Annotated in this window: 50 protein-coding genes (2 of these 50 only partly in view); 41 read left to right on the top strand and 9 right to left on the bottom strand. The window is 55.8% G+C overall.

The genetic code is table 11. The features are described from left to right. The 10 genes from NYE74_RS15130 to rsmB form a co-directional block, all read left to right on the top strand. Nucleotides 1-1,509: the 3' portion of a bifunctional homocysteine S-methyltransferase/methylenetetrahydrofolate reductase gene (locus tag NYE74_RS15130; RefSeq protein ID WP_213510306.1), read on the top strand. Its footprint begins 402 nt before the window's first position; the window shows 1,509 of its 1,911 coding nt (coding positions 403-1,911); its start codon lies off the left edge, out of view; the stop codon is at nucleotides 1,507-1,509. Nucleotides 1,510-1,541: 32 nt separating this feature from the next. Beyond that, complete coding sequence (locus NYE74_RS15135; protein WP_036621598.1) at nucleotides 1,542-2,426, top strand: YicC/YloC family endoribonuclease; 885 nt, start codon at nucleotides 1,542-1,544, stop codon at nucleotides 2,424-2,426. Between the two features lie 51 nt (nucleotides 2,427-2,477). After that, nucleotides 2,478-2,738: an extracellular matrix/biofilm regulator RemA gene (remA, locus tag NYE74_RS15140; RefSeq protein ID WP_036621599.1), complete on the top strand. Its 261-nt coding sequence runs from the start codon at nucleotides 2,478-2,480 to the stop codon at nucleotides 2,736-2,738. A gap of 13 nt (nucleotides 2,739-2,751) precedes the next feature. Then, nucleotides 2,752-3,336, top strand: coding sequence for a guanylate kinase (gene gmk, locus NYE74_RS15145; protein ID WP_036621600.1), 585 nt, complete (start codon nucleotides 2,752-2,754; stop codon nucleotides 3,334-3,336). A gap of 36 nt (nucleotides 3,337-3,372) precedes the next feature. After that, entirely contained in the window at nucleotides 3,373-3,591 is a 219-nt protein-coding gene (gene rpoZ, locus NYE74_RS15150; protein WP_036621601.1) for a DNA-directed RNA polymerase subunit omega, read from the top strand. 77 nt (nucleotides 3,592-3,668) lie between these two features. After that, nucleotides 3,669-4,889 carry a bifunctional phosphopantothenoylcysteine decarboxylase/phosphopantothenate--cysteine ligase CoaBC gene (gene coaBC, locus NYE74_RS15155; RefSeq protein ID WP_036621602.1) on the top strand — a complete coding sequence of 407 codons (1,221 nt, stop codon included), beginning with the start codon at nucleotides 3,669-3,671 and terminating at the stop codon, nucleotides 4,887-4,889. Next, nucleotides 4,886-7,504 (top strand): primosomal protein N', encoded by a 2,619-nt coding sequence (gene priA / locus NYE74_RS15160; RefSeq protein ID WP_341004887.1) that lies wholly within the window; start codon nucleotides 4,886-4,888, stop codon nucleotides 7,502-7,504. Before coaBC ends, priA begins: the two co-directional genes overlap by 4 nt. Before the next feature lie 331 nt (nucleotides 7,505-7,835). Next, complete coding sequence (gene def, locus NYE74_RS15165; protein WP_036621603.1) at nucleotides 7,836-8,318, top strand: peptide deformylase; 483 nt, start codon at nucleotides 7,836-7,838, stop codon at nucleotides 8,316-8,318. An 8-nt stretch (nucleotides 8,319-8,326) separates the two neighbouring features. Next, nucleotides 8,327-9,298: a methionyl-tRNA formyltransferase gene (fmt, locus tag NYE74_RS15170; RefSeq protein ID WP_341004888.1), complete on the top strand. Its 972-nt coding sequence runs from the start codon at nucleotides 8,327-8,329 to the stop codon at nucleotides 9,296-9,298. After that, nucleotides 9,295-10,980 carry a 16S rRNA (cytosine(967)-C(5))-methyltransferase RsmB gene (gene rsmB / locus NYE74_RS15175; RefSeq protein WP_341004889.1) on the top strand — a complete coding sequence of 562 codons (1,686 nt, stop codon included), beginning with the start codon at nucleotides 9,295-9,297 and terminating at the stop codon, nucleotides 10,978-10,980. Before fmt ends, rsmB begins: the two co-directional genes overlap by 4 nt. A gap of 197 nt (nucleotides 10,981-11,177) precedes the next feature. Here the strand turns inward: rsmB and NYE74_RS15180 are convergent, their stop codons facing one another. Beyond that, nucleotides 11,178-11,378 (bottom strand): hypothetical protein, encoded by a 201-nt coding sequence (locus NYE74_RS15180; protein WP_270618698.1) that lies wholly within the window; start codon nucleotides 11,376-11,378, stop codon nucleotides 11,178-11,180. Nucleotides 11,379-11,681: 303 nt separating this feature from the next. Here NYE74_RS15180 and rlmN point away from each other — a divergent pair, with 303 nt between their 5' ends. The 6 genes from rlmN (at nucleotide 11,682) to spoVM (ending at nucleotide 17,515) form a co-directional block, all read left to right on the top strand. After that, complete coding sequence (gene rlmN, locus NYE74_RS15185; protein WP_036621604.1) at nucleotides 11,682-12,728, top strand: 23S rRNA (adenine(2503)-C(2))-methyltransferase RlmN; 1,047 nt, start codon at nucleotides 11,682-11,684, stop codon at nucleotides 12,726-12,728. A gap of 6 nt (nucleotides 12,729-12,734) precedes the next feature. Next, entirely contained in the window at nucleotides 12,735-13,508 is a 774-nt protein-coding gene (locus NYE74_RS15190; protein WP_328272257.1) for a Stp1/IreP family PP2C-type Ser/Thr phosphatase, read from the top strand. Further along, nucleotides 13,505-15,685, top strand: a complete 2,181-nt coding sequence (gene pknB / locus NYE74_RS15195) for a Stk1 family PASTA domain-containing Ser/Thr kinase (protein ID WP_328272256.1) — start codon at nucleotides 13,505-13,507, stop codon at nucleotides 15,683-15,685. The genes NYE74_RS15190 and pknB overlap by 4 nt, the downstream gene beginning before the upstream one ends. Before the next feature lie 33 nt (nucleotides 15,686-15,718). Beyond that, nucleotides 15,719-16,621 (top strand): ribosome small subunit-dependent GTPase A, encoded by a 903-nt coding sequence (gene rsgA, locus NYE74_RS15200; RefSeq protein WP_328272255.1) that lies wholly within the window; start codon nucleotides 15,719-15,721, stop codon nucleotides 16,619-16,621. Nucleotides 16,622-16,625: 4 nt separating this feature from the next. Further along, a complete protein-coding gene (rpe, locus tag NYE74_RS15205) occupies nucleotides 16,626-17,297 on the top strand; it encodes a ribulose-phosphate 3-epimerase (RefSeq protein ID WP_124332960.1) in 672 nt (223 codons plus the stop codon). 137 nt (nucleotides 17,298-17,434) lie between these two features. Beyond that, on the top strand, nucleotides 17,435-17,515 hold the full coding sequence (gene spoVM / locus NYE74_RS15210) for a stage V sporulation protein SpoVM (protein ID WP_036621610.1): 81 nt from the start codon (nucleotides 17,435-17,437) through the stop codon (nucleotides 17,513-17,515). A gap of 190 nt (nucleotides 17,516-17,705) precedes the next feature. On the opposite strand, the gene rpmB is transcribed toward spoVM, so the two are convergent. Beyond that, nucleotides 17,706-17,894, bottom strand: a complete 189-nt coding sequence (rpmB, locus tag NYE74_RS15215) for a 50S ribosomal protein L28 (RefSeq protein WP_009225259.1) — start codon at nucleotides 17,892-17,894, stop codon at nucleotides 17,706-17,708. 302 nt (nucleotides 17,895-18,196) lie between these two features. On the opposite strand from rpmB, the gene NYE74_RS15220 reads away from it, so the two are divergent. The 3 genes from NYE74_RS15220 to recG are packed head-to-tail and all read left to right on the top strand — an operon-like array spanning nucleotide 18,197 to nucleotide 22,989. Beyond that, nucleotides 18,197-19,966 carry a DAK2 domain-containing protein gene (locus NYE74_RS15220; RefSeq protein ID WP_340928137.1) on the top strand — a complete coding sequence of 590 codons (1,770 nt, stop codon included), beginning with the start codon at nucleotides 18,197-18,199 and terminating at the stop codon, nucleotides 19,964-19,966. Nucleotides 19,967-20,013: 47 nt separating this feature from the next. Further along, nucleotides 20,014-20,898, top strand: a complete 885-nt coding sequence (locus NYE74_RS15225; RefSeq protein WP_328274020.1) for a DegV family protein — start codon at nucleotides 20,014-20,016, stop codon at nucleotides 20,896-20,898. A gap of 45 nt (nucleotides 20,899-20,943) precedes the next feature. Next, the gene (gene recG / locus NYE74_RS15230; protein WP_340928136.1) at nucleotides 20,944-22,989 is read left to right on the top strand and encodes an ATP-dependent DNA helicase RecG; all 2,046 of its coding nucleotides are present in this window, start codon (nucleotides 20,944-20,946) and stop codon (nucleotides 22,987-22,989) included. A 357-nt stretch (nucleotides 22,990-23,346) separates the two neighbouring features. Here recG and NYE74_RS15235 read toward each other — a convergent pair whose 3' ends face one another. From NYE74_RS15235 to licT, 3 genes are all read right to left on the bottom strand, one after another. Then, nucleotides 23,347-24,756: a glycoside hydrolase family 1 protein gene (locus tag NYE74_RS15235; protein ID WP_036621615.1), complete on the bottom strand. Its 1,410-nt coding sequence runs from the start codon at nucleotides 24,754-24,756 to the stop codon at nucleotides 23,347-23,349. 459 nt (nucleotides 24,757-25,215) lie between these two features. Then, entirely contained in the window at nucleotides 25,216-27,105 is a 1,890-nt protein-coding gene (locus NYE74_RS15240) for a beta-glucoside-specific PTS transporter subunit IIABC (protein ID WP_036621617.1), read from the bottom strand. Nucleotides 27,106-27,297: 192 nt separating this feature from the next. Then, nucleotides 27,298-28,146, bottom strand: a complete 849-nt coding sequence (gene licT / locus NYE74_RS15245; RefSeq protein ID WP_036621620.1) for a BglG family transcription antiterminator LicT — start codon at nucleotides 28,144-28,146, stop codon at nucleotides 27,298-27,300. A 293-nt stretch (nucleotides 28,147-28,439) separates the two neighbouring features. Here licT and murQ point away from each other — a divergent pair, with 293 nt between their 5' ends. The 16 genes from murQ (at nucleotide 28,440) to NYE74_RS15325 (ending at nucleotide 47,893) form a co-directional block, all read left to right on the top strand. Next, nucleotides 28,440-29,345 carry an N-acetylmuramic acid 6-phosphate etherase gene (gene murQ / locus NYE74_RS15250; RefSeq protein ID WP_124332957.1) on the top strand — a complete coding sequence of 302 codons (906 nt, stop codon included), beginning with the start codon at nucleotides 28,440-28,442 and terminating at the stop codon, nucleotides 29,343-29,345. A 29-nt stretch (nucleotides 29,346-29,374) separates the two neighbouring features. Next, complete coding sequence (locus NYE74_RS15255; protein WP_036621624.1) at nucleotides 29,375-30,826, top strand: PTS transporter subunit EIIC; 1,452 nt, start codon at nucleotides 29,375-29,377, stop codon at nucleotides 30,824-30,826. A gap of 98 nt (nucleotides 30,827-30,924) precedes the next feature. Next, entirely contained in the window at nucleotides 30,925-31,779 is an 855-nt protein-coding gene (locus tag NYE74_RS15260) for a MurR/RpiR family transcriptional regulator (RefSeq protein ID WP_082207731.1), read from the top strand. Nucleotides 31,780-31,945: 166 nt separating this feature from the next. Next, nucleotides 31,946-32,176: a stage VI sporulation protein F gene (locus tag NYE74_RS15265; protein ID WP_051985844.1), complete on the top strand. Its 231-nt coding sequence runs from the start codon at nucleotides 31,946-31,948 to the stop codon at nucleotides 32,174-32,176. A gap of 224 nt (nucleotides 32,177-32,400) precedes the next feature. Beyond that, nucleotides 32,401-33,078, top strand: a complete 678-nt coding sequence (locus NYE74_RS15270) for a helix-turn-helix domain-containing protein (RefSeq protein WP_213510313.1) — start codon at nucleotides 32,401-32,403, stop codon at nucleotides 33,076-33,078. Next, nucleotides 33,047-33,793, top strand: a complete 747-nt coding sequence (map, locus tag NYE74_RS15275) for a type I methionyl aminopeptidase (RefSeq protein WP_213510314.1) — start codon at nucleotides 33,047-33,049, stop codon at nucleotides 33,791-33,793. The genes NYE74_RS15270 and map overlap by 32 nt, the downstream gene beginning before the upstream one ends. A gap of 390 nt (nucleotides 33,794-34,183) precedes the next feature. After that, nucleotides 34,184-35,440, top strand: a complete 1,257-nt coding sequence (locus tag NYE74_RS15280) for a DNA polymerase IV (RefSeq protein ID WP_213510315.1) — start codon at nucleotides 34,184-34,186, stop codon at nucleotides 35,438-35,440. After that, nucleotides 35,437-35,907, top strand: coding sequence for a hypothetical protein (locus NYE74_RS15285; RefSeq protein ID WP_213510316.1), 471 nt, complete (start codon nucleotides 35,437-35,439; stop codon nucleotides 35,905-35,907). The genes NYE74_RS15280 and NYE74_RS15285 overlap by 4 nt, the downstream gene beginning before the upstream one ends. Nucleotides 35,908-36,711: 804 nt before the next feature. Further along, nucleotides 36,712-38,958 carry a hypothetical protein gene (locus NYE74_RS15290; protein ID WP_213510317.1) on the top strand — a complete coding sequence of 749 codons (2,247 nt, stop codon included), beginning with the start codon at nucleotides 36,712-36,714 and terminating at the stop codon, nucleotides 38,956-38,958. A 46-nt stretch (nucleotides 38,959-39,004) separates the two neighbouring features. Continuing rightward, entirely contained in the window at nucleotides 39,005-40,198 is a 1,194-nt protein-coding gene (locus tag NYE74_RS15295; protein ID WP_340928131.1) for a HEAT repeat domain-containing protein, read from the top strand. Between the two features lie 73 nt (nucleotides 40,199-40,271). After that, nucleotides 40,272-41,645 (top strand): glycosyltransferase family 2 protein, encoded by a 1,374-nt coding sequence (locus tag NYE74_RS15300; protein ID WP_051985845.1) that lies wholly within the window; start codon nucleotides 40,272-40,274, stop codon nucleotides 41,643-41,645. A 132-nt stretch (nucleotides 41,646-41,777) separates the two neighbouring features. After that, entirely contained in the window at nucleotides 41,778-42,590 is an 813-nt protein-coding gene (locus NYE74_RS15305; protein ID WP_328271994.1) for a response regulator transcription factor, read from the top strand. 42 nt (nucleotides 42,591-42,632) lie between these two features. Continuing rightward, nucleotides 42,633-43,997, top strand: coding sequence for a nucleotide sugar dehydrogenase (locus NYE74_RS15310; RefSeq protein WP_036621644.1), 1,365 nt, complete (start codon nucleotides 42,633-42,635; stop codon nucleotides 43,995-43,997). Continuing rightward, the gene (locus NYE74_RS15315; protein ID WP_328271995.1) at nucleotides 43,987-44,946 is read left to right on the top strand and encodes a hypothetical protein; all 960 of its coding nucleotides are present in this window, start codon (nucleotides 43,987-43,989) and stop codon (nucleotides 44,944-44,946) included. The genes NYE74_RS15310 and NYE74_RS15315 overlap by 11 nt, the downstream gene beginning before the upstream one ends. A 177-nt stretch (nucleotides 44,947-45,123) precedes the next feature. Next, on the top strand, nucleotides 45,124-45,630 hold the full coding sequence (locus NYE74_RS15320; protein WP_036621646.1) for a Crp/Fnr family transcriptional regulator: 507 nt from the start codon (nucleotides 45,124-45,126) through the stop codon (nucleotides 45,628-45,630). Between the two features lie 172 nt (nucleotides 45,631-45,802). Continuing rightward, complete coding sequence (locus NYE74_RS15325; RefSeq protein ID WP_341004890.1) at nucleotides 45,803-47,893, top strand: serine hydrolase domain-containing protein; 2,091 nt, start codon at nucleotides 45,803-45,805, stop codon at nucleotides 47,891-47,893. A gap of 93 nt (nucleotides 47,894-47,986) precedes the next feature. Here NYE74_RS15325 and hmpA read toward each other — a convergent pair whose 3' ends face one another. Then, the gene (hmpA, locus tag NYE74_RS15330; protein ID WP_328271997.1) at nucleotides 47,987-49,204 is read right to left on the bottom strand and encodes an NO-inducible flavohemoprotein; all 1,218 of its coding nucleotides are present in this window, start codon (nucleotides 49,202-49,204) and stop codon (nucleotides 47,987-47,989) included. 448 nt (nucleotides 49,205-49,652) lie between these two features. On the opposite strand from hmpA, the gene NYE74_RS15335 reads away from it, so the two are divergent. Continuing rightward, nucleotides 49,653-50,321: a YitT family protein gene (locus NYE74_RS15335; RefSeq protein WP_036621653.1), complete on the top strand. Its 669-nt coding sequence runs from the start codon at nucleotides 49,653-49,655 to the stop codon at nucleotides 50,319-50,321. A gap of 54 nt (nucleotides 50,322-50,375) precedes the next feature. On the opposite strand, the gene NYE74_RS15340 is transcribed toward NYE74_RS15335, so the two are convergent. Further along, nucleotides 50,376-50,864, bottom strand: a complete 489-nt coding sequence (locus NYE74_RS15340; RefSeq protein ID WP_328271998.1) for a DinB family protein — start codon at nucleotides 50,862-50,864, stop codon at nucleotides 50,376-50,378. A gap of 139 nt (nucleotides 50,865-51,003) precedes the next feature. On the opposite strand from NYE74_RS15340, the gene NYE74_RS15345 reads away from it, so the two are divergent. Next, complete coding sequence (locus tag NYE74_RS15345; protein ID WP_328271999.1) at nucleotides 51,004-51,582, top strand: CGNR zinc finger domain-containing protein; 579 nt, start codon at nucleotides 51,004-51,006, stop codon at nucleotides 51,580-51,582. A gap of 151 nt (nucleotides 51,583-51,733) precedes the next feature. On the opposite strand, the gene msrB is transcribed toward NYE74_RS15345, so the two are convergent. After that, nucleotides 51,734-52,714, bottom strand: coding sequence for a peptide-methionine (R)-S-oxide reductase MsrB (gene msrB / locus NYE74_RS15350; RefSeq protein WP_328272000.1), 981 nt, complete (start codon nucleotides 52,712-52,714; stop codon nucleotides 51,734-51,736). Between the two features lie 393 nt (nucleotides 52,715-53,107). Here msrB and NYE74_RS15355 point away from each other — a divergent pair, with 393 nt between their 5' ends. Next, nucleotides 53,108-53,797 (top strand): TerC family protein, encoded by a 690-nt coding sequence (locus NYE74_RS15355; RefSeq protein WP_328272001.1) that lies wholly within the window; start codon nucleotides 53,108-53,110, stop codon nucleotides 53,795-53,797. A gap of 63 nt (nucleotides 53,798-53,860) precedes the next feature. Here the strand turns inward: NYE74_RS15355 and NYE74_RS15360 are convergent, their stop codons facing one another. Continuing rightward, a complete protein-coding gene (locus NYE74_RS15360; RefSeq protein ID WP_328272002.1) occupies nucleotides 53,861-54,685 on the bottom strand; it encodes an AraC family transcriptional regulator in 825 nt (274 codons plus the stop codon). Nucleotides 54,686-54,833: 148 nt separating this feature from the next. Here NYE74_RS15360 and NYE74_RS15365 point away from each other — a divergent pair, with 148 nt between their 5' ends. The 3 genes in view from NYE74_RS15365 to NYE74_RS15375 are tightly spaced (at most 32 nt apart) and all read left to right on the top strand, a layout consistent with a single transcriptional unit that may run on beyond the window. Next, nucleotides 54,834-55,895, top strand: a complete 1,062-nt coding sequence (locus NYE74_RS15365) for a Gfo/Idh/MocA family protein (protein ID WP_340928129.1) — start codon at nucleotides 54,834-54,836, stop codon at nucleotides 55,893-55,895. A 32-nt stretch (nucleotides 55,896-55,927) separates the two neighbouring features. Then, entirely contained in the window at nucleotides 55,928-56,698 is a 771-nt protein-coding gene (locus NYE74_RS15370; RefSeq protein WP_328272531.1) for a sugar phosphate isomerase/epimerase family protein, read from the top strand. Continuing rightward, nucleotides 56,691-57,671: the 5' portion of a Gfo/Idh/MocA family protein gene (locus NYE74_RS15375; protein ID WP_240751863.1), read on the top strand. It continues 102 nt past the right edge of the window; 981 of the gene's 1,083 nt are visible here — the first part of the coding sequence; it begins with the start codon at nucleotides 56,691-56,693; the stop codon falls past the right edge of the window. Before NYE74_RS15370 ends, NYE74_RS15375 begins: the two co-directional genes overlap by 8 nt.

Here is a 57,671-nt window from a genome sequence, read left to right on the forward strand (position 1 = left end):
CTAACCGAAGGGGTCGACGCCCTGCTGTTCGAAACGTTTTACGATTTGCGGGAAATCCGGATCGCGCTGGGGAAAGCGCGCCATCTCACCGATCTGCCGGTCATCTGCCAATTTGCCGTCGACCAGGTCGGCCGCACGCTGGACGGATACGCGATGCAAGAAGCGTTCGGCACGCTGCTTCGGGAGGGCGCCGATGTGCTAGGCTTCAACTGCCATTCCGGCCCGAAAGGAATTATGAGCGTGATGGCCGAAATGAACGGCCCGCTGGACGTTCCGATGTCCGTATTTCCAAACGCAGGTTTGGCGGATTATGTGGATGGAGAATATGTATATGGAGCAACTCCCGAATACTTCGGCGAAAACGCGGCATCGTTCGCCGATTTGGGCGCGCGTCTGATCGGCGGCTGCTGCGGCACGACGCCGGAGCACACCGCGGCAACCGCGAAGGCGCTGCTTGGATACGCCGCGCCGCCGCTGGCGGAGGAGCGGAAGTTCGCCGCGGCGCGTCCGTCCGCGGTCCTGAATGAGCCCGCGGCCCCGGAGACGGAAAGCGGGGCTGCCGAAAGCGGTCTCTACGGCCGCCCAAACCGGCCGAGCCTCGTCGATCTGGCGAAGGAACGGCACACCGTCATCGTCGAGCTCGATCCGCCGCGCGATCTGGATATCGGCAAGTTTATGGAAGGCGCGGCCGCGCTTCAGGCGGCGGGCGTCGACGCTTTGACGCTGGCGGATAATTCGCTGGCCGTGACGCGCATGAGCAACATGGCCTTGGGGCATCTCGTCCAGTCCGAGCTGGGCCTTCGCCCGCTCATTCATATCGCCTGCCGGGACCGCAATTTGATCGGCACGCAGTCGCATATGATGGGCTTCGACGCCCTGGGCATCGACCATGTGCTGGCCGTGACGGGCGATCCGGCGCGCTTCGGCGATCTGCCGGGCGCAAGCTCCGTCTACGATTTGACGTCGTTTGAGATCATCCGCATGATCAAGCAGCTCAACGCCGGGATCTCCTTTTCCGGGAAGCCGCTGAAGCAGAAAGCCAAATTCGTCGTCGGCGCCGCCTTTAATCCGAACGTAAAGCACCTGCACAAGGCGGTTGAGCGGCTGGAGAAAAAAATCGCCTCCGGCGCCGATTACATTATGACCCAGCCGGTCTATGACCCGAAGCTGATCGCGGCGGTCAAAGCAGCGACGGCGCATCTGGATGTTCCGATTTTTATCGGAATCATGCCGTTGGCCAGCGGCAAAAACGCCGCGTACCTGCATAACGAGGTGCCCGGCATCCAGCTTCCGGAGGAGGTTCTGAAGCGGATGGAGGGACTGCAGGGCCCGGAAGGGCGCAGAGCGGGCGTGGAAATCGCCAAAGAGCTGCTCGACACGGCGATGGAGCATTTTAACGGCATTTATTTGATGACCCCGTTTATGTTCTATGAAATGAATGTCGCTTTAGTGAATTATGTCAGGGAGAAATCGAAACAGGGGGCGTCCCACTTGTCTCGCTCCACATAATCAATTACAATAGGGTAACGGATGTGATGCCATTGTCGCACAGTATGACAGGATACGGTGGGGCCGTCAGATCTTACGGCGGTTACATCGTTCAATTCGAGATAAAATCCGTCAATCACAGATACGCGGAAATCGTTTTGCGTATGCCGCGGGAGTGGTCGTGCTACGAGGACGGACTGCGACGGTTGGTTCAACGCCATGTAAAACGGGGACGAATCGATGTTTTCATCGGCAAAGAGCTTGACGATACGAGCGTCCTGCCTTTGGTGCTGAACGCTCCGGTTGCGGAGTCTTACCTGCGGGCAGCCGAAGAGCTTGGCCGCCGTTACGGCGTGGACGCCAGGCTGAATGCCAAGGACCTGCTTGCCCTGCCGGACGTGTTGACGGCTCCCGAGCGGCCTGAGCTTGGCGAAAGCGAGCCGGAGTGGGAACGGGTGCTGCAGGACGGCCTCGAGGAAGCGCTGATCGGGCTTCTGGGCATGCGCGAGCGCGAGGGGAGGAACCTCGTTTCCGACCTGAATGGGCGGCTGGCCCGCCTGGAGGCGATTCACGCCGAGCTGGTGCGGCTTGCGCCGGAGGTTGTGAATGATTACAGAAGCCGGCTTAAGGCCCGGCTTTCCGAACTGCTTGAGGGAAGTTTTGACGAGCAGAGATTTGCGATGGAAGTGGCCGTATTTGCCGACCGCTCCAATATCGACGAAGAGCTGATCCGCTTGAAGAGCCATTTCGAGCAATGCCGCAGTTTGCTGCAGGCTGTTGAGCCGATAGGGCGCAAGCTGGATTTTCTCATACAGGAAATGAACCGGGAAACCAATACGATTGGATCTAAAGCCAATCATTTGGCTCTTGTCAACCTTGTCGTCGAAATGAAGGCGGAGTTGGAGAAAATCCGCGAGCAAGCCGCGAATCTCGAATAACGTATTTTGACGCAGGGCAGGAGTCAATTATATAGGGGGAACTACCTGAACATGGGAATTAAACTTATTAACATCGGCTTCGGAAATATCGTATCGGCCAACCGAATCATTTCGATCGTCAGTCCGGAGTCGGCGCCGATCAAGCGGATCATTCAGGAAGCGAGAGATCGCCATATGCTGATTGACGCTACATACGGGCGCCGGACGCGCGCGGTTATTATCACGGATAGCGACCATGTTATTTTGTCGGCGGTGCAACCGGAGACAGTCGCCCACCGGCTGTCGACCAAAGATGAAGACAACGACGAATAAAATGGAGAGAATTATGTCTAAAGGGTTACTTATTGTGTTATCTGGACCGTCGGGCGTCGGGAAAGGAACGGTTTGCAGCGAACTGCGCAAGCGCATGCCGGATTTGATTTATTCGGTCTCCGCAACGACGCGGCAGCCTCGCCTTGGCGAAGAAAACGGCGTGAACTATTTTTTCAAAAGCCGTGAGCAGTTTCTGGAAATGATCGAAAACGATCAACTGCTGGAGTATGCCGAATACGTCGGCAACTTTTACGGCACCCCGCGCGATTTCGTGGAAGAGACGATCGCCGGCGGCAAGGACATTATTTTGGAGATCGAAGTTCAAGGTGCGCTCAAGGTGAAGGAGAAATTCCCGGAGGGCGTGTTCGTGTTTCTGCTCCCGCCTTCGCTTGACGAACTGAAGGGCCGCATTCAAGGCCGGGGAACGGAAAACCAGGCAACGATCGACCATCGCATGTCGGTGGCCGCGCATGAGATCGGACTGATGGAAAATTATGATTATGCCGTCGTCAATGACGAAATCGATCATGCCTGCCAAAGAATACAATCCATCATTATCGCCGAACATTGCAGAATCCGCAAGCAGGGGAAATGCTAAATCCGGCGATCAGCCAATAAGAAGAGGTGTTACGTTATGCTGTATCCATCCATTGACAAGATGCTCGGCAAAGTAGGGAGCAAATACTCCTTGGTCGTGGCCGCGTCCCGCCGCGCCAGACAACTGCGCGAAGGAGACAAAAGCGAGCTGAAGCAGCCGAAGTCGCATAAGCAGGTCGGCATTGCGCTCGAAGAGATTTACGGCGACTACGTCAAGATCAAAAACGACGGAGAACAGCCGGCAGACAAAGAATAGATTCCGGCCTCCGGGCTGCTTTACGACAACCGCGAGGTTGTTATTTTTTTGGTTTGGGAGAAAGGCAGGGGATACCGATGTTATCCGGCAAAAAAATTTTGCTAGGCGTCACCGGCGGAATCGCCGCGTTCAAAGCGGCGTCGTTAACCAGCAAGCTGGTGAAAGAAGGAGCGGAGGTCCGCGTCATCATGACCCGGTCGGCGACCAAGTTTATTACGGAACTGACGCTGCAGGCCTTATCGAAAAATTTCGTGTACACCGATACGTTTGATGAAAAGCATCCTGAATCGATTTCGCACATCAATTTGGCCGATTGGGCCGATCTCGTGCTGGTCGCTCCGGCCACGGCCAACATCATCGCCAAAATGGCTGCGGGAATCGCCGACGACATGCTGTCGACGACGCTGCTCGCCACGCAGGCGCCGATCATGGTTGCTCCGGCGATGAACGTGCATATGTACGAGCACCCGGCGGTCGTCCGCAATATGGCTGAGCTCGTGGAGCGCGGAGTCATGATGATCGAGCCCGGCGAAGGGCTGCTGGCCTGCGGTTATACGGGCAAAGGGCGGATGGAAGAGCCGGAGTCGATCGCGGCCGTGGTGAACGGCTATTTTGCGCGCCAGGCCAAACGGGCGGATAAGCCGCTCGCCGGCAAAAAAGTCGTCGTGACCGCCGGCGGCACGGTCGAGCGGATCGATCCGGTCCGCTATATCACCAACGACTCTTCGGGCAAAATGGGCTTTGCCATCGCTAAAGCGGCCCGGGAATTGGGGGCGGACGTGAAGATTATCGCCGCAACGACGCAAGCGCAACCGCCTGCGGGGATATCCTTGACGCGCGTTTCCTCGGCGCAGGAGATGTACGAAGCGGCCCTTCGGGAATGGGACGATACGGATATCATGGTGAAGGCCGCCGCCGTGGCGGATTACCGGCCGAAGGAAACCGCGCCGAACAAAATCAAAAAAACCGGCGATTCCCTGGTGCTGGAGCTGGTGAAAAACATCGATATTTTGGAAACGCTCGGGAAACAGAAAACGACCCAACTGCTGATCGGCTTTGCGGCGGAGACGGAAAATCTCGAGCAGCATGCTATGGACAAGCTGAAGCGCAAACATTGCGATTTGCTCGTCGCCAACGACGTCACCGCGGAGGGAGCGGGATTCGGCGCCGAAACCAACATCGTAAACGTTTATGATGCGAACGGATTGGTGGATTCGCTGCCCCGGCTCGCCAAAGACGAAGTGGGCATGCGGATTATGGAGCTTGCGGCCGGCCGCTTGAAGGGAACGGGCCGATGACCTACCGAATGGCCAAAGTGATCGTGGATGTGCCGAGCCGGGAAACCGACCGGCCTTTTGATTATTTGATTCCTCAGCCGCTGGCGGGGTGGATCGAGGTCGGCAGCCGGGTCGGCGTTCCGTTCGGACGCCGCACGGTGCAGGGGTTTGTCGTTTCGCTGCATGAACAGCCGGAAATGGATCCGGCGCGCATGAAGCCGATTCAGGAACTGCTGGACCTGCTGCCCCCTCTGCCGCCCGACCTCGTGGAGCTGGCGGACTGGATAAGCCGGACATACGCCTGCAGCATGATTTCGGCGCTGCAGGCGATGATTCCGTCGGCGCTGAAAGGCAAGGCGGAACGGTATATCCGCGCGGCCGGGCCGGAGGATGCGCCGGAAAGCGAAGGCGCTGCGGAGCTGGTCGCGGCGGGAAGCGCAGCGGAGCCGTTTCGGGGCGGGCAGGAGGAAGAGGAACTGCGCCGGGAAACCGGCAGCCTGCCCTCTTTGTCGGCTTTGCTGACCCGGGAAGAGGAGGAAATCGTCGCCCACGTCAAGGCGTCCGGAACCGTGACGATGACCCAGCTTGGCGGCCGGTTTCCGGACCGGGCGGCGATCATCAAGGATTTGCTAAGCCGGGGCGTACTGACGGAAAGCCAGGCGATCAAGGACAAGGTCGGCAAAAAAACGGTGAAAAGCGTGGCCGCGGCGGTCAGCGGCAAGGCGGCGGAAGACGCGCTCGCTTCTTTCGGGCCGCAGGCCAAACGCCAGAAAGAAGTGCTGCAGTTTTTGCTGGAGGTCGGCATGCCGTTGTCTCTCCAAGAGGTGCTGTCCACCCTGCGGGTGACGGCGGGCACGGTGAAGAAGCTGGCGGAAAAAGGCTACGCCGCGATCGAAGACGTCGAAGTGTTCCGCGACCCTTTCCAGGGACGCCGCTTTAAGAGCAGCGCGCCGCTGGAACGAACGCCGGAGCAGGAGATCGTATATAATCGGCTGGCCGCGGCGCTTGACGCCGGGAAGTCCGAAGTGTTCCTGCTGCACGGGGTGACCGGGAGCGGCAAAACGGAGGTTTACTTGCAAACGATTGAGCGCTGTCTTTCCCTGGGGCGCCAGGCGATCGTGCTCGTTCCGGAAATTTCGCTTACGCCGCAGATGGTCGAGCGGTTCAAAGGGCGGTTCGGCGGCAAGGTTGCCGTGATGCACAGCCGGTTGTCCACCGGGGAAAGGTACGACGAGTGGCGGAAAATCCGCGAAGGCCGGGTGGAGGTGGCGATCGGAGCGCGTTCGGCGGTGTTTGCGCCGTTTGCCAAACTCGGGCTGATCGTCATGGACGAGGAGCACGAAACCTCCTATAAGCAGGAGGAAACGCCGAAATATCACGCCCGCGACGTCGCCGTCCGGCGCGCCCGGCAGCACGGGGCCGCGGTGATTCTGGGCTCAGCGACCCCGTCGCTGGAGAGCTACCATGCGGCGCGCTCCGCGGGCGGGGATCACGGCGGCTTTGCTCCGGTGCTGCTGGAAATGAAGCAGCGTCCGTCCGGCAGCCGGCTCCCGGGGGTTCAAATCGTCGACATGCGGGAAGAACTGAAGGAAGGCAACCGTTCGATGTTCAGCCGCGCGCTGCACCGGGGGATTTCAGCCCGCCTCGAGCGCGGCGAACAGACCGTGCTGTTCCTCAACCGGCGCGGCTATTCCACGTTTGTGATGTGCCGGACCTGCGGATACGTGGCCGGCTGCCCCGAGTGCGACATTTCGCTCACCTACCATCAGAAATCGAACAATCTGCGCTGCCACTATTGCGGTTACGCCGAAGCGGCGCCGTCCGTATGCCCGGAGTGCGGCAGCGAGCATATCCGCTACTTCGGCACGGGCACCCAGCGGGTCGAAGCCGAGTTGGCCAAGCTGTTTCCGGGCATCCGCGTCATCCGCATGGATGTGGACACGACGAGCGAAAAAGGCGCGCACGAAAGGCTTTTGCAGGCGTTTCGGGAGAAAAAAGGCGACGTGCTCCTGGGCACGCAGATGGTGGCCAAGGGGCTGGATTTTCCCGATGTGACACTGGTCGGCGTAATCGCGGCGGACACGGCGCTGAATTTCCCCGATTTCCGCGCTGCGGAGAAAACGTTCCAATTGCTGACCCAGGTGGCGGGGCGCGCCGGGCGCCATCAGCTGCCGGGGGAAGTGTTTATCCAGTCCTATATGCCGGAGCATTACTCCATCGTCCATGCCAGCGGGCACGATTATTTATCGTTCGTGCGCGAAGAGCTGGGGCACCGCAAGGCGCTGCATTATCCGCCGTACAGCCGGCTGATTCTGGTCACGCTCTCGCATGAGAAGCTGCCGCTGCTGCTCCGCATGGCGGAAAATTTCGCCGGCGATCTGCGGGCCAAGGCGCAGCGCCTCGGCTGGTTCGGCAGCCTGGACCGGTTCGCGCCGGCGGCTCTGGACATTCTCGGCCCGGTCGCCTCGCCGATTCCGCGCATCAAGAACCGCTACCGGTTCCAGTGCATGGTGAAGTACCGCGGCGATTTGGACGCGGTCAGCCTGGTGCGGGAAACGGCGGCCGCAACGCTGGCGGGCCTGCGCGACGCCAGTTTGCAAATCAGCATCGACGTCGATCCGCAAATGCTGATGTAATGGCTGTATGCAATTTATGATCAAACCTCGGGTTTACGGCATATATATTTTTTGAAGAATGCACTGGACCTTTTTATATAATATATAAGTTTATATAAGTTGAATTAAAGAATAGGGCAGAGCAGGCAAGAGGGTGAAATGATTCTGAAGAAGCGTCAGCGTTCGCCTTTGTGACCGGATTTTTACAGTGTTTGAATTCGTACAATCATAGAAATCCGGGAACAACAGCGATCGTAAGAACATTTCACCCGTCTGCCTCTTTCTGTACAATCATTAGTTCAACTCATTATAATACACAAAAAGCTCATCAAGCGACGGAAGGAAGTGCCGTATGGCGATACGTATTATCGTAAAAGAACCGGATGAAGTGCTGCATAAGGTAGCCAAAGAAGTGACGAAAATTACCCCGAACGTTCAGAAAATTTTGACCGATATGGCGGATACGATGTACGACGCGGAAGGCGTGGGACTGGCCGCCCCGCAGATCGGCATTCTAAAACGGATGATCGTGGTGGACGTAGGCGATGAGCACGGGCTGATCGAGCTGATCAATCCGGAGATCGTGTCCACGGAAGGGGAGCAGTTCGGGCCCGAAGGGTGCCTGAGCATCCCGGGTTACCGCGGCGATGTGCGCCGGGCGATGACGGTGACGGTCAAAGGGCTGGACCGCAACGGGAATGAAGTGTCTTACACCGGGTCCGAGCTGTTGGCCCGAGCTTTTCAGCATGAAATCGACCACTTGAACGGAGTGCTCTACACCGATGTGGCCGAACGAGTGTACGAAATTACGCCGGAAGGTGAAGAGAAGGAGTGACGTCGCAGGTGAAGATCGTCTTTATGGGAACCCCGGAGTTTGCCGTTCCTTCCCTGGAGGCTTTGCTGCGCGAAGGGTACGATGTGGCCGCCGTCGTAACCCAGCCGGATCGTCCGCAGGGGCGCAAAAAGGTGCTGACGCCGACGCCGGTCAAAGAAGCGGCGCTGCGGCACGGGTTGCCTGTGCTGCATCCGGCGCGGATGCGCGCCCCCGAGGCGGTGGCGGAGGTCGCGGCCTATCAGCCGGACCTGATCGTCACGGCGGCGTACGGGCAAATTTTGCCCAAGGCGGTGCTCGATTTGCCGCGTTACGGCTGCCTTAACGTTCACGGTTCGCTGCTGCCGAAATATCGGGGCGGCGCGCCGATCCAACGCGCGATCATAAACGGCGAGAAGGAGACCGGGATCACGCTGATGTATATGGCGGAGGGGCTGGACACCGGCGATATGATCGCGAAGTCCGTCGTTCCGATCGAGGACGAGGACACGTCCGGCACGTTGTTCGAGAAGCTGAGCGAGGCGGGAGCCAGGCTGCTGCTTGAGCAACTGCCGCTGATCGTGGCGGGCAAGGCCGAGCGGATTCCGCAAAACGACGAGGAATCGACCTATGCGCCGAACTTGAGCCGCGAGGATGAACGCATCGACTGGTCGGCTTCTTCACGGGACATCTTCAACCGGGTGCGGGGGCTCGTTCCTTTTGCCGGCGGTTTTACGTTATGGAACGGCGAAGTGTTTAAAATATGGTCGGTCGCCAAGCCTGCGGAGGGCGAAGCTTCCACTACCGCATCCGTTTCCGCGGGCGGATCCGCGTCCGGACAGGCTCCGGGGACGGTGCTCGACTTGTCGGCGCGCGGCATTGAGGTGAAAACCGGAGATGGCTCCGTACTGCTCACCCGCGTGCAGCCGGCCGGCAAAAAAGCGATGGAAGCCGCGGAGTTCGTGCGCGGCGGCGTGATGAAGAAAGGGACGGTATTGGGATGAGCCTAGAGGGTGGCGTTGGCGGAGGAAAAGGCGGCAGGGAACGGGGCGGAGCTTCGAAGACAGGCGCGGGCGGCGGTTTCGCTTCAAAGGCAGGGGGCAGTTCTGCTTCCAGAGCGGGCGCTGTGCGCGGAAACGCACCAAAGGGGGACGCCGGGCGCAGCTCTGCTTCAGGGGCAGGCGCCGTTGGCGGTAACGCCCCAAAGGGAGGCGGCGGACGCGGTTCTGCTCCAAATGCGGGGGCGGCACGTGGCGCCGTTCAAAAGGCGAGTGCCGGAGGAGGCGCCGGCCCGTCGGGAGGAGCGGCCCGCGGACAGGCGAAGCCGTCCGCCCGCAGCGTCGCGCTGGAGGTGCTTACCGCGGTCGAGCAGGAGGGCGCCTACAGCAACCTGCTGCTCAACGGGGCGCTGCAAAAATCCGGTCTGTCCGGTCCGGACGCGGGTCTTGCGACCGAACTGGTATACGGTACGATTCAACGGTTGAACACGATCGACTTTTTTTTGGCGCCTTTCGTGACGAAAGGGCTTGGCAAGCTTGCTCCGTGGGTGCGCAATTTGCTGCGGCTTAGCTTTTACCAGCTTCATTACCTGGACCGGATCCCTCCGCATGCCGTTGTCAACGAGGCGGTCAATATCGCCAAAAAGAGGGGGCATCAGGGTATATCCGGGATGGTGAACGGTGTCCTGCGCAACGTCCTGCGCCGGAAGGAGGAGCTGACCTTGCCGGAGGATCTGCCGCCGGTCAGCCGAATCGCCCTGGCCCATTCGCATCCGGAATGGCTGGTCGCCCGCTGGGCCCGGCAGTACGGCATTGCTGCGGCCGAAGCCATCTGCCGGGCCAACAACGAGCCGCCTTCGGTCAGCGTCAGGGTCAACCGGGCCCGGACGAGCCGGGAGGAGATGCTGCGGCTGATGGAGGAGCGGGGCCTTGCGGCGTCGGCTTCCCCGATATCGCCGGACGGCATCATCGTACATAGCGGCGGCAACATGGCGCTGACGTCCTGGTACCGGGACGGGCTGATTTCCGTACAGGACGAAAGCTCCATGCTGGTGGCCGAAGCGGTGGATCCGCAGCCGGGCATGTCGGTGCTGGACTGCTGCGCGGCGCCCGGCGGGAAAACATGCCATATGGCGGAGATCCTTGAGGGTAGCGGCGAGGTGGTCGCGAACGATATCCACCCGCACAAAGCCAAGCTGATTGAGGATCACGCCGACAGGCTGGGCCTCGGGAACGTGCGGTCGCTGTCGGGAGACGCGATGAAGCTAAGCGGTCGCTTCCCGCCGGAATCGTTCGACCGCATCCTGCTCGACGCGCCCTGCTCGGGCCTTGGCGTAATCCGCCGCAAGCCCGATTTGAAGTGGGCGAAGACGCCGGGCGACGTTGAAGAGATCGCCGGGGTTCAGGAAGGTTTGCTGGACGCGGTCAGCGGACTGCTGAAACCGGAGGGCATCCTCGTTTACAGCACCTGCACGATCGAACCCCGGGAAAACGCCGAGATGGTCCGGCGGTTCCTAAGCCGCCATCCGGAGTTCGCTTTGGCGGCGGAGGAGCCGGCCGGCTGGGAGCGGCGGCCGCTGGCCGAAGCCGCCGGCCGGGTGGCGGAAGGGCTGCAAATTTTGCCGCAGGACTTCCATTCGGACGGATTTTATATCGCCCGTTTGCGAAAGCGCGGCGGCGGCAAATAGAATGAGACTAGTTTCAGTTTTTTAGAGGTCAAGCTCACGGTCATTGCCGCCGGGCTTGGCCTTTTTGAATTAGGCATGGGAACTGCCTGAGAATTCCCTCCTCTAAACCCCTTCATAAAAAATAGCGGAACTTTATGTTCTTATTTCCGGCTATGAGCACGATCATCACCCTTAGCGGAATTTTATGTACTTATTTTTTAGTGAACGGTGTGAAAGGTGGCCATTTCCCCGCGATTTGGGAAAATAACGACAAAATGTTCCTCTATTTCGCTCAACATGGGGGATACCGCCGAAATAGCGACATTTTTTGTTCTTATGTTTTCGCCCGGTTTTTTCCACAAACTAACTTTTGCAATTTTCCCCAGGTCTTCGCTTCGCAAAAGTGTCACTGCTGCCATACTCGCCATTCTAGCATTATTTCAGGTACCGTCCACTATTGGCTTCTCCTGCTCATCCTCCCCCTGGCCTACTCTCGCTCACCTTCCCCTTGACCTATTCTCGCTCGTCCCCTGCCTGCCCAACCTTTCTTGGCCTGGCTATTCCAGCGTTTCCGCCGCACGGTTTCCCCCGCCTCCCAAAGTCCCGGAAGGCTGTCAGGAGCGGCCCTATCCGGCGCACACTTTAGTGTCATGGCGATTTATGATAAAATAGGAGGAATGAGTGGGTGATTTTTTGATAAAACATAGGATAGGTGTGTGAAAATGAAGCCTTTTATATATGATTATACTTTGGAAGAGCTGCAGGATTGGGCGGTGAGCCAAGGAGAGCCGGCCTTTCGCGGCGGCCAGATTTTCGATTGGTTGTACGTGAAGCGCGTCGGTTCCTTCGCCGAGATGACCAACCTGTCCAAATCGCTGCGGCAGAAGCTGGACGAGCAGTTTGCTTTCGTTACGCTGCAGGAAATTACGAAGCTGGAATCCAAGGACGGCACCGTTAAATTTCTGTTCGGGCTGCATGACGACCACGCGATCGAGACGGTCATCATGAAGCATAATTACGGCAACAGCATCTGCGTGACGACGCAGGTCGGCTGTAAGGTGGGCTGCACCTTTTGCGCTTCCACGCTCGGCGGCCTGAAACGCAACCTGACGCCCGGCGAAATCGTCGCCCAGGTTGTGCAGGCGCAGAAAATTCTCGACGCCAAAGGCGAGCGCGTCAGCAGCATCGTGATCATGGGAACGGGCGAGCCGTTCGAAAACTACGACGCCACGATGAAATTTTTGCGGATTATGATCCACGAAAAGGGCTTGAACATCGGACAACGGCATATTACTGTATCAACGAGCGGTATTGTGCCGAACATTTACCGGTTTGCCGACGAGAATACGCAAATCAATCTGGCGATCTCGATTCACGCGCCCAACGATGCGCTCCGTTCCAAGCTGATGCCGGTGAACCGGCGCTTTCCGTTTGACGACGTGATGGAGGCGCTGCGCTACTATATCGCCAAAACCGGCCGCCGGATCACCTTCGAATACGCGCTGATCGGCGGGGTCAACGACCAGCCGGAGCATGCGGAGGAATTGGCCGGCGTGATCAAAGACATGCTCTGCCATGTCAACCTGATTCCGGTCAACTACGTGCCGGAACGCAAATACGTGAGAACGTCCAGAAACGATATCTTTAATTTTCAACGGGTCTTGGCGGACAAGGGAGTCAATGTGACGATTCGCCGGGAGCAAGGCCATGATATTGCGGCGGCCTGCGGCCAACTGCGGGCAAAGCATATGGAGTCTGGTGCGAGGTGAACGATAGTGATTAAGACGGTTTATTTGAGTGATGTGGGACGAGTCCGTTCGGTTAACGAGGACTGCACCTGGGTGGACCGGCTCGAGCAAGGCTACACGCTTGGCGTCGTGGCCGACGGAATGGGCGGCCATCAGGCCGGCGATGTCGCCAGCAGCCTGGCCGTGGAGACGATCACCCGGGATTTGGCCGGGCTGCCGGGAGGCTTGTCGGTCCGGGATTTCGGCGAGGAGCTCAGAAAAGCGATCCTCCACGCCAACGAAGTCGTGTTCCGCAAAGCGTCGGAGCATGAGGAGTACCGCAACATGGGCACCACGGTCGTGGCCGTGCTGCTGGCCGGGCGCGATGGCATGGTCGGCCATATCGGCGACAGCCGGGCGTACAAGTACCGGCACGGGGAGATCGTCCAGCTGACCGACGACCATTCCTTGGTCAATGAGTTGCTGAAAAGCAACCAGATCAGCGCCGAGGAGGCGAATGTCCATCCTCACCGCAATGTGGTGACCCGGGCGCTGGGCACCGACGAACAGGTCGATGTCGACATGAACCGGGTAACTTTGGAGCCTGGGGAAATCCTGCTGCTCTGCAGCGACGGGCTCAGCAATTACGTTACGCCGGAACAAATGACCCTGACGCTGGGGTTGGATGATCTTGCGCTGCACGATCGCGCCGATCGTCTGCTTCAGATGGCTTTGCATGCCGGAGGCGACGACAACATCAGCATCGCCTTGCTGGAACAACATGAGGATGCCGGGTCAGGCATAAAGGAGTGGAATTCATGATCGGACACGAATTGGGCGGTCGTTACCAGGTTGTCGAACGAGTCGGCGGAGGCGGGATGGCGCTCGTCTATAAAGCGCAGGACATTTTGCTGAATCGCTACGTGGCCATAAAAGTGCTGCGTCAACAATTTGTGAATGACGAGGAATTTATCCGGCGTTTCCGCCGGGAAGCGCAGTCGGCCGCATCCTTATCGCATCCGAACATCGTCAGCGTGTATGATGTCGGACAAGAAGACGACGTTCATTATATCGTGATGGAGTTCGTGGAAGGCCAAAATTTGAATGAAATCATCAAGGAGCGGGCCCCGCTGCAAGTCGAGGAAGCCGTCCGCATCGCGTCGCAAATCGCCGACGCGCTGGATCACGCCCATCAGAACCAAATCATTCACCGCGATATTAAACCTCATAACATATTAATCGGGCGCAACGGATGGGTGAAGGTTACCGACTTCGGCATCGCCCGCGCCGTCACGTCGACAACGATTACGCAGACGGGGTCGGTGGTCGGTTCGGTGCATTATTTTTCGCCGGAGCATGCCAAAGGGGTGGCGACCGGGGAGAAATCGGACCTGTATTCCCTGGGGATCGTGCTCTATCAGATGCTGACGGGGCGGCTTCCTTTTTTGGGCGAAAGCCCGATCAGCGTGGCGCTGAAACACCTGCAGGAGCATTTCGACGAGCCGCGGACGGTCAACCCGATGATTCCGCAAAGCGTGGAAAATATTATTTTAAAGTCGATGCGCAAAAACCCCGGGGAACGTTACCAGTCGGCGAAAGAAATGCTGCGCGACCTGGAAACCTGCCTGCTGCCGGAACGGCGGATGGAATCGAAACTGGCCTTTATTGAACATGATGATGAAGATAGCACGCGAATCATTCCGGCCATTCGCCCTCAAGCCGGCGCAAAGCCTGGAGGTTCGGCCAAGCTGACCCGGGACAATCCGCGGGAGCGGGACAATGCGGCTGCACTCGAAGAACGCCAGGTTCCGAAGAAAAAAGCTTGGGGCAAGCCGGCGTTATGGGTCGGGTTGACCTTGGTCATTCTGCTGGCGATGGCGGGCGTCGCATGGTATCTCAGCAGCCTGGTCACCGTACCGGAGGTCAGCGTACCAGGCGTCGTGAACCTGCAGGAACAGGATGCGATCGCCAAGCTTAAAGACAACGGGATCGAAGTCGGCGACATCGACCGCGAGTATAAAGATGGCTTTCCCGAAGGGGTCGTTTGGGAACAGAGCAAACCGGAGGGCATGAAAGTGAAGGAAGGCTCCACGGTCGACCTCAAGGTCAGTATTGCCAAGCCGCTGCCCAAGATGCCGACGCTGACGGACGGTAAGACGACTTATGAAGATGCCGTGAATCAGCTTGTTGACTTGGGGGTTGATAAAGACCGCATTTCGAAAAAGGAGGAACCCAGCGACGACAAGGAAGCGGGTCAGGTCATCGGTCAAAGCCCCGACCCCGGAACGGAGTTTGATCCCGAAACGGAGGAAATCGTGCTGACGGTCAGCACGGGGCCGGAAAACGTCAAAATGCCGAATCTGGTGAACAAAACCCAGGCCGAAGCGGAAGCCGAAATTAAGAAGTGGGGGCTAAAGCTGGCCGAGGACGGCATCAAAGAGGAACCCAGCTACGAAGTCGAAGCGGGCAAGGTTACCAAGCAGTGGCCGTACGCGCCGAATGATGAAGTCCCGCCGGGCTCGAAAGTTACTTTGTTCGTCAGCACCGGTTATCCGCCGGAGGCGATCACGTATACGTATCAGGTTCCGGTCGTGCCTGCGGTGGAAGGACAGAAAAGCAAGATCAGCATCAGCTACGGGGACGCGCGCGGCGACAGTCAGCAGTGGGGTACCAAAACGATCGGCAAAGCGCAATATCTCGCCGTCGATCTCGTGCTTGCGCCCAACAAGAACGGCTACGTTTCCGTGACTCGGGACGGGGTGCTGCTGGATACCTACCAGATAAACTATATCGACGCCAAGCAGGGGACGGTGCCCGTTCCGGAGTTTCCGGCCAGCAGCTCGGAGGGGACATGGGGCGATGAGAATACGATGGACCAGGATTCGGGAGAGATCCCGGATACCGGCATGGTTCAATCGGGCAACCTGGTCTCGGCCGTGAGCGACAAGGTAAAAGGTAAAGGCAAAGGCAACGGTAAGGGGAGCAAGCATGGACATTAAGGCAAACCGAGATGAAAGCGAGGCCTGCATTTTATGCCGGAAGGCTTAATCGTGAAGGCATTAAGCGGATATTACTACGTAAAGCCCGCCCTAGCGGCTGCGGAAGGTAACGTGCAGTGCCGGGGCCGGGGCATTTTTAAAAAAAAGGGAGTTACTCCGCTCGTCGGGGACCGCGTTATTTATACCCCGACGGAAAACGGAGAAGGCACGGTGGACGAAATTTTGCCGCGTGAGACCGAGCTGATCCGTCCGCCGATCGCCAACGCCAAGCTGGCGGTGCTGCTGTTCTCTCTGCGGGAACCCGACCTCAATCTGCAGCTTTTGGACAAGTTCCTGGTGCATATCGAGCATGCCGGGCTTAAGACGCTGATTTGCCTGACCAAAGGCGATTTGCTGAACGAAGAGGAGGATGAAGCGGCGGAGAGCCTCCTCCGGGTGCAAGAGCTTTACCGCTCGATCGGCTATGAGGTGATCGTCACGAGCTCCGCCACCGGCGCCGGGACGGGGGAAGTCAAAGCGCGGCTCGCCGGGGAGATCAGCGTGTTCTCCGGGCAGTCGGGCGTCGGCAAATCGTCGCTGCTGAACGCGATGCTGGGGCTTTCGCTGGAAACGAGCGAAATCAGCCTGAAGCTGGGCCGCGGCCGCCATACGACCCGCCATGTGGAGCTGATCGAGCTGGAAAACGGCGGGTACGTGGCCGATACGCCGGGTTTCAGCCAGCTCGACTTCCTCGAGCTTGGCGTCGAAGAGCTGTCCGGCTGCTTCCGCGAGTTTGCGGAATACGCCGAAGCCTGCAAATTCCGGGGCTGCAGCCATTTGCACGAGCCGGGCTGCAAGGTTAGGGAAGCGGCGGACCGGGGAGTCATCGCTGCGAGCCGCTACGAGCATTACGTGCAGTTCCAGGAAGAAATGAAAGAGAAAAAACGGAGGTATTAGCCGCATGAATCCAATTTACATTGCGCCGTCGATTTTGTCGGCGGATTTCGCCAAGCTGGGCGAAGAGGTCGCCGATGTGGAGCGGGGGGGAGCCGACTGGCTGCATGTCGATGTGATGGACGGGCATTTCGTGCCGAATCTGACGTTTGGTCCGCTTGTCATGGGGGCGATCGCGCCGCTGACGAAGCTGCCGCTGGACGTCCATTTAATGATCGAGAAGCCGGAGGAATACGTTCCCGCGTTCGCCAAATCGGGCGCTCACCTCATTACCGTTCACGCCGAGGCCTGCGTTCATCTGCACCGCGTGCTGCACCTGATCAAAGAGCAAGGCGTCAAGGCGGGGGTCGCGATCAATCCGGCGACGCCGGCTGCGGCGGTCCGCGAGGTGCTGGAGGACGTTGATCTCGTGCTGGTGATGACCGTAAACCCGGGATTTGGCGGGCAGGCATTCATTCCGGGAACGCTGCGCAAAATCCGCCAGCTGAAAGCATGGAAAGACGAGCTTGGCCTAACGGATTTGCGGATCGAGGTGGATGGCGGCATTTCCGCAGCGACGGCGCCGCTCGTCGTGGAAGCGGGGGCGGATGTGCTCGTTGCCGGCAACGCGGTGTTTGGCCAAGCCGACCGCCGCAGGGCGATCGGAGAAATCCGGGAGAGCCTGGCCGGTTTGGAATAGGCGCCAAAAGATGCGCATACAATGGGTTACATGAGCAGGGTTCTCATGTAACCTTTTTTTTGTGGCGGGAATACACGGGTAAATGAAATTGAACATAGAATATGGGTGAGCATGAGCATGATTGGGGAGGGTGAACGATGAAATTTTACACATTCAAGCTGCCTAAGTTTTTGGGAGGATTCGTCAAAGCCGTTCTAAATACGTTTCACAAAAACTAGGCGGCTGCAGGCCGCCTGAGGAGCGAAGGGCCCGCCCCTAGCGGTTCCCGCCTGCCATTCACGAAAGGGCCCTTTGGCTGACGTGGCTTTGACCGGTACCGGTTGTTACCCGAGACTTCCAGGCAAAAAAGCGCATGAAAAAAGCACCTCCATAAAAAGGTGCTTTTTGTCTATATGTCCCGTCCCGAGATTACACGCGGGTCACTTTACCGGATTTCAAAGCCCGAGTGCTGACGTATACGCGTTTCGGTTTACCGTCTACCAAGATCCGGACCTTTTGCACGTTTACGCCCCAAGAGCGCCGATTGCGATTGTTTGCGTGAGATACATGGTTACCGCTGCCTGGCTTCTTGCCAGTCACATAACATTTGCGAGCCATTCATTACACCTCCTGTTCCAGGTACACCTGTCTTGAAAATAACGGTTTGATTTCTCATGGACCGCATAAAACAATACTTATATATAATATCACAGCAAAAAAAGCTGCGTCAACAGATCGTTAAAGTTTATTTCTACGTGTTCTTATAGTACAATATGGTTTAGTCCATAATAATTTCATCATCTTTTATATTATTGCTTTTTGCGAGATAGTTGGACCCGGGGCCGGCCGGATCGAGGCCGTTTTATGCGATTGCCCGCAGTCCAAGCGTACGTGGATCAAGCTAGGAAGGGGAATTCTCATTGAGTAAGCGTTCTTTAAATGGAACTGATTTTACCGCCATGGTGTTGGCCGGTGCAAAGCGGCTGTCGGAGCATGCGGAGCACGTCAATTCCCTGAACGTATTCCCGGTTCCCGACGGGGACACCGGTACGAATATGAATTTGACGATGACGGCTGGCGTAACCGAATTGCAGAATAACGGAAGCGGAGGTGTCGGCAGCAGAGCGGGAACCTTGTCCAAAGGTTTGCTCATGGGCGCCCGCGGGAACTCCGGCGTTATCTTGTCCCAGTTGTTCCGCGGTTTCAGCCGCCATGTCGCCTCGTTGGAGGAACTGAATCCGATTCAATTCGCCTCCGCCCTGCAGAGCGGCGTGGATACCGCTTATAAAGCGGTAGTGAAGCCAGTGGAGGGAACGATTTTGACGGTGGCGAAGGAAGCGGCCAAACACGCGGTTTTTTACGCGAGAAGAACTCATGATATCACGGAGCTGATGGGCGAGGTGCTGGCCAAAGCCAAGGAAGCTCTTGCCGGTACGCCGGAATTGCTGCCTGTGCTGAAACAGGTTGGCGTCGTCGATTCGGGCGGTCAAGGACTTGTGTATATTTATGAAGGATTTATGGAATGGCTGTCCGGTGAAGGCGCGGCTGAAGCCTGGCCGGGACAAGCTCCGCTTAAGCCCGCGGCTCCGGAAATCCGCCAGCCTGCTTCGGCGGCTGCGGTGCACGCGCCCGCGCCGGCCCAAGCCAAGCTGGAAACCGAGGATATCGAGTTTTTATACGATATGGAGTTTTTTATCAACCGCAAGCTTGGCGGCGTGCAGGGGGCCGTTTTTGACGAGGAGAAGTTCCGGAAAGCGCTGTCGCTGAATGGGGATTCCATTATTGTGATCGCCGACGACGAGATTATTAAGGTGCATGTCCATTCCAAAACGCCGGGCGATGTGCTTAATTTGGCGCTGCAGTACGGCGAAATAACGCAGATCCATATTTTGAACATGCGGGAGCAGCATCGCGAATTGCTCACCGCGGGCATGGACGCCGCTCCGATGCCGGAGCTGTTCGCCGACATTCCGGCGGAAACGCTGCGGCCGGCGGACCCGGCCGAATTGCCGGCCGATGAGCTGGCGCCTTACGGATTTATCGCCGTCGCTTCGGGGCAAGGCATTGCCGATATTTTCACCAGCTTGGGCGTTGACGTCGTTTTGTCCGGCGGACAGACGATGAATCCGAGCACGGAGGACTTCGTGAAAGCGATCGAGTCCATTTCGGCCCAGCATGTGTTCGTGCTTCCGAACAATTCGAACATTATTTTGGCGGCGCAGCAGGCCCGCGATCTGCTTGAAGGGGAACGCAACGTCATCGTTGTTCCGAGCAAGAGCATTCCGCAGGGTATTGCGGCGGCGTTCGCTTTCCAGGAGGAAGAGAACGTAGAGGTCAACGAATCGAATATGCTGAGCGCGGTACAGCATGTAAAAACGGGGCAGGTGACGTATGCCGTTCGCGATACGATGTTTGACGATTTGAAAATTACGGCCGGGCATTACATCGGGATTGCGGACGCGAAAATCGTGGCTACGGAAGAGGGGCTGCTGGAAACCTGCCAGGGGCTGCTGGACAAAATGCTGGCCGGCGGCGATGAAATCGTCACCGTCCTGGCGGGCGAGGAAGCCGAGGAAGAAATGACGGAACGGCTCGTGGCCTGGCTGCAAGACAAGTATCCGGATGTCGAAGTGGAGGTTCACTCCGGCGGACAACCGATCTACTACTATCTGTTTTCGGTGGAATCCTGACGGGCGCAGGAAAGAAAGCGGACGATAGAGGAAAGGGGGAGAACCTTATGCGGCAGGCGGTTATTGTGGCCGACAGCACGGCGGATATTCCGCAGTCCATCGCTTCGGAGCTAGGCATTCATATCGTGCCGATGCGGCTGGCCTTCGGCGATCAATCTTTTGTTGAAGGCGTCGATATTACTGCGGAGGAGTTTTACGCTAAACTGACGAAGTCGCGCGAGCTGCCGACGACTTCGCAAACTTCGCCTTCCCAATATGCGGAAGTGTACCGAGGCCTGCTGGATGCCCATCCCGGCGCGCCGATCATCTCGATCCATATCTCCTCCGGCATGAGCGGTACATACCAATCGGCGCGGCTCGCCAAGGAAATGATTGAGGAGGAGCTGGGTCAAGAGTCCGGCATTACCGTTATCGACTCCCTCTGCGCATCCTACGGGTTTGGGCTGCAGGTCGTCCATGCGGCCAGGCTCGCGGGACAAGGGGCGACGGTGGAACGGATTCGCGAAGAGGTGGAGCGGCTCGGACGGGAACGCCGCCTTTATTTTCTCGTCGATACGCTGGAGTATTTGCAAAAAGGCGGCCGGATCGGCAAAGCGGCGGCGATTTTGGGGAATTTGCTCAATATCAAGCCGATTTTGTCGGTGGACCGGGAAGGCGTAATTTATGCCGTCGATAAGGCCCGGGGCCGGAAAAAGGCGCTGTCCCGCGTTATTGAGTTGTTCGTGAACGACTTCGGCGAGAGCAAGGATTTGAACGTGGCGGTGTGCGACGGCGTGAACCCGGAAGGCGCGGCGGAGATGCTGAGCCTGCTATCGCAGCATTTTTCGCTGCATGAGGTTGTTCGCACGAGCATCGGCGCCGTGGTGGGGACGCATGTGGGGCCCGGCATTTTGGCCGTGTTTATGTGGCCGGCTTCCGGGGCCGGCGAGTAGTTTCCGCTTAAGGTTCAATGGGTATGTAAAGCGAGGGATTTCAATATGGATTTGCATGAAATTCCCGTGAGGCAAGTCAGCGGCGTGAGCGCTCTTAAACAGGAGGAGCTTCACGCCTTTGGCATCTTTACGGTGAATGATTTGATCGAATATTATCCGTTCCGGTACGAGGATTACCGCCTCCGCTCCTTGACGGAGGTGAAGGACGGGGACAGAGTGACAGTGCAGGCGAAGATCATGGGCGTCCCCGTTCTGCAGCGGTATGGCCGCAAATCGCGGTTAACGTGCAAAATGGTGGCGGAGGACTGGATGTTTACGGCGACCTGGTTCAATCGTCATTTTTTGCGGGATCAGTTGACGAGCGGCCGGGAAATCATTTTGACGGGAAAATGGGATATGCGCCGCAGCCAATTGACCGTATCGGAATCGGAGTTTCCGGATCGCGGGACGCTGCGCAGCGGCAGCCTTCAGCCGGTGTATTCGGTCGGCGGAAAAATTACGCAGGCATGGATGCGCAAGACGATCGGGCAGGCGCTGCTGCAGTACGGGGAGATGATTCCGGAAATTTTGCCGCAGGAGCTGCTGCGCAAGTACGGCCACATGTCCCGCAAGTTCGCGATTCAGCGCATTCACCAGCCGCAGGACAACGAAGAGGGGCAGCAGGCCCGCCGCCGCATGGTGTACGAGGAGCTGTTTTTGTTTCAGCTGAAGCTGCAGGCGTACCGGGCGATGAACCACGAGCGGATGGACGGCGTGGCGCATACCGTGGACAACGCCACGGTGCGGGAGTTCGTGCGCAGCCTGCCGTTTGAGCTGACCGACGCGCAGAAGAAGGTGGAGCTGGAAATTTTGCGCGACATGCGTTCCCCGTACTGCATGAACCGGCTGCTCCAGGGGGACGTCGGCTCGGGCAAAACGGTCATCGCGGCGATCGCTTTATTCGCGGCGGTGAAATCGGGCCACCAGGGAGCCTTTATGGTTCCGACCGAAATTTTGGCGGAGCAGCATATGCGTTCCTTGACGAAGCTGTTTGAACCGTTCGGCATTACGGTCGGGCTCCTGACCGGCAGCTTGACGGGTCGCAAACGCAAGGATCTGCTGGCTTCGCTGCAGATGGGGCTGGTCGAAATTGTCGTTGGCACGCACGCGCTGATTCAGGAGGACGTGTTTTTCCGCTCGCTGAGCCTCGTCGTCACCGACGAGCAGCACCGTTTTGGCGTCAACCAGCGCAGCATTTTGCGGCGCAAGGGCTTTAATCCCGACGTGCTGACGATGACGGCGACGCCGATCCCGCGCACGCTGGCGATCACCGCCTTCGGCGACATGGACGTTTCGACCTTGTCGGAGCGGCCGAAAGGGCGCAAGCCGATCTCCACGTATTGGGTCAAACATGAGATGATGGACCGCGTGCTCGGGTTTATTTCCCGGGAAGTATTGCAAGGCCGGCAGGCTTACGTCATTTGCCCGCTCATCGAAGAATCGGACAAGCTCGACGTGCAGAATGCCATCGATTTGTACGTAGCGATGCAGCAGGCATTCCCGGACTTCCGGGTCGGCCTGCTGCACGGGCGGATGACGGCGGCCGAAAAGGACGAGGTGATGCGGGCGTTTTACGAGAACGAGGTCCAGCTATTGGTGTCGACGACCGTGGTCGAGGTCGGCGTCGATGTGCCCAATGCGACGCTGATGATCGTGATGGACGCCGACCGGTTTGGCCTGTCGCAGCTGCACCAGCTGCGCGGGCGGGTGGGCCGGGGCGAGCACGCGTCGTATTGCGTGCTTATCGCCGATCCGAAGTCGGAGGTCGGTCAGGAACGGATGAAGGTCATGACCGATACGGACGACGGCTTCGAAGTGGCCCGGCGGGACCTGGAGCTGCGCGGTCCCGGGGATTTTTTCGGCACCAAGCAAAGCGGGGTGCCGGATTTCCGCATCGCGGACATGGTCAGCGATTATGCGGTGCTGGAGGCGGCGCGGGACGACGCCGCCCGGCTGGTGGCCGACGCGTCCTTCTGGACGTCGCCGGAATACGGGGCGCTACGGGATTATTTGCGGCGGGAGCAGGTTTTCCAGGGCGAGCTGATCGATTAGCCGCCGCCGTATCTTTTTTCAGAATGCGGAAGGGAGCAGGCTCCCTATTGTGGAGGTCTGTGGAAATAACGGCAAAAAAGGGCTCTATTTATGGGAAGAAAGAGGTATATCCTAAATAAAGGAAATTTTTACTGCTATTTTTGGAGAATGCAGGCAAAATGGTGCTTTTTTCAGGCATGGCGAGAAAATAAGACCAAAAAGTTCCTCTATTATGCGAGCGAGGGGCTAAATTCCGGAAATAACGCCACTATTTACCGCTATTTCTGGGAAGGTAGGCGTCCGCGTTCGTTCCCATGAGCCCCGTTGGAGTTCTCCCTAAAAAACCGCCCGGCAAATCACCAGGCGGTTTTTTAAAATTCAACGAATTTCCCCATTACTTTGAATCAGTTGCTGATACCAGTAAAAGCTTTGCTTTCGGATTCTGCGCAGTTCTTTGAGATCGAACTCGTCGCGATCCACATAAATAAATCCGTAACGTTTGCTCGATCCCTGATGAGTGCTTACGAGATCGATCGCCGACCAAGGACAGAAACCGAAAACGTCTACGCCGTCGGTAATGGCCAATTGAATTTGCTCGATATGCTTTCTGAAAAAATCGATGCGATAGGGGTCTTGAACCACATCGTTGTCCTCCAGTTTGTCGAAGGCGCCCAAGCCATTTTCCGTGACAATCAACGGCAGACGGTAACGGGAATAGATTTGCCGGAGCGTGGTTCTAAAACCTACGGGATCGATCTCCCAGCCGAATTCCGTCTTCTGCAAATGAGGATTGACCGAACCTCTGTAAGCTCCCGGCTCGCCGACGATTTCATGCTGGTCGCCCGTATGCGAAAAGTCGTTTCCGTCATTTTTGCTTTCGCCGACCGTTTGCGAGGTATAGTAATTAAAGGCGATAAAATCCGGGCGGCCCTGTTTTAAAATCTCCATATCGCCGTCTGCAATCACCGGTTCATATCCTTTTTCGAGCAAGTAACTCCAGGCGATATGATTATAGGTTCCGAACACCGCCATGTCCAGATAAAGCCAATTGCGGATTGCCGCATAATTGTCGGCCGCCAGTACATCTTCCGGACTTGAGCTGGCCGGGTAAATGGCCCCGATATTGGGCGCTGGACCAATCTTGGCGTCAGGCAGCATGTGATGGCACAATGCCATCGCTTTGGCTTGGGCCACCAGCATATGATGATTTTGCTGGTACAGCTCCTTCTGCGGATTTTCCAGTTGTTCATTCAGCGTTCCGATCGAACCGGGATGAAGGATCAGCATGTTTTGTTCATTGATGGTCAGCCAATATTTTACCCGGTTTCCGAAATGCTCGAACAAAGTTTTGGCGTATTGTTCGAACGCGGCGATCGTTTCGCGGTTGGACCAGCCGCCCTTAGCTTCCAGCGCATAAGGCAAATCGAAATGATACATGGTCACAATCGGCTCGATCCCATACTTGATCAGTTCATCGATCAGGGAACTGTAGAATTCGATCCCCTTCATATTCAGCTTTCCCGAGCCTTCCGGGTAAATCCGCGTCCAAGCGATGGAGAACCGGTACGCTTTAAAGCCCATTTCGGCCATTAAAGCTGCGTCTTCTTTGTATCTATGATAATGATCGCTCGCTACTTTAAAATCCGTAACTCCTACGACATGATTCGCCAGGTCCACGACGGACGGGCCTTTTCCGTCTTCGTTCCACGCCCCCTCGAATTGATAAGCCGAGGTGGAGCCTCCCCACAGGAAGTTTTCGGGAAATGGTTTCAGATGTTGGTGCAGCATGATTTGATTCCTCCAGTTTAATAAATTTATAGAGATAGTTCAAAAAGTCGTCTTTTGAAGATTTAAGAATGAATAGTCACCGAAGCATGTCTTCCTTAAATCGCAAGAAAAACTTCAGTTTAGGGCGGTCTGTCTTCTTTGATTGTTCGTCGATAGCGTTTTTCTTATCACGAAGCAGGTCAGGAAGCGGATCGGGCGTCGAATCTTGAATTTAGCCGGTCCTTAGCCTATGCTTGCCGAAGCATGTTTCCTACGGAAACATTTCCGCTGCTCACGCACCTTCACGAGCTTATGCTTCCGAAGGCGTTTTCTCCGAAAACGTTTAGCTCCGCTCCTGACGTCCCTAACTTCATCCGACCTACAGCGTTTTGAAAAAACGCACTTCGGAAGCATACGCTTCGGTGCTGATAACCTGGCTTTTTGAACTCGCATTTAAATTTTTGAACTCCCATTTGAAATTTAAATCAGGGTCAACAACACATCGTTTTTCTCAATCTTCTCCTGGTCGGTCTCGAAAATTTCAACCTCTCGTTCCGTCAGGGTGACGATCACCGGCGTTACGGTCTGGTATCCGGCCGCCTGAATCTGCTCCAGATCAAATTCAATCAGAACGTCCCCTTGCTTCACCGCGTCCCCCTCTTTAACCGCGGGTTTAAAGTACTTCCCTTTGAGAGACACCGTATTTATGCCGATGTGGATCAGGATGTCCGTCCCTGCGGCCGAGGTCAACCCGAGCGCATGACCGGTCGGGAACAGGGAGGTAACCACTCCATCCATCGGCGCGACTACGATCCCCTCGCTGGGCAGGACAGCCAAGCCTTTGCCCATCGCTCCGGAAGAGAAAGCCTCATCGTCAACCGCGCTAAGCGGAACGACTTTGCCGGTCAGCGGGCTGTGAACCTGCTCTTTCTTAATGCTTATGGCAGCGGATTCGGCATGCTTTTCCGGCTGAACCGTTTGCGGTCCGGATTCCGCTTGCACTACGGACTCAGCTTCCGCCGTCTTCGCCTTGCCTTTGCTCTCATACCCAAAGATCAAGGTCAGCAGCAAGCCGATGCCCATGGACAGGATCATCGATATGACAAAGATGCCTGATGGCTTCTCGACCGGAATGGAAAAGATGTTATGGAATACATAAGCCGTATATTTAACGCCAAAGTGGCCGTTAACCGCTCCGCCGATCGCGCCGGCAATAATGACGATGGGAATGACTCTCTTGTAGCGGAGGATAAGCCCGTATACGATCGGCTCGGTTACCCCGGCCAGCAGGCCCGTGACGGCGGAAGAGCCGGATATGGATCTTAGCGCTTTATCCTTTTTGGCCTTAAGGAAAATGCCGAGCGCAACCCCGATCTGGGCGAACACGGCCGCGGCGGCCATGGCCTCGATCGGATCGCCGCCGTTGTTGATGTTTTGCAGCGTGATCGGCGTAAAGCCCCAATGCAAGCCGAGCACGACCATAAAGGTCATACCTCCGCCAAGCACCATGCCCGAGAGTATGCCGCTAACGTTAATCAGCCAAGTGACTCCCGCGGCGATCCAATCCCCGACGCTTGTCCCCAAGGGGCCAAAAGCGATGGCCGACAACGGCACCATGATCATGAGCGACAGCATTGGCACCAGGAAAACCTGCAGGTCCTTAAGAATGATCTTTTTCAGGAACCGGTCCAAAACGGCATATATGCTGATGGCGATAAAAATCGGGAACACGCTGGACGAATAATTCATCAGGACAACCGGAATTCCCAGGAAAGAACCGTCGGTTCCTTTGTCCATCAAGCCCGTAAAGCTGGGCTCCATCAGCGCTGCTCCGATGGTTCCGGCAACGTACGGATTGGTTTTGAGCTTGATTCCGAGCGTAACGCCGAGGAATATAGGCAAAAAGTAGAACACGGCATTCCCGGCGGCGGACAGGATCATGTAAGTATCGCTGGTGTCGGACATCCAGCCGGCCATGGTTAACACCGTAAGAAGCGCCTTCAGCATCCCGGAGCCGGCCATTGCCGGAATAAGCGGCGAGAAGCTGCCCGAGATCACTTCAAAAACTTTGGACACAGCCGATACCTTCTGGCCGCTTGCCGAATTCTCCGCGGCTTTATTTAGAAAGCTGGTGCTTTTGGCGATTTCGGCGTACACATTAGCGACATGGCTGCCGACAACGACCTGGAACTGACCGCCGCTTTCCACGACGGTGATCACACCTTCATGCTTTTCCAAAGTTTCCCTTTCGGCTTTTTTGGAATCCTTTAAACTAAAGCGAAGTCTTGTCGCGCAATGGACGAGATCGTTAATGTTTTCCTCGCCGCCGACCAGACGAACAATGTCGTCGGCCAACTTCTTGTTGTCCATATGTCATTCTCCTTTGCCTGCACATGTTTTGGGCATAAAAAAATACCTAAACGAAAGGCCCGCGGGATCACCGGAGTGATCATATGCCATTCGTTTAGGTATCGCCTGTTTTACCAGTAACAATCCTTAAATTTAAGTTGTAAGATTACTATAAACCAATCCGTAACCGTTTGCAACCCGTTTATGATTTTTTTAAACCTCGCTGCGGGAGGTTACCCGCTGAATATGAATCGTCAAATACACTTTTTCATCAATCGACATCGCGTTTTCATAATTTTGTTCCAGATAGCGGTTGATTAAATTCATGCATTCGAATGCCTTGGGATACTTTATCTTAATTTGCTCGTAGAGAAAATTGTCTCCCGCCGCGGAACGCTCCTGCTCGCCGCTCAGCATTCTTTGCGCAAAGTATTGAATATGGGTAATAAAACGGGAGTAATTAAACGATTTTTCATCCAGCTCCAAATTATAGAACCGGGCGACGATGTCGACGATTTCGCTCATCACCTTCGTAATCTCGGCCGTCCGCTGCATGCCCTGACCGTCTTGTCTGGCATTCACGAAATGCATGGCGATAAAGCTGGCCTCGTCCTCGTCCATCTCGATATCAAAATGCTTTTTGATCAACTGAAGCGCATTCAAGCCGATCGAAAATTCCTTAGGGTAAAACTTTTTGATCTGCCAAAACAGTGCGTTTTTCAGATTCATGGCGTTTTTATATCGGGATACCGCAAAATGAATATGGTCGATCAGCGTGATGTAAATATTATCGTTGAATATATTTCCCATCTCCGCCTTGGCGCAGCTTACGATATCGTCGGCCAGAGAGAAATAGTCCGCCGATGTTTCACCGATCAGATCGATTAACTTTTGCGGAACTTTATCCGGTTTGAGAATAAACGTTTTTTCGATCTTTTCCTCATCCACTGTTTGCCCCGGCTTTTTCTTAAAGCCCAGACCGTTGCCGATCACCACAAACTCATGACCGACCTGGTCCTCAGCCCGAATCACGTTGTTGTTAAAGATTTGGCGGATAATCATGATAGAACCGTTCGCCCCTTTTGATAAAATCCATGCATGTAGAACATCGTTTTCATCCAGCTCAATTTTTTATAACCTACGATATCACATTCCTTTCGGAGAAGACAATATGGGGATTATTGCAGAAATTAAGGGAATCAGGCTGGTTGGCAGGGGATTAGCGCAAATGATATTTGTCTTGAAATTTTATTTCACATAACAATAATATTATTGAAATATTGTATTAGATGAATTATAATTGAATCGTAAACGGTTACACAGGTTGAATCTTATACATCAAAGGGGAGTTTCACATGCTGGAAAATCTGACAACCGAGGCAAGAAACGAACGCACGATGCGCCTGGATGAAATGAGCGTGATCGAGCTGCTGACGGTGATGAACGAAGAGGATGCGAAGGTGGCCGGGGCGGTTAAGGAAGCGATTCCGCAGATCGCGAAGGCGGTCGCGGCCATTACGGATGCGCTGCGGCGCGGGGGCCGACTGATCTATATGGGCGCCGGAACGAGCGGGCGGATCGGGCTGCTTGACGCGGTGGAATGCCCGCCCACGTTCGGCACTTCCCCGGATCAGGTAGTCGGGCTTATCGCCGGCGGAAGCAACGCTTTTATCAAAGCGGTGGAGGGGGCTGAAGACCGGGCCGAGCTAGGGCGCGCCGATTTAGAGAACCTTAACCTCACCGCAAATGACGCGGTCGTCGGATTGGCCGCCAGCGGCCGGACGCCTTATGTGCTCGGCGGGCTGGAATACGCGAAAGCGGCCGGCGCCGCGACGATCGGCATCAGCTGCAACAAGAACGCGGCGCTCAGCGAAAAAGCCGATATCGCCATCGAGATTGAGAACGGTCCCGAAGTGTTGACCGGGTCGACGCGGCTAAAGGCGGGAACGTCGCAGAAGCTGGTTTGCAATATGCTGTCGACGGCTTCGATGATCGGTTTGGGCAAGGTTTACGGCAATTTGATGGTCGACGTGCAGCCGACCAACGAAAAGCTGGCCGAGCGGGCCAAACGGATCGTGATGGAGGCGACTTCCTGCGATGCGCAAACCGCCGAGGACGCCTTGCGCGAAGCCGGACGGAAGCCCAAGCCGGCCATCCTGATGATCCTGACGGGATGCACGTACGCGGAAGCGCTGGAAAAATTGGAGCAGAGCCGGGGGTTTATCGGCAAGGCCGTGAAAAAAGCTTCTAAACCAGAATAATACCAACAACAGGTAAGGAGGGCTAACCGATGAGTAAATTTGCAGGCATGGCAGAACGTATTTTGGAATCCATCGGCGGTTCCGGCAATGTGGAGCAATTTACGAACTGCATGACCCGGCTGCGCGTTTCGGTCGTGGACCACGGCCGGATCGACGAGGCCGGATTGAAACAAATCGACGGGGTGCTCGGCGTGGTCGACGACGAGACCTATCAAATTATCCTCGGACCGGGCGTGGTCAATAAGGTTGCGGAGGAGTTCGGCAAACTTCTGCAAGCCGGGGGAGGGGGCGAAGCGGGTTCCCCTTCGGGCGGCAAGGCGGCCCCCCTGCGGGAAGGCGCCGACATAAAGGCGGAGCTCAAGCAGAAAAACAACACGCCGTTCAAAAACTTTTTGCGGAAAATCGGCAATATTTTTATTCCATTGATTCCGGCCCTGGTCGGCGCGGGGATTATCAACGGGATCGCCGGCTTGATGAACAACCTGATCACCTCCGGCAACGGCGCGGCCTGGCTCGTTACCCTGCAGCCGATTATAGGCGTTATCGGCTCGGCGTTCTTCGGGTATCTGACGATCTTTGCCGGGGTTAACGCGGCCAAAGAATTCGGCGGCACGCCTGCGCTAGGCGGCGCGGTGGCCGCGATTATCGTCGCGCCGGCGGTGGCGAATATTTCATATACGTACCCCTTCTTCGGCGAAATCAAGCTGAACGCGGGGCAGGGCGGGATTATCGGGGCGATTTTGGCGGCGGGGCTGATTTCGCTGCTGGAAAAATGGATCCGCAAACGGATGCCCGCGGCGATCGATATCATCGTCACTCCGACCATTTCACTGCTTATCGTCGGCCTGATCACGGTGTTCTTCCTGATGCCGGTCAGCGGCATCATCTCGCAGGGCATCGGGCAGGCAACGACCTGGCTGTTGGCGCACGGCGGACCGCTTTCCGGATTTGTTCTGGCGTCGCTGTTCCTGCCGCTTGTTATGTTCGGCCTGCATCAGGCGCTGATCCCGATTCACGCCGAGCTCATTTCTCAGGTCGGATATACGGCGCTGCTGCCGATTCTGGCCATGGCGGGAGCGGGACAGGTCGGATCGGCGATCGCCATCTACATCAAACTGAAAGCTAACGCGCGGCTGCGCAATATGATCAAAGGGGCGCTGCCGGTCGGTTTCCTCGGCATCGGCGAGCCGCTCATTTACGGGGTCAGCCTCCCCTTGGGCCGGCCGTTTGTAACCGCCTGCCTCGGCGGCGGTTTCGGCGGCGCCTTGCTCGGGTTGTTTGCGATGACGGGAAATTTCGTCGGTTCGGTGGCGATCGGTCCTTCCGGTCTGGTGCTCATCCCGCTGATTCAAGGCCCGATGGGAATCGGCATGACGATCCTCGGTTATCTGGCCGGGCTGATCCTTTCTTACATTGCCGGTTTCCTGCTCACTTATTTCTTCGGTTTTACAAAGCAGATGCTTCTGGAGCATAATAGATAATAGGAGCAACCAGAAAGAAACGTTGGCGGATCTTTGCCGGGCCGCCGCGTTTCTTTTGCGTTAAAGAACGCGGACGGGAAAACGAAAGGGGCGGACAAGTGACGACAGGAAGCATTCTTACGCAAATGGAAGCGGTGCTGGGGCAGTTGCCCGATTCGGAAAGAAAGGCGGCGCAATATATTTTGGCCGAATCGGCGGAAGTTTCCGGTTTGAGCATCCATGCGTTGGCCGATAAAGCGGGGACCAGCGCGGCGGCAATTACCCGGCTATGCCGTTCGCTCGGCCTCACCGGATTTCCCGATTTGAAAATACGGCTGTCCGTGGACAACGCCAAAACGCAAAAGCCCGGGTATTACGATATTGAGCAGGGCGAAACGGTTCAAAACATTATTCAAAAAACGGTCTCCAACAGTGTCCAAGCGATTCAAGACACGATGCTTCACTTGCAGCCGCAGCTGATCGAACAGGTGGTGGAGAGCTTCCGGAAAGCTCCCGTCATCCATATGTACGGCGTTGGAGCTTCGGCCATCGTAGCGGCGGATGCGGCGCAAAAATGGCTGCGGCTCGGCAAGCAGGCGTTTGCTCTTCAGGACGAGCATCTGATTGCCGCGGCGCTGGCCAGCGCTCCGCCGGGCGCCTTGTTTATGGGCGTTTCGTACAGCGGCAACACCAAGGAAGTGCTGCAATTGTTCCGGGTTGCCCAAAAGTACGGAGTGCGCACCATCGGCTTGTCCCGTTTCGGCAATCATAAAGTTTCCGAGCTGGCCGATTTGATGCTGTATACGCCGCAGGCCCCGGAAGCGACGCTGCGCAGCGGGGCTTCCGGCTCCCGGCTGGCCCAGCTCGTGATGATCGACATTTTGTTTTTTGCGTACGCTTCAACGCAATATGAGGAGACGATCGTCCGATTGGGACAAACCCACGAAGCGACGGCGTTTCTTAAACAAAGCTGAACAGCCGGCTGGGCCCCGTTTACTTTTTCTGAACTATGTACAGCCTATTCGTCATATATTAGGGTTGAAGTCCGGAATTGACGGGACAGGAGGTGCTAGTCAAACGGTGCCCAGTTATCATCAATATGGAATCAGTCCGCAGCTTGTGGAGCGGGTAAAATTGAAAATGAAAAATCCGGCGATCAAGGATCGGATCAAGCAGATGGTCGACGGCCTTACCCGGGCGGATTTGCAGGATCGTCCCAAGGTGCGCAGGCTCGTCCGAACGGCCGCCTCCGTGCTTGGCGAACGGCTGAGCGGCACGCAGGAGGAACAAATCGTGCAGTTCGTCATCGACCAAAAAATCGATCCGCGCAATACGCTTCACCTGCTTCGGCTGTGGGGGATGTTCCGGTAGGCGCGGAAACGTTCATCGGTAGGTGAAATAGACAGAAATGACAGCGAATTCGTATGCCAGGGCCCTGGAATGGTTTGTACCGGTACCGGGGCCTTCTTTTTCTGCCGTGCTCCGGTCGGACTCCCTTGCAATTTGCTTGCCATTGTTTTATATTGACATGAGAGTAGGTCAAAACAAAAATGGGAACGATATCTAAACAATGAGAGGAGGCTGCGAGTTTAGTTATGACCCCGCGGACGAAAGAACAAAATGAAGAGATCCGGCTGCGCCGCCTGGTGCAAATCCGCAAAGCGGCGGCCGATGTTTTTTTGGATAAAGGGATGGCTCTGGAAATTCGCGATGTCGCCGCGCAGGCCGGACTCGGCTACGGGACGGTATATCATTACTACAGCAACAAAGGGGATCTACTGCACGATGTGCTGTGGGTGGCGATGGAGCGGGCCGGGGCCTGGCTTATGGAACCGGATGGCGGGCGTTTAAGCGCCCAGGTTGTCCGTCTGATTGAGGAGTGGGCGGATGATCATGGCTTGTACCTGCTCTACAAGCTTGCCGGGGACGGCTTTCGCCTTCTCCCCGAGGCCCGGGCGCTACCGCTGGCGGACTGCTTTCGGCGGGAGGTGCTGCTCCCGTTTGCCGCCGCACTCGGCATGGAACCGGGCGGGGCGGGCGAACCGGGCGAGCCGCCCGGCAGCGGCCGGGTTGTCCCTGGCCGGTGGCCTTTTGGCCGAAAAGTCCCGGAGGAGCTAATGCGGCGGGCGGAAATGCTGCTGGCCGCGCTGGCCGGCTGCGCCTCGCTCCCGCTTCGCCGGGGAACGCTGCGACAGGATGCGGAACATATTGTGCAGATTGTCCATTTAAGGAGTGAAAAAAATGATTATTTTGAAATCGCCGAGAGAAATTGAAGAAATGAAGCCCGCGAACCAAATCGTAGCCGAGTGCCACCGCGAGGTGGCGAAGCTGATTCAGCCGGGCATCACGACGCAGGAAATCAACGATTTTGTCGCCAGACATATCGTCAAATTGGGCGGCAAGCAGTTTACGAAAGGTTATAACGGCTTCCCTGCGGAAACATGTGCCTCGGTCAACGACGTGGTGGCGCACGGCTTTCCTTCGAACCGCCCGCTGCAGGACGGGGATCTGCTTAAGCTGGATATTGTGGTGGAATACGACGGCTGGTTCGGCGATTCGTGCTGGTGTTACGCCGTAGGCGAGATCAGCCCGGAAGCCGGGAAGCTGATGAAGGTTACCAAGGAATGCATGGATCTCGGGATTGCTCAAGCGCTTCCCGGCAACCGTCTCGGCGACGTGACTTCGGCGATCCAGAAGCATGCGGAAGCGCAGGGGTTTTCGGTCGTGCGCGATCTGCTGGGGCACGGTGTCGGCCGGAGCCTGCATGAAGAGCCGAACTACGAGCATATCGGCGTTGCCGGCAAGGGCATCCGCCTCAAGGAAGGTATGGTGTTTACGGTGGAGCCGATGATCAATGAAGGCACGTTCCGCATTATGATCGATGACGACGGGTGGACGGCGCGCACGGCCGACGGCAAGCTGTCGGCTCAATTTGAACACACGATCGCGGTTACGGCGGATGGACCGCTTATTTTAACCGCCCAATAGGTCCTGAAAACCCGACTTGTTGAACTCAAACTTAGAGCGGCCCGAAAATGGGAAACGAAGCTGCTTCCAAAATGCCCGAAAGGCTTTTGGGAGCGGCTTTTTTTTGCGCCGGCCGGTCTGCCAAATTATCCAGCATAAACCTGTTGATGCCGCGAATATTTGTTCGTATTATGAATATGATAAGAACAAACGTTCTTGCTGGAAGGTGCATGAAGATGTTCGAGGAGCGGCGGACGGATCGATCCGGGCATCGAGGCGCGTTATTTGTGCCGGGGGACACTTGCGAATTTTCCATGCTTTGGGGCATGGTGAAAGCTGAAATCAGGCAGCGCCTCTACAGCTATCTGGGGAATTGACATGACGAAAGAGGGGATGTTCTCGTGAAACCTTATGCCTGAACGGACGATTTTTCTGGTCGACGGCCAATCATTCTACGCTTCTATCGAAAAGGCTGCTCATCCGGAGCTAAAAGATAAACCGGTAGCCGTAGGCGATCCTGCGCGCCGGTCAGGCATCATTCTCGCAGCCTGCCCGGTTGCCAAGTCGCGTGGGGTGACGACGGCCGAAAGGGTAGGTGAGGCGCTGGCAAAATGCCCGGATTTAAAGGTCATTCGGCCGAGAATGCAGACCTACATCACCATATCCTTATTGATTACCGAGATCTTCGAGTCGTTTACCGATCAGGTTGAACCTTACAGCATTGACGAACAATTTCTCGATGTTACCGGCTCAACTGCCTGTTTTGGTCCTCCGGCAGAAATTGCCAAACAAATCCAATCCCGCGTGCTGTTGTCGACGGGAGTTTGGACGCGCTGCGGAATCGGACCAACAAAAGTATTAGCCAAGATGGCCACGGATAATTTCGCGAAAAAAAGACCTGAAGGGATCTTCAGACTTGGCTTTGACAATATCGAATCTGCTTTGTGGCCGCTGCCCGTACACCAAATGTTTATGGTGGCTTCGAGGATGTCCCGCCACTTTATGAGAATGGGATTAAATACGATTGGCGACATAGCACGGTTGGAATTGTCCGAATTCAAACGGCGCATGCGCCGGGAGATGGGAAAGCAAAGCGATATTCAAGCGGAATACTATTGGCAGACGGCGAGGGGCATCGATCCTAGCCCGGTCGTGCCGAGTATTCGTAACCAATTGAAATCGATTAGCCATGGCAAGGCACTGCGAAGCAGCCTTTATCGAAAGCTTGAAGATATTGAGGTTGTCCTTTTGGAGCTGGTCATAGAGGTCTGCCGGCGCAGCCGGAGGCATGGATACATGGGCCAGGTGGTGACAGTAAGTGCGGCGGAGACTGACGGAGAGCGGTCTGCAGGGTTTAGCCGGCAGGTAACACTGCAGCAACCTACGTCGCTTTCTCATGAAGTAGCGGCGGCAGCGCTGGGAATTTTTCATAAATATTGGAATGGCATGCCCGTAAGTCACCTGCATATTTCGCTCACTCAGTTGGTGGACGATAGCGTCTATCAGCTTACGTTATTCGAGGACCGGGAGAAAGCTTACGGTTTGGAAAGAGCGACTGATGAAATTAAAGATCGATTCGGCAGCGCCGCTATTATGCGGGCATCCTCTTTATTATCGGCAGGAGTAGCGCGAGAACGAGCGGAACAGATAGGAGGTCATTACAAATGAGCAAACTGGACGGTAATGAGCGGTGGAAATCAAAGATGCTGCTCACCGAGCATCAAGAGCAATATGAAAGCCGAAATGATCCCAAAAAGACGTCTCGGCCCACAACAGAGGAGCTCAGTATGATCCGCGACTATATCTTGCTGCCTTACATGCTTACGATGGTGCAAAAGAGCGCAGATGACATTGAGCGCAGCCCTAACCTTCTAAAACAGCTTTATCTGGCAGCCGGCCAAGCGGTCATAAACAAAATAAGCAAAGACATGTATGATCTAAGGCGTGAATTGACCAAACGCAACATAAAGATCATCAGTGACGAACATGCGGATTTGGTCGTTTATCACCGTTTTCTGTGTCGAGGATACGAGGATCGTTTTGGGATGACCCGCGATGTTATGCGTTCGGAAATCAGCGTCCGGTTGAAAAAATATATTAAAGAAGTCGTTGGCCGAATAGCAAATGAAAAATAACCCTCTTATTTTCGTGCAGCATTGATGAACGGGGCAATGAATGGCGTGTGCGGCCAAAGGCTGTACCGCCATTATTGTCATCAAGGCGCAGAAACTCTAATGTGCTGAAAATATCCAATCAAGCCGTTTTATTTACCAATAAATTTATATTTTTATTGAATTTTTTCCAATTCTAATGGCGCTTAAGACTGAAAACTTACCCCCAAAATATGCGAAAAACAATTGAAAGCGTTTTATTTCTTAAGGTTTTGTCCAGAAAATCCCCCTCGAAAAAAACCCGCCTTTAGGAAATAAGTCGCCAACCAAGGACTTCGTACATGACGGAGTTTCGCTTCCGGGAAACACGAAAAAGCGCTAGGCCTAGCCTGGGACCAGGGAAGCTTTTTTTGACGCGGTTTGTAACTTTCTGAAATCGCAAAAAACCGCGTGATTACGCGATTTTTAAATATGACTTTGGTATCAATTTTGTAACCATTATGGAAAATGGTGTAAAATTCCAGCGAAACTTAGCAATTTTTTGCGCGTCTATTATTGACGGAATCGTCCGGCAGGGAAAATGGAGGGGGCCAACCGCACCCCGGAATACGGGCCCAGACGGGCCTATAAAGTAAAATACTTCCATCAGCCTAGTTACATGATAGGTCAACTTGGTTAATGATAGAAGTACTTTGAGAGATGGAGGTGTGGAAGGCCATACTGTTCGTCACCTGCATAGAAAAGGCCGCATCCAAAAGTTATTGTCGGATCAAATCCGAATGAGAGGGCCGGCACCATAAAAACAGCGAGGTGAGAACCCAAAATCCGATGACAAGACTAATGAGAAAAAGGCTGGCGGTATGGCTGGCGCTGGGGGCGGTCCTGATCGCCGGCGGAATCTATCTGGTGCTCCAGCAATTGCCGCCGCCTATTAACAGCTTTAAGGCTGCGGATGGGACGGAGCTTACATTCCGTACCTCCAAGGATCAATTTATGGCCTACGAAGGCGATGGCCAGTGGCGGAAGATGTTCGTCAAAGGCGTGAATTTGGGAGCGACGGTCCCCGGCCATTTTCCCGGAGAATTTCCGCTTACCGAAGAGGATTATTTGCGCTGGTTCAAGCAAATCGACGACATGGGCGCCAACGTCATCCGCATTTATACGGTTCACAACCCGGTGTTCTACAAGGCGCTCGTGAAATACAACCGCGACAAAGAGGGCGATCCGCTGTACTTCATTCAGGGGATCTGGTCCCCGGAGGAGCAGCTGATCGAGCAGCAGGACGCGTATATTCCGGGGATCAAGGAAGCTTTTCACAAAGAAATCGAAAAAGCGGTCAAAGCCGTCTACGGGGATTTGAATATCCCGGTTCAGCCCGGCACGTCGGGCGGCAAATACACCGCGAACGCCGGCCCCTATTTGATGGCTTGGCATATCGGCACCGAATGGGATCCGGAGATGGTGGACAACACCAACCGCAAGCATGCCGATGTTCAGCCGTACCAAGGGCAGTATTTCGGGGCGACGAAGGAAGCCAGTCCCTTTGAAAGCTGGCTGGCCGAGCTGGTCGACGACACGGCCCGGCAGGAGCGCGCTTACGGATGGGAGCACCCGATGACGTTTACCAACTGGGTGACGACCGATGTGCTGAAGCATCCCGGCGAACCGCTGTTCGAAGAGGACTTGGCCAGCGTCGATGCCACCCACATCAAGCCGCTGGACTGGGAGGCCGGATATTTTGCCGCCTACCACGTGTATCCCTATTATCCGGACTTTTTCCATCTGGACAAGACGCTGGAGACGATTCCGGACGGGAACGGCGATTACAACACGTATAAGGCCTATTTACAGGAGCTTAAGGCTTATTACAAGGACATTCCCGTCATGGTCACGGAATACGGCGTGCCTTCCTCGCTCGGCGTATCCCATCTCGGCCGCGGCGGCCGCAACCAGGGAGGGCATAACGAGCAGGGGCAGGGAGAGATCGACGTCTCGCTGACGAAGGATATTTACGATACCGGATACGCCGGGGCGATCCTGTTCATGTGGCAGGATGAATGGTTCAAGAAAACGTGGAACACGATGCGGTTTGAGATTCCGGAGGACCGCCGCGCTTTTTGGCTGAACGTGCTGACCAACGAAAAAATGTTCGGCCTCGTATCGATGGGCCCCGGCAAGGAGGACGAGATTACGATCGACGGCAAGCTGGACGATTGGGATCTGCTCCCCGAAGGGGAAGTACAGTCCTGGGACCGGCCCGCGCCCGGCATCGACCGGCTTAGGGTGACGCATGACGAGGCTTACGTTTACGTAGGGCTCACGCTGAGCGAACCGTTTGATCCGAAGAAGCGCAAGATCGCGCTCGGTACGGATACGCAGCCTGGCGGAGATCAGCCGGTTGCCGAACTTCCCGGCCAAACGCTGAGCGATGGGCTTGAAGGGCTGATCATGATCGGCAACGACGATGAAACCGAGGTGCTGACCGCGCCCAGCTACGATTTCCACCAGCGGCTGTACGGCCGCTACGGCTATTGGATGCTGGAGGATCGAACCGCGCAGGAAAAAGTGAAATTCCAGCCTTGGAAGCTGGCGGTCAGCCTGACGATGACGCCGCCGGACACCCGCACGGCCCATCCTTTTCAGGACATGACGGTCGGAAAGCTGACCCGCGGCACGTCGAACCGGAGCAGCGAGGATTTCAATTCGCTGACTTCATGGCAATACAGCGGTAAAGAAATCGAGCTGCGCATCCCCTGGATGCTGCTCGGATTTGCCGATCCCAGCTCGCTGCAGGTCGTTGATTACGGGCCTTTGAAAAAGGACCGGACCTTCGGCACGGCGAAGACGAGCGGGATCACCTTCGTGCCGTGGGTGGTGGACCGCGCAAGCGGGCAGGTTATAGGCTCCGGCACGGGGAAAGGGACCGCCGGGCCCGGAAGCCGGCATGGGGTGCTTCAACTGGAGAGCTATCCGAAATACGTGTGGCCCGCATGGGAAACGGTGAAATATACCGAACACCTGAAATCCGGATATTATGCGCTGCAGGCATTTTACAAAAGCTTGCCGGAGCGCTAGGCGATGGGCCGGCAGATGAAGCAAACCAAAGGAGGAAATCGAATTTATGGCTCAGCATCTTACCCTGGCTATCTATTTCATTTACGTGTGCCTGGGACTGATCGTTACTGGTATTGCGCTATTGTTTTACTTGAAAATCAAGCATTTGCGGATCACGCGCCAAACGAACATGTATCTGCGAAAACATCAAGATTACTTCACCTATATTCAGACGCATTTAAGCGGCGCGGCCTCGCTGCGGCTGCCGCCCGGGAAGCTCGGGCGCCTAGAGCGGCGGGTGATCCAGCAGCGGATGATCGAGTGGATCGAGCAGTTCAGGGGAGATCTGCAGCTTAAGCTGATCGCACTATGTTATGAAGCGGGGTTCGTCGCCGACGATATCAAGCTGCTGGACAGCTTGTTCTACGGCCGGCGGATCGCCGCCGCCTACCGCCTGGGCGGGATGCGGGCGGCCGAAGCGGTGCCGCGGCTGCTTGAGATGCTGAAGAGCCAGCGGTACAGCCCGCTCAGCATCGTGATCGCCCGCTCGATCGCGAAATCGGCGGAGCAGCCTGAGCAGCTGAAGGACATGCTGCGGCATTTGCTCCGCCACGGCAAGCCGATCCACCATCTGGCGGCCGATATCGTGATGGAGACACGGCTCGATCTAAGCCGGCTGCTCCCCGAGCTGCTGGAGGAGCAAAGCAAGGATCTGGTCAAAGTCGCTTTGGTGGCCATGTGGGGACAAGCGGTTCCCGAAGCGGCGCCGGCGCTGGGGCGGCTCGTCGGGGCGGCCGAGGAAGACGTCCGCACGGAGGCGGTGAAGCTGTATTTAAAAGCCAGTCCAGAGCTGAAGGATGAAACGATCCGCGAGCTGATGGCGGACAAAAGCGCGGGAGTCCGCGCCGCCGTCGCCAAATCGCTGGGCTCGCTGCAAGCGGCCGGCAGCCTCCCGCTCTTGCGCAGCGCACTGAAGGACACCAACTGGCAGGTGCGTCAAAACAGCGCCGAAAGCCTGGCAAGCTTAGGCGAAACCGGCTTTGAGGTGCTGTGCCAAATCGCCAAGTACGGCTCCGGCGACGAACGCGAGACGGCCATGCAGCAAATCGAAAAAACGATGCGGCAGCACCGTGAACAACAAAGACTTGACCAAATGGTCGATTTCAACAAAATGAAACTGCTGTACGACCGGTATTTCGGAGCTTCCGAAACGCGCCCGGTCCGTCAACTGGCGGCGGTTAGGGGGGATTCCACTGCTTAGGGATATTTTGCTGATCTACGGGCTGTTTGCCTCGTATTACGTCATAACGGTCAATCTTATCTATTTCTCGATCATGGGTTTTTCGTTTCGCCAAATTATGACGATTTTCCGGCGCGCGGCATATTCGAAATACAATACGCTGTCCGGCTCCGAGCTGGTGCCGCCGATTTCGCTGCTCGTTCCGGCGTATAACGAAGAAGTTACCGTCATCGAAAACGTTAAATGCCTGCTTACTTTGAATTATCCGACATATGAGGTCATCGTGATCAATGACGGTTCCAAGGACAATACGCTCGGGGTGCTGCGGGAGGAATTCGGGCTTGAGCCGCTGCCGAATCCGGATATTCGCCAGACGATCGACTGCCAGCCGATTACGGCCGTGTACCATAACCCGCAATATCCGCATCTGTACGTGATCGACAAACCGAACGGCGGCAAGGCCGATTCGCTGAACGCCGGCATTAATTTATCGCATTATCCGCTCATTTCATCCATCGACGCGGATTCGCTGCTGGAGAAGGACGCGCTGATCCGGATGGCCCGGATGTACATGGAAAATCCGGAGGAGACGGTGGCGATCGGCGGCGACGTCCGCATTGCCAACGGCTGCGTGATCGAAAACGGGGCGGTGAAGCAGGTTTCGCTGCCGCGCAAAATGTGGCCGATGTTCCAGGCCACGGAATACTTGAAGGCGTTTCTCGGCGGCCGCATCGGCTGGAGCTCGATTAACGGGCTGATCATCGTGTCCGGGGCGTTCGGCCTGTTCCGGAAAGAGTACGTCGTCGCGGTGGGCGGCTACCGGGGCGGTTACCCCGGGGAGGACATGAACATCATTATCAAGCTGCACCGCTATATGCTGGAGAACAAGCTGAAGTACCGGATCGCCTTTTGTCCGGAGGCGGTCTGCTGGACGCAGGCGCCGGACACGTACCGGATTTTGTCCAATCAGCGCAAACGCTGGGGACGCGGAAACCTGAAAAACATGATCGAAAACTACGACATGGCGTTCAACCCGAGATACAAGGTGATGGGGCTTTTGACGATGCCTTACAACATTATTTTCGAGGCGCTGAATCCTTATTTCAAAATTACGGGGCTGCTCGCTCTGATCGGGTATACGATGCTCGATATGACCCACTGGCGGATTTTGGCCGTGTTCTGGCTGATCAATTTCCTCAGCGGGTACCTGCTCAGCATCGGCGCGCTCCTGCTGGAGGAACTGGCTTTCAAGCGGTTCAGCAAGCTGTCGGATTTATGCCGGCTGCTCTTTTATTCGGCTTTCAAATTTTTCGGTTACGCCCAGCTCGGAGGACTTTGGCGAATCCAGGGGCATATCCAGTTTTTGCGCAACAACAACTCCTGGGGGACGATGACCCGGCAGAGCTGGCAGGACAAGGCGCCGGCGGGAAAACGGGAAACCCCGGCGGAGCAGGCCAAAACCGCGTAACCTCCGCTCTCCTTGCCGGGGCCGGAAGGGGGCTGATATGGCGAAAACAAACTGTTGGCAAGTACCGTGAAGCTTTTCCATTTCATGGTCAGTGCTAATCCAAAATCTAAGTTTCGAGAAAGGCGGGAATGAATGATGCCAAACATAACGGCAGTGCAAAGCGAAGTGGAACAATCCGAAGTGTATGCAAGCATGAAGCAAAGCGTGGAGAAAAACGCCTGCGAGGTCAACGGGATGGTGTTCATTTATTCCGCGGGCGGACCATCCAATGCGGAAACGCAGGTCCGGGGAATTCTGGATTCCGAGTCGGGGCTTGATTTTGAAGTTTGGAGCGGGAAAGAGCCGGGCAGCATCGCCGTCCTGTTTCCGGGACAAGCCTTGGACACGGTCCATTTTGAGGGCCTGCGGCTGAAGCTGCGTCTCCAGGAAAGAATTGCAAACTACCGTCCGCAGGTGGCGGTCGCCGGTTTTGCCGGCCAGGAGGAGATCACGCTGCAGGTGCTGCAGCAGCTGGAAGAAGCGGCCAAACAGAACTATTCCGACGATATTCATATTTTTACGAAACACGATACGCCGTTGGCCAAAAGCCGCATCCTCATTGTGGAAGGAGATCCCACCGTGCGGGAATTTTTGCAGATCCGGCTGGGGATGCAAAATTACGAAACGATGACGGCCGATAACGGTACTTCCGCGCTGGAGCTGATTGAGAGCTGGAAACCTGACCTGGTATTGACCGAGCTCAATCTTTACGGCATTGACGGGCTTCCGTACATCCATCAAATCCAGCGGATCAAAGAAGGCGAAACGCCGAGAATCGTCGTGCTTACCGAACAGCGTGTCGAAAAAACGATCAGCCTGTGCTTTCAAAGCGGGGTGGACGACTACATTACGAAGCCGTTTTCCCCTGTCGAACTGGACGCGCGGATCCGCCGTTGCATTATTTAAAGGTAACCTAATCCTATACAGACAAAATGGAGGTTGAAACCTGTGAATAATAACTACTATAAACTGTTGAATGCGATTGAGTCGAAAACGGCCGTGCTTGGTGTCGTGGGCCTTGGATATGTCGGATTGCCGCTGGCTGTCGAGATGGTGAAGCAGGGCTTTCGGGTCGTCGGAATCGATCTGGATGCCGGAAAAATCGACAAGATTGAGCGCGGGGAATCGTACATACACGATATCCCGTCCGAAACGCTGGCCGCCGCGATGGCGAGCGGCCGGTTTAAGCCGACGACGGACTATGCCGTGCTGTCGGAGATCGACGCGGTCAGCATTTGCGTGCCAACCCCGTTAAGTGAAAATCAGGATCCGGATACCTCTTATATCGTGACGGTAGTGGAGCAAATCAAACGTTATATGAAAAAAGGCATGCTGATTACGCTGGAAAGCACGACGTATCCGGGAACGACGGAGGAACTGATCCAGCGGGAGCTGGAGAAGCTGGGATATGCCGCCGGGGAGGACTTCTTCCTGTGCTTCTCGCCGGAGCGGGTGGATCCGTCCAACTCCAAGTTTAATACTTACAATACGCCGAAGGTCATCGGCGGGACGACCAAAGCCTGCCTCGAGCTGGGAACGGCGCTGTATTCCCGGTATGTCCAGACGGTCGTGCCGGTATCCTCGCCGAAGGTTGCGGAAATGTCCAAGCTGCTGGAAAACACGTTCCGCAGCGTCAACATCGCTTTCGTCAACGAAATGGCGATGATGTGCGACCGGATGGGCATCGACATTTGGGAAGTGATCGACGCGGCCAAAACGAAGCCGTTCGGCTTCATGCCGTTTTACCCGGGCCCGGGCATCGGCGGCCACTGCATTCCGCTGGACCCGATGTACCTGTCCTGGAAAGCGAAAGGCTTCCGCTTTTACAGCCAGTTTATCGAACTGGCCCAGTCGACGAACGACAACATGCCTTATTACGTCGTCAACAAAACGTCGAAAATTTTAAACGAATACGCCAAGTCGGTCAAACAATCGAAAATTCTCGTGCTCGGCATGGCCTACAAGCCGGATATCGCCGACCTGCGCGAATCGCCGGGACTTGCGGTGTACGAGCTGTTTAAGGACAGCGGCGCCAGAGTCGATTATTACGATCCTTACGCGTCCAGCTTCCGGGAAAAATCGGGCGGCGTGGTGCATAGCGTCAGCTACGAGCTGGACAAGTTCAAAACGTACGATTGCTTCGTGCTGGTGACGAATCACAGCAATCTGGATTACGGCGCCATCGCCGAACTGGGCGTGCCGATCGTCGATACGCGCAACGCTTTCCGCGACTACCCGCTTCCGCACATCTACAAAATCGGCCACTCCGTCCATCCGGTGAACGTGGAAGCCGCAGCGCTGATTGTCGGGTAACGGAACCTTGCGCAACAAAGCGGCGCTGCGGATGAGAGTGGCCGGAATCATCGCGCAGCGCAAGCGGTTGGCCGTCATTGTCATAGGGGGGGTGCTGCTGATGCTGGCGGTAGTGCTGACGCTTGTGTTACTCCCTGCAAACGACCCGCAGCCGAAAGCGACCTGGATCTGGGACACCGCGCAAATTGAGCAGCGGCCCGAAGAGATCGTGGATTTTGCCGAACGGGAGGATGTCAAAGTCATCTTCCTGCAGATCGGCGGCGGAGTGGGCAATGACAGCTACCGCCGTTTTATAAGTTTGGCCGCGTCGCATGGGATCGAGGTTCACGCTTTGAACGGACACCCCGAATGGGCGCTGCGGGAGCAGCGCCGGGAGGGGGACGACTTCCTGAATTGGGTGGCGGTTTATAACCGCGGGGTTTCGCCCGAGGAACGGTTCAAAGGCGTGCAGTTCGACGTCGAGCCCTATTTGCTGAAGACGTGGACCAAAGAGCGGGAGTCGATTGTCGAACAGTGGATGGAAGGCATCCGGGCCTGGACGGAAACGGCCAAATACAACAACCTGCAGATAGGGGCGGCGGTTCCTTTCTGGCTCGATGAAATCGACCACCCTTCAAAAAGCGTGCCGCTGCCGCTCGGTAATTGGATGGTCGACCGGTTCGATTATTTGGCGATCATGGCCTACCGCGATACGGCCGGGCGGAGCTACGAGCTGGCGCGAACGACATTGTCCGAAGCCGACCGCCAGAAGAAGCAGGTCTGGGTGGGCGTTGAGCTGGGGGAAAGCACGGAAGGGCCGGGCGTTTCCTTTCATGGACAGCCGCTTGCTTCGCTGAACCGGGAGATGAAGCAACTGGAGAAGCTCGGAGGGCGGCACGCCTCGTTTGCCGGCGTAGCGGTCCATAGCTATGAGTCGTGGAATAGCAAGCTCCGGCAACCGGGAAAATAACCGAAATCAAGGCTGCTCCGCAAAGGGCAGCCTTGATTGTATAATTTCTGAACAATTAAACCGGAGGAACCTGGCGAAAAATGAGAAATCCGGCGTTCCCAAAGGTTTATAAGACAGCCCCTGGCATTTTTGCTATAATAGGAATAATTGTGAATCAGGGGAATGGAGAGAGATCTTATGATTTTACATAAAGGCGAAATCTTATTCCGGCAGGGGGATGACGGTTCGTTTTTATACCATATCAAAAGCGGCCTGTTCAAAGTGACGCGCCTGCATGAGAACGGCAACGTGGTTTTATTTAATATTTTATATCCGGGAGAGACGGTTCCGCATCATTCCTTGATTTCGCCGAAGGAGATCCACGGCACGGCGATCGCTTTAATGCGCAGCGAGGTCGAGGCGATTCCCGCCCAGACTTGGTACCGGGAGCTGCAGGAAGATCCGAAGAAGCCGCTGGAAGTGGCGGAACTTCTCCAGGAGAAGGTCCGGTTTATGCAGGAGCGCCTGGATCATTTAACGGTCGGCACGCCGGCCGAACGGCTGGAGCTTCTGAGCAAATGGCTGAACCGGCATGCCAACGGCATCCCTTTGACCGATTATTTGACCCAGGAAGAGATCGGACAGCTGATCGGCGTAAGACGGGAAACCGTCAACCGGCTGCTGCGCGGCCAGCACAAGGAATAGGCTGCGGCGGACCAGGGCCGTTCCCTGGATCGATTGGACCGGACGCCAAAAGCAAGATGATTAAGAGACCACTTAGCTTATGCAAGTGGTCTTTTTTTGTTTGCGGATCGGGAAACGAATGATCCGGTGAAACGTACTACATTAGGAACCCTATTTTAAAGGAGGTTTTTCTTTGAAAAAAAGATTCCTGAGCATGCTGTTAACCGGCCTCATGATTATGCTGCTGCTGCCGGCAGGCGCATTTGCAGCGGAGCCTAACGTTCCCGTCCTTTCGGGCGGGTCATTGGAGAAACTGGCGGCTGAGAAAGCGGAGCTGATTACCCAAAAGTATCAGACCGCAAGCATCCAATATGCCCTGATCGATCAGGGCAAGATTACGATATCCGGTCAGGCGGGGCTTAATGATGCCGGCGGCAAAATCCCGTTAACCTCCGACACTATGTACGGAATAGGTTCCACCAGCAAGATGTTTACCGCCGCCGCGGTGATGATGCTGGCAGACCAGGGGAAGGTAAATCTGGATACTTCCTTGATTGAGTACATACCGGACTTCAAAATGCAGGACGAACGCTATAAACGGATCACGCCGCGGATGCTGCTTAATCATTCCTCGGGGCTGCCGGGCTCAAGCCTGGGAAGCGCCTTTCTTTTTGAGGATAACGACTCCCATGCCCATGATACGTTACTTAAGCAACTATCCGCTCAAACTCTAAAGGCCGATCCGGGGGCCTTCTCGGTCTATTGCAACGACGGTTTTACCCTGGCTGAAATCTTGGTAGAGCGAGTTAGCGGAATGGATTATACGGCATTCATTCATCAGTATTTGACCGGACCGCTGCAACTGAGCCATACCAAGACTCCCAAGGATCAGCTTGATGTAAGCAAAATGGCGGCTCTTTATTATCCGACTTACCAGGGGCAGCTGCCTAGCCTAACCGCCAATGTCATCGGGGCGGGAGGGATTTATTCCACCGCCGAGGATCTGGTGCAATTTGCGGATGTATTTATGAAGGACTCGCAAAACCGCGTTTTGTCCGAGCAGTCGGTTCATGCTATGGAGCAGGAGGAATACAAAAAGGGACTATGGCCCGAAGAAGCGGATACTTCCGTGGTGAATTACGGGCTGGGCTGGGATAGCGTAAAGTTGTTTCCGTTTAATGATTACGGCATTAAAGCGCTGTCCAAAGGCGGAGACGTCCTGCTGTATCATGCCTCGCTGATTGTGCTTCCGGAACAGAACATGGCGGCAGCCGTCTTATCCTCCGGCGGCTCCAGTTCAATAAACCAGATGCTGGGGGCCGAGCTGCTGCTCCAAAGTTTGAAGCAAAAAGGGACCATTAAAGAATTCAAGCCGGCGAAGTCGTTTGGCAAGCCGGATAAAACAGAAATTCCCGGCAGTATGTTCAAATATGCCGGTTATTACGTCGCTACCAATCAGCAGGTGAAAGTGGCTTTTACCGATGGCGAAATGTCGATCACGACACCGCTTAACCCGGAAGCTCCGGAGCAAAAGCTTGTCTACACCGCTGAAGGCGCTTTTGTGAGCGAAGACGGCAGCGTGCAGGTCAGCTTTGTTACCGAAAAGAACGGCCGCACCTACTTGCGGGAAAGGCACTATGCAACGGTTCCTGAATTGGGACAGGCGGCGCTAAATGTGTATTCGGCCGAAAAGCTGGAAGAAGCCGAAGGGACTCCCCTGCCTCCCGAGATAGAAGCAGCTTGGGAGAAGCGGGAAGGGAAGACTTACTATCCCGTCAACGAGAAGTACAGCTCGGTGATCTATCAACTGATGAGGCCGACCTTGCGGATCGGCCGGACAGATGACTTGCCGGGGTATTTGGTGGATAAGAAGATCATAGATTCCAATACCGCGGTGAGCCGGCATCAAATTCCGGGTACGGGAAGCCGGGATACGGCGGAATACCGCTTCTTTTCCCGGGAGGGCGTAGAATATTTTGAGGCATTGGGTTCGATCTATATAAGCGAAGATGGGGTTAAACCGCTGCATGCCGGCAAGAAGTCTACGGTCATGCTGCAGGCTGGTGAAACGGCCAGATGGTACACCGTTCCTAAAGCGGCGGCCGGCAAGACGATGACGGTCGGGATGCCTGAGCACGGAGCCTTTGCGGTATATGACGCGAACGGGCTTTGTGTGAACTTCACGGTTGTCAGCGGGAGTAATCAAGTACAGCTGCCCGAGAACGGCACGATTGTATTTGCCGCCGGGGAGCGCGCCCGCTTTGACATTCAGCTGAAAAAATAAGCTGAGAGATTTGCGTTTAAAAAGCGCGGGTACAGGGAAATCCCTGATCCCGCGCTTTTGAGTTTTGGATGTTTCCAATCTGGCCCACATAGGTTATTTGCTCATCGTATCCTCAAGACTGTCGGCCGGTCCGAAAAACTCGAAGTGAATCCGCTCTCCGGGAACGCCCCATTCTTTCAGTACCCGGTTAATTGCTTTCATGAACGGCAGCGGACCGCAGAAATAAAAATCGCTGCCCGCGTCCGTAACGCTCTTCAGCCACGGAAGATCGATGTAGCCCGTTTTGTCGGGGTTTTCTCCGGCTTCCGCCGTTTCGTAGATGAAATAGGAGCGGAGATTGTCATGGGTTCGCGTAAGCTCGTCTACATGCTCCTTCATCGCGTGGTGTCTTCCGCTCCGGGCGGCATGGATATAAACGATCTCCCGCCCCGAGCCGCTTTGCAGCGCCGTCTCCAGCATGCTGATCATCGGCGTGAGTCCGACGCCGCCGCTCAGCAGAACGAGCGGTATTTGCTGCGATTGGTCGAGCGTAAAATCCCCGGCCGGCGCGCTTAGTTCAAGCACGTCGCCTTCGCCGATCCGCTCATGCAAATAAGTGGATACAATGCCGGCCGGCTGGCCCTCCACGGCGTCTTCCCGTTTGACGGAAATCCGGTAAAAGGGCTGGCCGGGAGCCGCGGACAGGCTGTAATGGCGGAGATGGGTGAATTCCTGGCCCTCCGGCTTTACGCGTACGGTGATGTATTGGCCCGGTTTGTAGGAGGCGATCTCCCCGCCGTCTTCCGGCTTCAAATAAAACGAGGTGATGACTTCGCTTTCCTTGACTTTGCGGTCGACGATAAACCGGCGGAATCCCCGCCAGCCGCCTTTTTGTTGCTCGGCCTCCTTGTACATCTCGGCTTCCGTGCTGATGAACACGTCGGCGATTACACCGTAGGCTATCCCCCAGGCTTCCAGAATTTCAACGGTAGCGGCGTCGCCGAGCACCATTTTGATCGCCGCCAGCAGGTTTTCGCCGACGATCGGATAATGCTCCGGCATAATCCCGAGCGCCCGGTGTTTTTGCGCGATGCCGCGCACGACCGGGAGGATTTCCTCAAGGCGGTCGATATGCGCGGCGGCGGCGTAAACGGCGTTGGCGAGAGCCGTCGGCTGTTTGCCTTGGCGTTGGTTGGCATGGTTGAATATGTTGAGCAGTTCGGGATGATTTTTAAACATCGTTTCGTAAAACTTTTTGGTTATCGTTTCGCCGTGAACTTCGAGTACGGGCACGGTCGACTTGATGATCCCGATCGTTTTGGCATCCAGCATTAGTGAAAACCTTCTTTCTCGGAATTTCGATTCGCTTCCACCTCAGTATAGACAGGGGTAATTCTCTAAAAGGTGATTTTCGTCACACTGAAATTTTCCGAACTGTGAACTATTTGTAGATTGCAATGATATACGTCACATTATTCGCCTTAATTATTTGAAATTTGGATGTTTGCTGTCGTCATGTTTTGCTTTGTGGTATAATATAAATATAAGAAAAATCTAAAGAAAGGATCAGGATACCATGAGTTCCCGAAGGACGAATTCCCCAAGGACGATTTGGAAACGTTGTGATCTCTCTTATACTTAGCTTCTTTCGTGGACTGTCGGTTACGGCCAACAACCCTACGAAAGAGGCGTGACATCATGCGAAGGATAAAGTCCTCAAGGACCTTCTCCGTAGGGCGTTGGCGTAAGGTCAACCAAACTACGATAAGAGGGATCCCGTATGAGGAACAAGACAAGATGGCAAGTTGACGGAAAATCGCTATTGATGATGCTGTTTGGCTCCTGTTTATTGGCTTTTGCTTATTATCACATTAACTTTCAGAACGGATTGTCGGAAGGCGGCTTTGTGGGCCTGGCCCTGCTTGGCAAATATTTGCTTAACCTGCCGCCGGCGCTGACGATGATCGCGCTTGATGTGCCGATCGTGCTGCTGGCCTGGTTTTTGAAGGGCCGCAAGTTTGTCCTTAATACGCTATTTTCATCGCTTGCGTTTTCGGCGTTTTACGAATTGTGCGAGCAATTCTCTCCACTCGTGATCGATTTGCGCGCGAATTTGCCGCTGGCGGCGCTGCTGTCGGGCTTGCTGACGGGGATCGGAGCGGGTCTGGTGCTGCGGGCGGGCGGAGCGAGCGGGGGAGACGACATTTTGTCGATGCTGCTTAGCCAATGGTCCGGAATCAAAATCGGTGCCATGTTTGTGCTGATGGATGCCATCGTTCTAACGATTTCATTATTATATCTGCCTTTTAAAGAAACCTTATTTACGATTATGGCAGTTCTTATAGCAGGTAAAGTGATCACCTGGACCGTTCATTACGGACACGGTCAGCTGACGCCGCTGCGCGTCCCGCACCGGGTTAAAGTTAAGGAAAAAACGGCTCGAGCTTAAGGCTCGGGCCGTTTTTTTGCCGCTTCCCGTCCGGCGAATTGCCGGCGGAACGCCCTAGGATCTCCAGCAGCCCTGCTGCCGGCGGATCAGCACGATTTGCCCGGCATGGTAGGCGTCATGCAGCATCCAGCGGGAAAGTTCACGGCCGATCGTTTCCGTGCTTGAGCCAAAAGGAGCTTCCAGATCGGCTTCGCTCAAGGAAGCGATCGCCTCGCGCAGCTCCAACTCGATCCGTTTTGTTTCGGCGAGCGTGTTGCTCCAGTTGCTCTCGTCCCGGGCGTCTTCAGACCCTTCAAACGTTTCTTCGTTCGTGTCCACGCCTGGGCCCGGGTCGATCCCCCGCAAGCGGCTTAGTATTCGTTGGTTGTAATAATTGATATGGCTTACGGTTTGCCAAATCGTATTGCCCCCGCCCGGCGGCGCCCAGGCCGCCTGTTCGGCCGTGACGTTGGCAAGCGCGGCGGACAAAGGGACGATCCACTCTTCCAGCTCCCAGGTGTTGTCTTTTTGCAGAAGCAACAAATCAACTGCGTTTACGCTCATCCTTACTTCCTCCCCATCAATGTAACTGGCTAACTACTTATTAAAAGGTTACAATGTAATTGTAGCAAAATATCCAGTAAATTGTAACCACTTATTATAAATTTAGATAGTTACATGCAGCTTTGGGAGGCAAGTTGAATTGGAGACGCTTTGGAGTGATTTTATCAACAGCGAATGGCATGACTGGAAGGGCGGCGGACGAAGCGAGGACCGTCTGGAGAAGCCGTCATGGCAGTCGGGGTTTCTGAACGATTGGCGGCTGCGGGCTCCGGTTCCGGCGGCGGATGATGACATCGCGGCGATGCGGGAGTTTCGGGAAAAGCTGCATGCTCTGGCGGTTGAATTGGCCGGCGGCGGAGAGATAGGCGAAGAGGCCTGGCAGCTGCTGAATCAGTATATGAAGCCGGGGACCGTGTACCGGGAGTTTGCGGCTGATCGCGAAGGAACCGTCAAGCTGGAATACCGGCCGGCCATGGCGGAGTGGAGGCAGGTGCTGGCGGAGGTGGCCGCAAGCTTCGGCCAGACCGTTTTGCAGGGGGAGGCCGGACGCATCCGCGTTTGCGACAACCCGGACTGCAGGTGGATATTTTATGACGATACGCGGAATCGGACGAAGAAATACTGCGACGACAAAATGTGCGGCAATCTGATGAAGGTGCGGCGTTTCCGCGCCCGGAAAAAAGCGGAACAAAACCCGAACGTCGACGCCGAAGCGTAGGGCGAATCGTCGATGACCATAAATCAAAAAAAGGTTGCCCTGACCATTTTGAGAACAGCACGGTCGTGGGGCAACCATCTTAATGCGGTGCGAATTTGTTAGACTAGGTGAATCAACTGCAAAAGTACACCTTATTATCTTTAAAAGGCAGCTACTCCCGCGGCTCATCAAATAACACAAGATACTCGCCGTAGCCTTCCTTCTCCATGTCGGCCTTCGGAACGAACCGCAGCGCCGCGGAGTTGATGCAGTAACGCAGGCCGGTCGGTTCCGGTCCATCGTCGAACACGTGGCCCAAATGCGAGTCGCCCTGCCGGCTGCGCACCTCGGTGCGGACCATGAAGTGGCTGGTGTCCGTCCGCTCCTTGATGTGATAGCTGCGGATCGGGCGGGTAAAGCTTGGCCAGCCGCAGCCGGCGTCGAATTTGTCGCGCGAGCTGAACAGCGGTTCGCCCGAGACGATGTCCACGTAGATGCCTTCTTCGTCGTGATCCCAGTACTCGCCGGTAAAGGGCCGCTCGGTGGCGTTATTTTGCGTGACCTCGTATTGCATCGGCGTAAGCCGGCGCTTTAGCTCCTCCCGGTCGGCGGGACCGGACCAATGCCGTTCCAGGAAATCCTCGCGGCCCGAGCCTTTACGGTACAGCTTGTAATGCAGCGGATTTTTTTTATGGTACTGTTGATGGTATTCTTCGGCCGGATAAAAAGGAGCCGCCGGAAGCACCGGAGTAACGATCGGTTTGTCGAAGCGGCCGCTTCGTTCCAGCGCCAGCTTGGATTCCTCCGCTTCCCGGCGCTGCTCCTCGTTATGATAAAATATGGCCGTCCGGTACGATTCGCCGCGGTCGTGGAATTGCCCGCCTTCATCGGTCGGGTCGATTTGCTGCCAGTAGAGCTCAAGCAGCTTGCGGTACGGGAACACCGCCGGATCAAATTGGATTTGCACGGCTTCGTAATGGCCGGTTCCGCCGGCGCAAACCTCTTCATAAGTCGGGTTTACCGTGCGTCCCCCTGTATATCCCGATACAATGCCGTGTATGCCCGGGAGTTCCTCAAACGGCGAAACCATACACCAGAAGCAGCCTCCGGCAAAAGTGGCCAGTTCTACCTTTGAATTTGACGCTGAACTCATTATGATCCCTCCGTTTCGATATCATTATAGCGTGTTTTCCGAAAAAGCCAAAACGATTCTCCGAAAAGACTGGTGCTCTTTGGCGGGACGTGGTATAATTGCTCCAAGAAAACATGCATGGTTCCCAAAGGGGAGTAGCTTATACAATAAAGTCGTCATTACGGGAGTTATACATACCCCGGCTTTATTGGCAACGTAACTTAGTTGTTAGCGAGACCTTTGCCCGTAGCGAGTATTGGGTAAAGGTCTTTTTTTGATGCGTTTTTGCGTCGTGCCCAATACGGACACGGCGCATTTTTTTTGGATGGAAGAAAGGTGTTTCTTCCCGTAGACCCGTCTGAATCCAAAAGAAGCGGGATCGATGCATGGAAAACTCTGAAAGGGGAGAGAAACATGGAATTATTTTCTCCGGAATTTTGGGCCGCACTGTTTTCCATTATATTGATCGATCTCGTGTTGGCCGGGGATAATGCGATCGTGATCGGACTTGCCGCACGCAACGTGCCGCAAAAAGATCAGAAAAAAGTCATCGTGTGGGGGACCGTCGGGGCGATCCTGATCCGCGTCGTTATGACGCTGCTCGTCGTACAGCTGCTGAATATTCCTGGGCTGCGTCTCGTCGGGGGGCTGGCGCTCGTTTGGATCGCTTGCAAATTGATCGTGGATGAGAAAAGTCACGAGATCAACGCGGGCAACCAAATGTGGGCGGCGATCCGGACGATCATCATCGCCGACGCGATGATGGGGCTGGACAACGTGCTGGCCGTCGCCGGCGCGGCGCATGGCGATTTCCTGCTCGTCATTATCGGGCTGGCCGTCTCCGTTCCGATTATGGTCTGGGGCAGCACGCTGATTCTGAAGCTGACGGAGCGCTTCCCGATCGTGATCACGATCGGCGCCGCCGTCCTGGCCTGGACCGCGGCCAAAATGATCGTGCAGGAACCGCTTATTGACGAACTGTTCGCAAGCAACTGGATCAAATACGGATTTGAGGTGCTTGTAATCATCGCCGTCATCGGCATCGGCACGCAAATGAAGAAAAGAAAAGCGCGCTTGCGCGAATCGGCGCAGGCGCAGGTCTGAAAGTCCGCAAACGATGAAACGCCGCCGGGGAGCAATTAACCCCTGCGGCGTATTTCGCTTTTTTTAAACCGGATGCTGGCCGCGCGCTTGTTGCCGGAACTGCCGGGGCGACATGCCGAACTTTTTGCGGAACACTTTGTGAAAATAATTATAGCTGGGGAAACCGGAGCTCTCCGCGACATGCTCCAGCGATAGCGGGCTGAAAATAATCCGTTCGCGCGCCATGTTCAGCCTGACCTCCAGCGTATATTGAATGATGCTTGTCCCGAACGTGTCCTTAAACAGATGCACCGCCCGGGAAACGCTGATGCCGGCATAGGCGGCCGCATCCTCCAATTTGAAGGGGGAGGCGGCGTTCTCTTCAATATAATTTTTGATCCGATGGGCAAGATAAGTCGGATAAGCGGGCCGCGGCTGATCCAGCAGGTTCCGGTCGATGTCCATGCATAGTATTTTCAAATAATATTCCGCGATTTCCGGGGCCGGGTTGGCGATGCGGCGCTGCTCCAGCATGATTTGCCGGAAAGCGCCGACGATGCCTTCGGAAAGAGGAACCTTCACCCGATGGGGTCTTGACCGTTTGTTCCACCAAGCTTCGATCCATGGCCCGGCCAAAAAAATATGATAATCGCCGCTGGACACCACCGTTTCGCCCAGTCCGCTCATTTCAGCTTCAATTTTCAGCTCGTAGGGTTCGCCCGGCGCAAACAGCAGCAGATCGCCGGGTTCGATCAGCTCCAGCCGGCCGTTTAAGCGGGACCGGCATTTGCCCGAGCTTTGCAGCCGGATCAAATAGTTTTCGTGCCCGTCCGGCTGCACCGTATGAAACGGCTTGTGGTGCACCGAATAGCCGGCTAATAAAATCTGCAGGTTCGAATTAGGTTTCATAACCGACCTCCGTGGGAATCTCCAAAAATAATGACCAGATTGTTCATGTTTTAATCATATTATTCATTTTAAATCAGCGCAATTTGAAATACCATTGTACATGAAAACAACCCAGATACACACATCTGCTTGGCGGGAGTGACCAGAAATGACTATGAAGATTGGCATGATCGGCTGCGGCAACATCAGTCCGGCATACTTGACGTACCTCGGGCAAAGCGAAGTCGCCAGGATTACGGCGGTAGCCGATCTTCTCCCGGAGAAGGCCCGCGAGCGGGCAGAGCAATTCGCAATTGAAAACGTCTACACTGTGGAGGAATTGCTGGGGCGGCAGGATATCGACCTGGTGTTGAACTTGACCGTACCGTCGTCCCACGCCGCCGTCAATATGGCAGCGCTTGCCCATGGCAAGCATGTGTACGTTGAGAAGCCGCTGGCGATCTCGCTGGAGGACGCGCGAAGCATGCTGGAACAGGCGGCGGCCAAAAATCTCCGCGTGGGCTGCGCTCCCGATACGTTTCTTGGCGCAGGCCTCGAGACGAGCCGCAAGGCCATTGCGGACGGGTTGATCGGCCGCCCGGTGGCGGCCACCGCGTTTATGATGGGCGGCGGGCCGGAAAGCTGGCACCCGAATCCCGAGTTTTTCTACGCGGAAGGCGGGGGACCGATGTTCGACATGGGGCCGTACTATTTGACCGCGTTCGTAGAGCTGCTCGGGCCGATCGCGCGCATCAGCGGCTCGGCGGGCAACCCGGTTCCCGAACGCACGGTCAAAACCGGCCCCAACGCCGGCAAAACGATTCCGGTGCATACGCCGACGCACTACAGCGCCACGCTGGATTTTGCCGGAGGCGCCATCGGCACGCTCGTGACCAGCTTCGATGTCCCCGGCGGAAGCGTCCTGCCCCGTATCGAGATTTACGGGACCGAAGGGACGCTGCTTGTCCCCGACCCGAACTACTTTAACGGGGACGTGAAGGTCCGCCGTTCCGGCAGCGACGTTTGGGAAACCGTCCCGCCGGCGTTTGAATGCGGCGAAAATGAGCGCGGCCGCGGCATCGAGGATATGGCCAGGGCGATTCTTGAAGGCCGGCAACACCGGGCCAGCGGCAAACTCGGCTACCATGTGCTGGAGGCGATGCATGCCGTGGCCCGTTCATCGCGCGAAGGCCGGCATATTTTGCTGGAAAGCGCGGATAGTTTAAAGTAGAGGCTTTCATTTTCATGGAGAGGTGATATTTTATGGCAAAGGTTGGACTGCAGCTTTATACGGTAAGAGATCATTTGGAACGCGATTTTGAAGGCACGCTGCGCAAGGTAGCCGAGCTTGGGTATAAGGGCGTGGAGTTTGCCGGATTTTACGGGAGAACGGTGGAACAAGTACAGCAAATCCTGCAGGAAACCGGGCTGGTTGCGGTGGGGGCCCATACGGCTTATGACCGTTTAAAGGCCGCGCTTGATGAAGAGATTGTTTTCAACAAGGCGATCGGCAACCGTTATATCGTCGTGCCGTATCTGTCGGAGGAAGACCGCAACCGTTGGCCCGAGGTCATCGAGGACTTGAAAAAATTCGGGGAACGCTGCAAACAGGAAGAAATGATTCTCTGCTATCATAATCATGATTTTGAGCTGACCCAGTCGCTGAACGGCAAACCGGTGCTGGATGCGATTTATGAACAGGTGCCCGCCTCCTTGCTGCACATGGAGCTGGATTCCTGCTGGGTAGCCTTTGCCGGAGCGGATCCGCTGGCATACATCGCTACATATCGCGATCGCCTTCCGCTCGTGCACTGGAAGGATGTTCTTAAGAAGCCGGACGGTTCGCCGGAAACGGTGGAGCTGGGCCGGGGAGAAGTCGCCGTTGCCGCGATTGGGGATGCCGCGATCGACGCGGGCGCGGAATGGCTGATCGTAGAGCAGGATCACTGCGCGGGAGATTCGCTGGAAAGCATCGCCGCAAGTATGGAATGGGTACGCGCTTATGCCGGAAAGGGAGGAAAACTTCATGTCTAAAACATTAAAAGTCGCCATCATCGGATGCGGCGGTATCGCCAATGGAAAACATTTGCCGAGCCTGAAGCAGCAACCAGAGGTAGAGCTGGTCGCCTTCTGCGACATCGTGGAGGAACGCGCGCAAAAAGCGGCCGCCGAATACGGCGTAGAGGGAGCCAAAGTATTTACCGATTTCCGGAAATTGCTGGCGGAAAGCGACGCTGAAGTGGTTCACGTCTGCACGCCAAACGATTCGCATGCGGAAATTACCGTCGCTTCGCTGGAATCGGGCCGTCACGTGATGTGCGAGAAGCCGATGGCCAAAACGGCGGAGCAAGCCCGTCAAATGCTGGACGCGGCCAAACGCACGGGGAAAAAGCTGTCGATCGCATACCAAAACCGCTTCCGCAGCGACAGCCTTTATTTGAAGGAACTGTGCGAAAACGGCGAGCTTGGCGACATCTATCTCGGAAAAGCTCTGGCGCTGCGCCGCCGCGCCGTTCCGACCTGGGGCGTGTTCCTGGACGAAGAGAAGCAGGGCGGCGGTCCGCTGATCGACATCGGCACCCATGCGCTTGACTTGACCTTGTGGCTGATGGACAATTACGAGCCGAAAAGCGTCACCGGTTCCGTATTCCACAAACTCGGAAACCGCGAAAACGCGGCGAATGCGTTTGGCCCTTGGGATCCCGAGCAATTTAAAGTCGAGGATTCCGCGTTTGGCTTCATTACGATGAAGAACGGGGCGACGATTATTCTGGAATCCAGCTGGGCGCTCAATATCGTCGAGGTTGGAGAAGCGAAAACGCTGCTGTGCGGCACCGAGGGCGGTGCCGATATGACGAACGGCCTGCGCCTGAACGGCGAAAAATTGAGCCGCCTGTACGAAACCAACGTCGATCTCGGATCCGGCGGGGTCGCTTTTTACGAAGGCAAACAGGAAAACGAATCCACCCGTGAAGCGAGAGCTTGGGTGCAAGCGATCTTGGAAGAT

The sequence above is a fragment of the Paenibacillus sp. FSL P4-0127 genome (assembly GCF_038007325.1).
Taxonomy (GTDB): domain Bacteria; phylum Bacillota; class Bacilli; order Paenibacillales; family Paenibacillaceae; genus Fontibacillus; species Fontibacillus macerans.

Excerpts from the sequence above, each read along its gene's own strand:
- licT (WP_036621620.1), bottom strand. The coding sequence starts at position 28,146 with ATGATTATCCGCCAAATCTTTAACAACAACGTGATTCGGGCTGAGGAC.
- recG (WP_340928136.1), top strand. The coding sequence starts at position 20,944 with ATGGATTTGCATGAAATTCCCGTGAGGCAAGTCAGCGGCGTGAGCGCT.
- NYE74_RS15290 (WP_213510317.1), top strand. The coding sequence starts at position 36,712 with ATGACAAGACTAATGAGAAAAAGGCTGGCGGTATGGCTGGCGCTGGGG.
- NYE74_RS15225 (WP_328274020.1), top strand. The coding sequence starts at position 20,014 with ATGCGGCAGGCGGTTATTGTGGCCGACAGCACGGCGGATATTCCGCAG.
- NYE74_RS15270 (WP_213510313.1), top strand. The coding sequence starts at position 32,401 with ATGACCCCGCGGACGAAAGAACAAAATGAAGAGATCCGGCTGCGCCGC.
- hmpA (WP_328271997.1), bottom strand. The coding sequence starts at position 49,204 with ATGCTGGATGCCAAAACGATCGGGATCATCAAGTCGACCGTGCCCGTA.
- NYE74_RS15240 (WP_036621617.1), bottom strand. The coding sequence starts at position 27,105 with ATGGACAACAAGAAGTTGGCCGACGACATTGTTCGTCTGGTCGGCGGC.
- NYE74_RS15355 (WP_328272001.1), top strand. The coding sequence starts at position 53,108 with ATGGAATTATTTTCTCCGGAATTTTGGGCCGCACTGTTTTCCATTATA.
- NYE74_RS15295 (WP_340928131.1), top strand. The coding sequence starts at position 39,005 with ATGGCTCAGCATCTTACCCTGGCTATCTATTTCATTTACGTGTGCCTG.
- NYE74_RS15370 (WP_328272531.1), top strand. The coding sequence starts at position 55,928 with ATGGCAAAGGTTGGACTGCAGCTTTATACGGTAAGAGATCATTTGGAA.
- remA (WP_036621599.1), top strand. The coding sequence starts at position 2,478 with ATGGGAATTAAACTTATTAACATCGGCTTCGGAAATATCGTATCGGCC.
- msrB (WP_328272000.1), bottom strand. The coding sequence starts at position 52,714 with ATGAGTTCAGCGTCAAATTCAAAGGTAGAACTGGCCACTTTTGCCGGA.
- gmk (WP_036621600.1), top strand. The coding sequence starts at position 2,752 with ATGTCTAAAGGGTTACTTATTGTGTTATCTGGACCGTCGGGCGTCGGG.
- murQ (WP_124332957.1), top strand. The coding sequence starts at position 28,440 with ATGCTGGAAAATCTGACAACCGAGGCAAGAAACGAACGCACGATGCGC.
- map (WP_213510314.1), top strand. The coding sequence starts at position 33,047 with ATGATTATTTTGAAATCGCCGAGAGAAATTGAAGAAATGAAGCCCGCG.
- priA (WP_341004887.1), top strand. The coding sequence starts at position 4,886 with ATGACCTACCGAATGGCCAAAGTGATCGTGGATGTGCCGAGCCGGGAA.
- rpmB (WP_009225259.1), bottom strand. The coding sequence starts at position 17,894 with ATGGCTCGCAAATGTTATGTGACTGGCAAGAAGCCAGGCAGCGGTAAC.
- NYE74_RS15285 (WP_213510316.1), top strand. The coding sequence starts at position 35,437 with ATGAGCAAACTGGACGGTAATGAGCGGTGGAAATCAAAGATGCTGCTC.
- NYE74_RS15320 (WP_036621646.1), top strand. The coding sequence starts at position 45,124 with ATGATTTTACATAAAGGCGAAATCTTATTCCGGCAGGGGGATGACGGT.
- rsgA (WP_328272255.1), top strand. The coding sequence starts at position 15,719 with ATGCCGGAAGGCTTAATCGTGAAGGCATTAAGCGGATATTACTACGTA.
- NYE74_RS15360 (WP_328272002.1), bottom strand. The coding sequence starts at position 54,685 with ATGAAACCTAATTCGAACCTGCAGATTTTATTAGCCGGCTATTCGGTG.
- def (WP_036621603.1), top strand. The coding sequence starts at position 7,836 with ATGGCGATACGTATTATCGTAAAAGAACCGGATGAAGTGCTGCATAAG.
- NYE74_RS15335 (WP_036621653.1), top strand. The coding sequence starts at position 49,653 with ATGAGGAACAAGACAAGATGGCAAGTTGACGGAAAATCGCTATTGATG.
- NYE74_RS15280 (WP_213510315.1), top strand. The coding sequence starts at position 34,184 with ATGCCTGAACGGACGATTTTTCTGGTCGACGGCCAATCATTCTACGCT.
- NYE74_RS15235 (WP_036621615.1), bottom strand. The coding sequence starts at position 24,756 with ATGCTGCACCAACATCTGAAACCATTTCCCGAAAACTTCCTGTGGGGA.
- NYE74_RS15255 (WP_036621624.1), top strand. The coding sequence starts at position 29,375 with ATGAGTAAATTTGCAGGCATGGCAGAACGTATTTTGGAATCCATCGGC.
- NYE74_RS15180 (WP_270618698.1), bottom strand. The coding sequence starts at position 11,378 with ATGGCAGCAGTGACACTTTTGCGAAGCGAAGACCTGGGGAAAATTGCA.
- NYE74_RS15340 (WP_328271998.1), bottom strand. The coding sequence starts at position 50,864 with ATGAGCGTAAACGCAGTTGATTTGTTGCTTCTGCAAAAAGACAACACC.
- NYE74_RS15265 (WP_051985844.1), top strand. The coding sequence starts at position 31,946 with ATGAAAAATCCGGCGATCAAGGATCGGATCAAGCAGATGGTCGACGGC.
- rlmN (WP_036621604.1), top strand. The coding sequence starts at position 11,682 with ATGAAGCCTTTTATATATGATTATACTTTGGAAGAGCTGCAGGATTGG.
- rsmB (WP_341004889.1), top strand. The coding sequence starts at position 9,295 with ATGAGCCTAGAGGGTGGCGTTGGCGGAGGAAAAGGCGGCAGGGAACGG.
- NYE74_RS15365 (WP_340928129.1), top strand. The coding sequence starts at position 54,834 with ATGACTATGAAGATTGGCATGATCGGCTGCGGCAACATCAGTCCGGCA.
- coaBC (WP_036621602.1), top strand. The coding sequence starts at position 3,669 with ATGTTATCCGGCAAAAAAATTTTGCTAGGCGTCACCGGCGGAATCGCC.
- NYE74_RS15300 (WP_051985845.1), top strand. The coding sequence starts at position 40,272 with ATGGGTTTTTCGTTTCGCCAAATTATGACGATTTTCCGGCGCGCGGCA.
- rpoZ (WP_036621601.1), top strand. The coding sequence starts at position 3,373 with ATGCTGTATCCATCCATTGACAAGATGCTCGGCAAAGTAGGGAGCAAA.
- rpe (WP_124332960.1), top strand. The coding sequence starts at position 16,626 with ATGAATCCAATTTACATTGCGCCGTCGATTTTGTCGGCGGATTTCGCC.
- pknB (WP_328272256.1), top strand. The coding sequence starts at position 13,505 with ATGATCGGACACGAATTGGGCGGTCGTTACCAGGTTGTCGAACGAGTC.
- spoVM (WP_036621610.1), top strand. The coding sequence starts at position 17,435 with ATGAAATTTTACACATTCAAGCTGCCTAAGTTTTTGGGAGGATTCGTC.
- NYE74_RS15305 (WP_328271994.1), top strand. The coding sequence starts at position 41,778 with ATGATGCCAAACATAACGGCAGTGCAAAGCGAAGTGGAACAATCCGAA.